The following is a 57,671-nucleotide window of genomic DNA, read 5'->3' on the forward strand; positions in this document are numbered from 1 at the left end:
AACCCGTCGTTCCGCGGCTACGCGTCGTTCACCTCGAAGGGTCCCCGTTCGGGTGACAGCGCGATCAGCCCCGACGTGGCCGCCCCCGGCGTGTCCATCTCGTCGGCCGCGGTCGGTACGGGCGCGGGTGCCGCGATCCTCTCGGGCACCTCGATGGCCGCCCCGCACGTCGCGGGTGTCGCGGCGCTCTCGGTCCAGGCGCACCCCGCCTGGAACGCGGCGCAGGTGTCGGCATCCATCGTCTCCACGGCAGACCCGGAGAACGTCGCCGGGCAGAACCTCGTCCGCGGGGGCGTCGGCCTCGTCGACACCGCGCAGGCGGTCGCGACGACGGTCACGGCGACCGGGGACGCGTTCCGCATCGAGAGCGGCTGGGCGCGCGAGTCGGCGCTGAGCTTCGGCTTCCAGGAGTCGCCGCTCGGGTTCGGCGGGATCAAGACGGTCACGCTCCGCAACGACGGCACGAGCGCGGTGACCTACAAGGTCTCGACCGCCGCGACCGCCGAGTCGCTGCCCGCACGCGTCGGCCTCTCGTCGAAGTCGATCACGGTGCGCCCGGGCGGTACGGCCAAGCTGCTGCTGACCGTCACCGCAGCGGCGAAGGATGTGCCGAGCTCGCTCGGCGACGACCAGTTCGCGTTCCACGAGATCTCGGGCGACATCGTCCTGACCTCGCCGGACTCGACGCTGCGCGTGCCGTACCTGCTGGTGCCCCGCTCGAACAGCACCGTGTCGACCTCGACGTCGACGCTGTTCACGAAGAAGCAGCAGGTCGCCGACGCGACGAAGAAGATCTCGTTGTGGAACGTGTTCGGTGCGCTGCCCGCCGCCGCGGACGTCTACACGTGGGGCCTTTCGGACGACAAGGACGCCACGAAGGAGCTCCCCGACACGGGCTACGACGTGCGCGCCGCGGGCGTGCAGTCGTTCCCGGCCGGCGGCGACACCCTCATGGTGTTCGCGGTCAACACGCACAAGCGCTGGTCGAACGCAGCGGCCAACGAGTACGACATCATCCTCGACACCGACGGTGACGGCGAAGCCGATTGGGTCGTCCTGTCGGCCGACTCCGGCGGCGTGCGCTCGGGCAGCGTCGACGGCACCTCCGAGGTGTTCCTCTCGAACGTCAAGACGGGTGCGCTCTACGCGAGCGGATTCCTCGCGCAGGCGCCGACCGACTCGAGCACGATCCTGCTGCCCGTGTACGCGAGCGACCTCGGCATCGCCGGATCGTTCAACTACACGGTGCAGACCTTCGGGTCGAGCGGCGGATCGGATGCCGTCGACGGCTGGGCCACCTACGACCCGACCGCCCCGGCGATCGGCAACGGCCAGTACGTCGAGGTCCCCAAGCGCGGCAGCGCGTCGGTCGAGGTGCCCGTCAACGCGGCGCAGGTCGCGGCGCAGAAGCCCCTCGGCTCGATGGTCGTCGTCTACGACAACCCGTCGGGTGCCGGTGAGGCGTTGCTGGTCAAGCTGAAGTAAGACCGACGACGGAGGGGCGGGTGCGCGCGAGCGTCCCGCCCCTTCGCCGTTCCCCCGCCGATCGTCGACCGAGCGGAGCGCGTCGAAACGTGGTGAAGTTCGGCGAGGCGGTCAGCGCTCGCAGAGGACGAGCGCGTCGCCGGAGCCGAAACGGTAGTCGTAGGTCTTGTCGCCCGCGGTCACGATGACGCGCATGCCGTCGACCTGCGCCTGCGTGTACGACTGGCCGGGGCTCGCGCAGCCGAGGGATCCGTCGGCGAAGGTGACCGCCTCGGCCGAGACCAGCTGCGGGGCATCGGTCACCCCGCGGGACTCGAGGTCGGCGACGAGGGCATCCCACCTTGCCGCGGGGACCTCGACGGCGGCGCCCGTGGGCCCGACCGGGCCGGGTGTCGTCGTCTGGAAGGGCGGGCGCGACGACGACCCCGTGGGGGCCGCGGCGCCGCCGTTCGTCTCTCCCGAGGAGCAGGCCGAGAGCGTCAGGGCGAGCGCCGCGCCGGCGATCACGAAGGCGAACGGCGTACGGACGGCGTGGGCGCTCATGGCTCCTCCTCGACGGGCTCGGTTGCCGCCAGGGTAGGCCGAGATCCTGCGAAAGCGCGGGGAGTCAGTCCCAGTCGAGGTAGTCCTCGATGAACCACGACGTCTCACCCGGGTGGGTCGCGGGGAAGAGGTGACCGGCGCCGTCGACGGTGCGGACGCTCGCGATCGTCGGGGCGGATGCCAGGAGGCGTGCGCTCTCGGCGATGGCCGCGTCGTCGTCGTCGGTGCCGTGGATGATGAGCACCGGGATGTCGTCTGCGAGCGCGATGTCGGCCGGCTCGGGCGCCAGCAGCAGCACGCCGTCGACACGGTCGTGGTTCGCGCCGGGAAGGGCCCGGGCGACCGTGGCGCCGAAGCCGTGGCCGCCGATCCAGGCGTGGTCGAGGCCCACGGCATCCATCACGTCCACGACCGTGCGGGCGAGGTCGCCGGCGTCGGCCGCGGCATCGAGCGGGGCGAGGCGCACGACGCGGAAGTCCTCTTCGACGAGGATCGAGGCGAGCGTGCCGAGCGATCCGATGTCCTCGCCGGTCTCGGGGATGAGCACCAGCGCCGGGCCCTCGCCTTCGTCGATGTAGCCGATGGCGCGCCCGTCGGGCTCGAAGGTCTGGATGGCGGGGGTGGTCATGGCGTCCAGTCTCCCAAAGCGCGCCGGGGCCGGGCAAACCCAGAAACGGCCGATCGACGGACGTTGGCGAGTGTCACGGCTCCCGGCGGTCGTCGCGCGGCGGAAGGGTGAGCGGGTCGCCCGGGTTCGGGTCACCGAGCTGAGAGGTGGTGCCCGTCTCGTGCGGCGGCGGCGTGGCGGGGCGGCGTCCGAGCTGCAGGTCGGAGTACTCGTCGGATGCCGCGAGATCGGCATCCTGCGGGGGACGGGTGTGCGAGGAGCTGCGACGGCGAAGCGCGATCAGCGCCACGCCCATGACGACGACGAACGTCACCGGCCACACGAGCCACCCGGGCAGGATGTCGCCCAGGAACGACGCCACGACCCACCCGGCGCCGGCCGCGACGAGGTACACGAGCGCCACCCGTCCGCCGCGCCGCAGTCCGTCCATGCACTCAGGCTAACCCGCGTGCGCGGAATCGGAGATGCGTCACGGATTCGGAGGCCCGGGCGGCAGGCATCCGAATCCGGCGCGCATCTCCGAATCTGCGACGGCCGCGGCGGGAGCCTGGCACAGGTCCCGGCGGCCAGGGTCGCGTCAGGACGCGGTGGCCGCGGTGGCCGCCTCGCGAGGGAGCACTTCGCGCAACAGGTCGTCGATCGTGACGACCCCGACGAGGCGGTCGCCGTCGACGACGACGGCCAGCTGCACCCGGGCGCGCCGGATGCGGGCGAGCGCCTCGTACGCCGGCAGGTCGAGCGTGACGCGCACCGGCACGCGCGCCGCCGCGCGGGCGGGCGCGTCGGCGTCGAGCGTGAGCGTGTCGCGCACGTGCACGACGGCGCAGTCGGCGCCGCTGCCGAGCAGGATCCGCAGGTGGCCCGAGGATGCCGCGACCGCCTGCACCTCGCCGACGGACGCGCCCTCGGGCACCGACGTCGGCGTGCGATCCGTCTGCACGATGTCGCCGACCGTGCGGGTTCCGAGCGAGATCGCCTGGGCGATGGGTGCGGAGTACTGCTCCTCGAGCGTCCCGGCAGCCCGCGAGTGCGCGACGAGCTGGCGGATCGTGTCGATGTCCTGGCCGCCGGCCGCGGCCTTGTCGACGGGCTCGACGCCCGACGCCTTGACGAGGCGGTTGGCGATGCGGTTGATCCACAGCAGGAACGGGCGCAGCGGCCACGTGAGCGCCCGTGCCGTGATGCTCGTCGCCTTCGCAGCCGTCTCGGGGTGGGCGATCGCCCACGACTTCGGGGCCATCTCCCCGATGACGAGGTGGAGGAAGGTCACGACGATCAGCGCGAACGCGAACGCGAGGATGTCGGCGAGCACGTAGGGGAGCCCCCACTGCTCGAGGACGGGGGAGAGCGCGTAGTCGATCGCGGGCTTCGTGATCGCGCCGAGGAGGAACGTGCACGCCGTGATCCCGAGCTGGGCGAAGGCGAGCATCACGGTCAGCTCGTTGACGCCGCGCAGCGCGGATCGGGCCGAGGCGCTGCGATCGGCCTCCGCCTCCAGGCGGTGGCGGCGCGCGGCGAGGAGAGAGAACTCCACGATCACGAAGAACGCACTCGCGACGATCAGGCCCACGGTGGCGAGGGTGACGGCCCACCAGCTCATCGCGCCGTCTCCTCTCGTCCGCCGAGCGCGGCGTCGGAATCGGCGCTCGCGGTGTCGGGGTCGCCCGGCTCGTCGGCATCCGTGTCGTGCTCGCGCAGTCGCACCTCGAGCTGCGCCGGCACGTGACGCTCGACGGCGGTCACCGTGACCACGAGCCAACGGTCGATGTGGATGCCCTGCACCGTCTCCGACGGCTTCGCGGGCAGGTCGATGCGCACCTCGCTGCCGGCGGGTGCGAGGTCGCCGTACGTGCTGATGACGAGCCCCGCGATCGTCTCGGAGTCTTCACGATCGTCGTCGGCGAGGTCGTGCCCGACGAGGCGTTCGACCTCATCGAGGTGCAGGTCTCCGGGCACGCGCCAGCGATCGGCGCCGAGGGCCACCGTCTCGACGACGTCGAGGTCGTGTTCGTCGGAGAGTTCGCCGATGACCTCCTCGGTCATGTCCTCGACCGTCAGGATGCCGTCGAAGTTCCCGTACTCGTCGACGACGCAGGCGAGCTCGTTGCGGGTCTGGCGCATGCGTTCGAGGGCGACCGGCAGGAGCATCGTGGTGGGGATGACGACGGCATCCCGCATGACGGTCGTGACGGATGCCTCGTCGGCATGCGCGCCGCGGAGGAGGTCGATGAGCTCGACGACGCCGACCGGCTCGTCCTCGTCGCCGATCACGGGATAACGGGTGTGACCGGTCGCCATCATCGCGCGGACCTCGGCGATCGTGGTGTCGGGGGTGATCGAGTCGATGCGCGAGCGCGGGACCATCGCGTGCTCGACGTCGCGCTGCGGGAAGTCCAGGATGCGGTCGATGACCATCGAGAGTTCGCCCGGGAGATCTCCGCTCGCGCGGGACTCCTCGACGATCGCCTCGAGATCCTGCGCCGTGGCGCTCTCGTCGACGTCTTCGAGCGGTTCGATGCGCAGGAGCCGCAGCAGAGCGTTCGCGGCGACGTCGAAGACCGAGATCAGCCAGCCGAAGAGCATGAGGTAGATGCGCGTCGGCACCGCCAGGGCCCGTGCGAGCGGCTCCGGGTTGGCGAGGGCGAGGTTCTTCGGGTACAGCTCGCCGAAGATCATCGTGACCACGGTGGCCAGCAGAAGCGCCCCGATCGTGCCGATGAGGATCGACACGCCCGGCGCGATGCCGACGCCGCCGAGCAGCGTGCCGATCGAGGCGCCGATGAGGGGCTCGGCGACGTATCCGATGAGAAGGCCGGTCACGGTGATCCCGAGCTGCGCGCCCGACAGCAGGAACGACGTGCGCTGTGTGATCGCGAGGACGCGCTTCGCCTGCGCGTCGCCCTTCTCGGCGAGTGCGGCCAGGCGGGAGCGGTCGACCGAGATGTACGCGAACTCCTGCGCGACGAAGAAGCCGCAGGCCGCGATGATCGCGAGCGTCACGAGGATGCCGACGAGCAGCGTCAGCGTCGCTTCGAGCATTCGATATCACCCCCTCGGTTGCCGTGTTCGCGGCGGTAGAGGGGGTTGGAAGATCGACCCTCCTGGTCAGGGGAGGAAGAACGGCGGCTCACGGGGTATCTCTCGTGGGTCGGAATCGGGTGAAGGACAAGTCTACGGGCGGAAAAGGTGGGGAAGGACTGAGGATCTCCGAAGTGCGGCGGCTCACCCCCGGGGCGATTCCTCCACGGCGGCGGCGGTCTCGGCATCCGCCGGGCCCACCTTCGCGCGGTCGCCGCGCGTCTTCACGAGGCTCGCGACGGTGGCGACGGCGATCGTCACCCCGATGAACAGGAGCGAGAACCAGATCGGGATCTCGGGCGCCCAGAGCATCGGCTCGCCGCCGTTGATGAAGGGGAGCTCGTTGACGTGCATCGCGTGGAGGACGAGCTTCACGCCGATGAAGGCGAGGATGACAGCGAGGCCCTGCGCCAGGTAGACGAGGCGCTCGAGGAGGCCGCCGATGAGGAAGTAGAGCTGACGGAGGCCCATGAGCGCGAACGCGTTCGCGGTGAAGACGATGTACGGCTCGTTGGTGAGGCCGTAGATCGCCGGGATCGAGTCCACCGCGAAGACGAGGTCGACGAACCCGATCGCGATGATGACGAGGAGCATCGGCGTCACGTAGCGGCGGCCGTTCTTGACGACGGTGAGGCGGTCGCCGTCGTACTCGTCGCTCACCGGCAGCACGCGCCGCACGAGCCGCATGAATTTCCCGTCGACGGGATTCGAGTCGCCGTGCGCGAACGCCTGGCGATAGGCGAGGAACAGCAGCAGGGCGCCGAAGATGTAGAACACCCCCGAGAAGTTGGAGATGAGGGCTGCGCCGGCGGCGATGAAGATTCCACGCAGGACGAGCGCGATGATGATGCCGATCATCAGCACCTTTTGCTGGTAGATCTTCGGCACCGCGAAGCTCGTCATGATGATGAGGAAGACGAACAGGTTGTCGATCGACAGCGCCTTCTCGGTGAGGTAGCCGGCGAAGTACTCGCCGCCGTACGTCCAGCCCGACACCATGCCGATGCCGACGCCGAACAGCAGGGCGAGCCCGATGTAAAACGCCGACCAGCGGGCCGATTCGCCGATCGTCGGCTCGTGGGGCTTGCGGACGTGCGCGAAGAATTCGTACACGAAGAACAGGATCGTGACGATGATCGTGATGATCCACACGAGGGGCGTGATGTTCACAGCTGAAGCTCCCGGGCTAGGCGTTGACAGTGATCGATGGTGCAGGTGCGGTGGCGCACGTGCGGTGTGTCAGCGTCCAGGTCTCTTCCATCCTCTGCGACCTTCGTCGATCGAGGACCGGGCGCCCGGTGCGCGATGTCGCGCACGTAATGACGAGCTGCCCGTGCCGGAATACTCCCCGTGGAACTTGGCGAGCCTAGCGGGGGTTTGTTACGGGTTCCTGAGAATGCGCTGGTGCGGGCGGTGGGGTATGGGGTAGGTCCCGCCCGTCGGCGAGACGATTGCTGCGTCTCGCCTAGCGTGGACGCGTGCCGAGTCCTCGCGTCTCCGTCGTCCCCGCCTCCTACGTCTACCTGCTGCGGGGTGATCGCGTGCTTCTGCAGCGGCGGCAGAACACGGGCTATATGGACGGCATGTGGGTCGCGGGGGCCGCCGGTCACATCGAGTGGGGCGAGACCGCCGTCGCGGCGGCGCGTCGCGAGGCGAAGGAGGAACTCGGGATCGACCTCGTCGCGTCGAGCCTTCGGGTCGCGACCGTCATGCAGCGCACCGATGGTTCGCCCGATCCGAACGAGCAGCGCGTCGACTGGTTCTTCACGGCGACCGCGTGGACGGGCGATCCCGCCATCATGGAGCCGGCCAAGTGTGCAGAGATCGCCTGGTTCGCCCTCGATGGTCTGCCCAGCGGCATCCCCGACTACGAGCGGTTCGTGCTCGACGGGCTCGCGTCGGGCGGGCCCGAACCACTGACCAGCTACGGCTTCTGACGAGGGCGGTTCGCTCGGTGAGCGCGCCGAGGGATCGATCGCAAGGGAAGGGCCGCCGCTGTGTGGACGCGACGGCGGGAGTCGAACCCGCAACGCAACCGGTTATGAGCCGGTGCCCGGGACCGCCCGGATCGCCGCGATGTGTGTCCTTCGAACCTAGGCGAGCATCTGCCCGATATCGACCCCGGTGACCGATTCTTGCACTCGGTGTCGAAACATGACGGGGATCGGGCGGGCGATATGAGACGGCCGAGCGCAGATCGGGCGTTCAGGTCGGCGGGATACGGTGGAAGCATCCCTAGTTCTGAAGAGGTGTTTGTCATGCGCTCACGAAGCACAGCAGTCCTGTCCCTCACCGCCATCGCGGTGCTCGCCCTCGCCGGCTGCGCCACGCAGCCCGCGTCCGACGGTGCCGGCACGGCCGAGCCGTCGCCGACCGCTTCGGTCGCCGAGTCGTCCTACGCATCGCCCGCCGTCGCCGGCGAGCGCACCGGTGTCGACGGCACCGACCTGCAGCTGTGGAGCTCGGTCGCCCCCGACGAGGGCGCCGTCGGCACCCTCGGCGACCCCGACGCCGGCAACCAGTGGGTCACCGTGAACGTCGCCCAGTGGACGGCCGCCGCCGACCAGACCGACGTCGACGTCGCGCCGGTGCTGCGCTCCACCGCCGACGAGTCGTTCACCGGCACCGCCGTCTCGCCCCGCGCCGTCGACGTGCCGATGACGGCCGACAAGCTCTACACCTTCGCGTGGAGCTTCCAGGTGCCCGAGAACCTCGTCGACGCGACCTCGCTCGTCCTCTGCACGAGCGCCGACGCCGACGCGGCCTGCACGTCGATCGACAAGTGAGCTGACCCCCGGTACAGCCCGCACACAGCACGAAAGGCCCACACCTCTCCGGAGGTGCGGGCCTTTCGCGGTGCGCGGAGGTCAGAGCGTGCGGTCGAAGGCGCTGTCGCGGGTCGAGACGATGTCCTTGCCGAGGGGCATGAGGGAGATCGGGATCATCTTGAAGTCGGCGATCGCCATCGGGATGCCGATGATCGTGACACACAGCGCGATGCCGCTCAGGAGGTGTCCGAGCGCGAGCCACCAGCCGGCGAAGATCACCCAGATCACGTTGCCGAGGAACGACCCTACGCCCGCCGTGGGCTTCGAGACGATCGTCCGCCCGAAGGGCCAGATGACGTAGCCCGCCGTCCGGAACGACGCGATCGCCCACGGGATCGTGATGATCGGGATGCACAGCAGCACCCCTGCGAGCACGTAACCCAGGAACAGCCAGAACCCGGCGAAGATCACCCAGATGATGTTGAGCAGCGTGCGCATGGCCCCATTCTGGCGGGTCGGGGCTGAACGGATGCCGGGGACCTGCGGTGCCGGGTCGGTTTCGCCGTCGAACTCGGGGTCGGTTTCGTCGAGGTGCGGTACCAGTTGTCGGATCCGTGGGGCTGGTGTTGTCTCCTGAGGCGCGGGAGATGACACCAGCTCCACCGATCCGACGACCGGTGCGCTACTTCCGGCCGGCGACGGCGCGCTGCGCGCGGCGCAGCAGCCCGACGAGTCCCGTGACGAGGATCAGCGCGCCGAGGGTGAGGACGCCGAGGCCGATCGCCGTCGCCGGCGACAGAGCCGCGATCCACGCGACGAGATCGTCGATCCGCGCTTCGCCCGAGGCGAGCCACACCCCGCCGATCGCCATCGCCGCGAGCACCAGCCCCCAGACGATCCCCGCCCAGCGCGTGCGGGCGCGGAGCGCGGGACGGCCGTCGGAGGGCGTGGTCGCGCCGGATGCCGCGGTGTCTGACGCCTCGGCATCCTCAACGCGCCCGTCGGTCACGTCGTCGAAGCTCTCGAGAATCTCGGTCGTCTGGTCGTCGCTCATTCGGACTCCTCGGGGGTCTCGGCGCCTGTGTCGGTCAGTCGGGGCACGATGATCTGGACGTAGCCGGACTCCTGATCGATCGCGAGCGTCTGTTCGGTGACGATCATGTCCTTCGGATCGGCGAGCCGGATGCCCTCGTCGCTCAGACGGGTGGACGGTGCCGGATCGGATGCGTAGGTGCCCTCATAGCGCACGCGCCCATCGGGCAGCGTCGTGGCCGTCGCGCTGAACGCTTCGACGAGGTCGACCGGTTCGTACTGCGTGTCGGAGTCGCGGTCCACCTGAAAACCGCCGGCGGGCACCGTGAGGTCGAGGTGCAGCGTGACGCCCGGCTCGAACCAGACGTAGGTGAAGCCCCCACGCTTCTCGATGTGGATCGGGCGGTCGGGTTCGCCGTTGTTCCGCAGGGACACGGTCACGTCACCCCACGGCTGGACGAAGGGCGCGGATGCCGGCCACCGTTGCGCACCCGGGGCGTTCGAGACGCCGTACGAGGTGAGGTGCAACTCTCGAGCCGCCGGCACCGCGACCCCCGCCGCGCCGCCGAGAAGAAAGAGCACGGTCGTGAACGCGAGGAATCCGCTGCGCCACCGCACGGCGCCCGCGATCACCATGCCGAGGGCGGTGACGAGAGCCGCGACGAACAGCCCTCGTGCGACCGAGAGCTCCGACGCCCCGGCGAGTCCGACGATCGCACCCAGCACGATCGCGACCCCGACGACGGCGGCGACGTACGCGAACGGGGTCCGCGGCTTGGTCGCTCGGCGGACGCGGCGACGCTCGTCGGCATCCGCCGTGAAGGCGGCGCCCCGCTCCTGGCGCTCGCGCCGCGCCTGCTCGCGGGCGAGGCGCGCGGCATCCTGCTGCTGGCGGCGCCAGGCGTCGTCCTGCATCTTCCACGCGGCGTGCTGCTCGCGCCAGGCGGCGTACTCGTCGACGGGTGCGGCGGGGGTGACGGGTTCGGCGGGGGTGGTGGGTTCGGTGGATGGGGCGCCGGATTCGGTGGATGGGGGGTCGAGGGAGGAGGGGGAGGCCGCGAAGCCGGCGGCATCCCCCTCCTCGTCCGCACGCGGGGCATCCGGACCCGAACCGGATGCCGCGGCGGACGCGTCCGGGGCCCTGTCCGGATCGAGAGGCGCGGCAGAAGCCGTGCGCTCATCCGGATCGGCCGCCGGGGTCTGGGGGGTGGACCGCGGGCGCGGGGAGCGCGCGGCGCTGGCGATGACGAAGACGAGAAGGCCGGCGACGAGCAGTGCCACCGTGAACACGATGGACAGCGCGATGATGGTGGGGTCCGACACGTACGCGGCGGGCAGGACGATCGCGGCGCCGACGGGCGCCGGCACGAGGCCGAGCACGGCGCACGCGATGATCCCGCCCATCGCCGGCGTCCACTGCCCGCGGATCGCGTCGCGCAGCGGGATCCGCCCGTCGAGGTCGGGGAGCACCGCCCACGCGATCGCATAGACGAGCAGCATCGGGAATCCGAAGAGCTGCACGACCACGAAGATGCCGCGGACGATCAGCGGGTCGATCCGCAGGCGTGCGGCAACGCCTGCCGCGACCCCGCCGATCCACCCGTCGCCGCGCACGATGCCGAGTCCGGACGTCCACGAGAAGAAGCGATCCCCTCGTGAGGGACGCGGGCCGGCGGGCGGCGCGCCGGAGGAGTCCGCGGGGGATGCCGAAGGTGTCGGCGGCGGGCCGGGATCGAGCACGGGGGTCGTCATGCATCGATCCTCGCCGCGCGACGGCGGCGGTCGCCATGGGGTGAACCCCTGATCCGACCCTGATCTTCGCGTTCTGGCATCCCCTCGCGTGCGCCGGTGTGATGGGATGGCCGCATGTCCACGACGACCCCGGCGACTGCGTCTCCGGCTGCGCCCGCGGCCCCGGTCGTGTCGCCCGCCGACCCGGCCGCGCCCGCGGCCCCGGTCGCGTCGCCGCGGCCCGCGCGCCCGGCCCGACCTCCGCGTCCGGCGCGCCCCGCGCGCGCCGTGGCCGAGCGCCTCCCACTCCTGCGCCCCCGTGAGTGCGCCGTGTCGGGCGTCTCGGAAGGGCTCGCGCGGCACCTCGATGCTCCGGTGTGGGCGGTGCGGTGGCTGTTCGTCGTCCTGTCGGTGCTCGGCGGTGCCGGCATCCTCCTCTATCTCTGGTGCTGGGCGTTCATCCCCTGGGAACCGCCCGCCGAGTCGGGCCCGAGCGCGCCCACACGGAGCGTCCCGGTCGCCTGGATCCTCCTGACCGTCGCGACGGTCGCGCTCGTCGTCGTCATGTTCGGACTGGCCGAGTACCGCGCGTGGGGGTGGGCGCCGCTCGCGCGGCTGCGCGTCGTCGGAGGCTTCGCGCTCACCGTCGGCGCCGCGACCGCCGCGGGACTCTGGGCCGGGTTCATCGACCGCACCGACCCCGCCCGCGGGCCGCGCCACGCGTTCGTCACGCGCGTTGTCGCCATCGCCCTGCTCGTCATCGTGCTCCTCGTCGCTGTCGGCGAGGGCGGGACGACCCTCGATGTCCTCGTGAGCGCGCTCGTGCCCTTCTTCGCGATCCTGCTCGTGCTTTCGCCCGCGTTCGTGCAGCGCTGGCGGGAGCTGTCGGGTGAGCGCGTCGCGCGGATCCGCGAGGAGCAGCGCGCCGAAATGGCCGCGCACCTTCACGACTCGGTGCTGCAGACCCTCGCCCTCATCCAGAACCGCGCCGGCGCGTCGAGCGAGGCCGCGCGCCTCGCCCGCGCGCAGGAGCGCGAGCTGCGAGCCTGGCTCTACGACGGTGACCAGCCCGCCGACAGCGATCTGCCGACCGACCTCCGCGACTACGCGGGCGCGCTCGAACTCGACTACCCCGTGCGCATCGACGTCGTGTCGGCGGGGGCGTCGACCGAGCGCGCCAGCGGTGAAGTCGCCGCCGCCGCGCGCGAGGCGATGCTCAACGCCGCCCGCCACGCGGGAGGAGAGGTCTCCGTCTACATCGAGGGCGGGGCGGGTGTCGACGTCTACATCCGAGACCGGGGTGCGGGCTTCGAGATGGATGCCGTCCCCGACGATCGCCTCGGCATCCGGCAGTCGATCATCGGACGCATGCGGCGCGTCGGCGGCACGGCGTCGGTCCGCTCGACGGATGCCGGCACTGAAGTTCATCTGCATTTCGAGCGCCGCGAGGGGGGTGCGGACCGTGGCTGAGCCGATCCGCGTCGTGATCGTCGACGATCACTCGATCTTCCGGTCGGGACTGCGCAGCGACCTCGACGACTCGATCGCCGTCGCGGGCGAGGCATCCGATGTCCCCTCCGCGATCCCCGTGATCGCGCGGGAGCGGCCCGAGGTGGTGCTCCTCGACGTGCACCTGCCGGGCGGGTCGGGCGCCGATGCGACCGGCGGCGAGGAGGTCATCCGCGGGTCGGCCAGCGTGCCGACGCGGTTTCTCGCGCTGAGCGTGTCCGATGCCGCCGAGGACGTCGTCCGCGTCATCCGCGCCGGCGCCCGCGGGTACATCACGAAGGGGTCGTCGGGGATCGAGGTGAGCGACGCGGTGCACGCCGTCGCCGGCGGGGATGCCGTGTTCTCGCCACGCCTGGCCGGCTTCGTGCTCGACGCCTTCGGCGCCGTCGCGGGCGAGACGGCGGCCGCCCCGGACGAACTGGACCGGCTGTCGGCGCGCGAGCAGGAGGTCATGCGCCTCATCGCGCGCGGCTACTCCTACAAAGAGGTCGCCGCGGAGCTGTACATCTCGATCAAGACCGTCGAGACGCACGTGTCGGCGGTGCTGCGCAAGCTGCAGCTCTCGTCGCGGCACGAGCTGACGGCCTGGGCCAGCGAGCGGCGGCTGCTGTAGGGCTCGGGCGGGCGGAAGGCCGGTGTCGGGGCCCCGACCTAGACTTGAGGGGACATGCCTGACCCCATCAAACCTGTGATCGTCGGCGGCCCCGGCGCCGCCTCCGCCGTGCGCGCGACCCCCGGATCGGCCGGGTCCGCGCGCGCCGACGACGACCTCCTCGCCGGGCTCAACGAGCCCCAGCGCGAGGCCGTCACCTACCGTGGCCCCGCCCTCCTCATCGTCGCGGGCGCCGGCTCCGGCAAGACGAGCGTGCTGACGCGCCGCATCGCGTCGCTCCTGCGCTCGCGCGAGGCGTGGCCGAGCCAGATCCTCGCGATCACGTTCACCAACAAGGCCGCCGGCGAGATGCGCGAGCGGGTCCACCAGCTCATCGGCGACGTCGCCCAGGGCATGTGGATCTCGACGTTCCACTCCGCCTGCGTGCGCATCCTCCGCCGCGAGGCCGACCAGTTCGGCTTCACCAAGAACTTCACGATCTACGACTCGGGCGACTCGCGCGCCCTGATCAAGCGCCTCGTCAAGGAACACGAAGCCGATGCGTTCGGCCTCACCCCTGCCGCCGTTCAGGGCCGCATCTCCAAGCTCAAGAACGAGCTGGCGGATGCCGAATCGTTCGCGCGGACGGCGAACCTGAGCGACCCCGCCGAGCGCGTCTTCGCGGAGATCTTCGCCGACTACCAGCGCGCGCTGCAGCGGGCGAACGCCTTCGACTTCGACGATCTCATCGGGCAGACCGTCTACCTCTTCCGCGCGTTCCCGCACGTCGCCGACGTCTACCGGCGCCGCTTCCGGCACATCCTCGTCGACGAGTACCAGGACACGAACCATGCCCAGTACGCGCTCATCCACGAGCTCACGCGTCCCCCCGGTTCCGACGCTTCCGGAACCGCGCACGAGGGCGGCATGATGATCTTCGACGCGCCCTCCGATGCGGCGGGCGAGCCCGGGGCATCCCTCACGGTCGTCGGCGACTCCGACCAGTCGATCTACGCGTTCCGCGGCGCCGACATCCGCAACATCACCGAGTTCGAGCGCGACTACCCGGGGGCGAAGGTCGTCCTGCTCGAGCAGAACTACCGCTCGACGCAGAACATCCTCACCGCGGCGAACGCCGTCATCAGCAACAACTTCGACCGCAAGGACAAGAAGCTCTGGACCGACGTCGGCGCGGGAGATGCGATCGTCGGCTTCACCGGGTACTCGCAGCACGATGAGGCCCAGTTCGTCGCCGATGAGATCGAGCGGCTGCACCGCGGCGGCATGCCGTACGGCGAGATGGCGGTGTTCTACCGCACCAACTCGCAGTCCCGCGCGCTGGAGGAGATCTTCATCCGCTCGGCCGTGCCTTACAAGATCATGGGCGGCACGAAGTTCTACGAGCGGGCCGAGATCAAGGATGCCCTCGCGTACCTCATCGCGGTCGCGAACCCGGCCGACGAGCTGAGCGTCCGCCGCATCCTCAACAAGCCGCGCCGCGGCATCGGCGACGTCACCGAGACGGCGATCGCGCGCTACGCGACCGAAGAGGGCATCACGTTCCGCGACGCGCTCGCCAACCCCTCGGCGCTGGGCGTCGGGCCGAAGATCCAGCGGGCCATCGCACAGCTCGACGCGGTGCTCGCCGAGGCATCCGAGATCATGCTCCCGGTCTCGGGCGAGGTCGCGCCGTCGTCGTCGGTGACCGAGGGGCTGAACGTCCTGCTGAACAAGTCGGGCTACCTCGATGCGCTCCGCCGCTCACGCGACCCTCAGGACGAAGCGCGCGTCGAGAACCTCGACGAGCTCGTCGCGGTCACCCGCGAGTTCGCCCGCAACAACCCCGAGGGGACGATCCTCGACTTCCTGACGGAGGTCGCCCTCGTGTCGGATGCCGATGACCTCGACGACGCCACGGGGTCGGTCTCGCTCATGACGATGCACACGGCGAAGGGGCTCGAGTACGACGCCGTCTTCGTCACGGGCGTCGAAGAAGACCTGATCCCGCACAGGATCTCGGCAGGCGAGCCAGGCGGCCCGCAGGAGGAACGGCGCCTCTTCTACGTCGCGCTCACCCGTGCCCGCAAGAGGCTGCACCTGTCGCTCGCGATGACGCGCGCCCAGTTCGGTGAGGTCTCGGCGGCGATGCCGAGTCGGTTCCTGCAGGAGATCCCGCACGAGCTCATCGACTGGCGTCAGTCGCCGGGGGATGTGAACTCGCGCGGCGGCACCCAGTCGCGCGCGCTCAACGCGCGCCGGGGCGGATCGGGCTCCGGCGGCTTCGGCGGCGGGTCGCGCTACGGCGACGACCTCGTGCCGCTCCCCAGGCGCGAGAACCCGGCGGGCGACGTGACGAAGTTCGCGAACCGCATCCCCGCGAAGGTGCGCGACAACGGCGACCTCGAGCTCGCTCCGGGCGATCGCATCCGGCACGACGACTTCGGCGAGGGCCGCGTCGACATGGTCACGGGCGAGGGGGCGAAGCGCATCGCGCACGTGCGGTTCGACTCCGCTGGCCCCAAGAAGCTTCTCATCAAGATCGCGCCGATCGCGAAGCTGTAGCGCTGGTGGGGTGTGCGTGGCTCCCGGCGACGCCGCGCCCGCCACCGGCCCGGGATACCCTCGAGGCATGGCATTGTTCTCGCGTCGCGGCAAGAGCGACGACTCCCCGTCCGAACCCGACGCGGAGCTGACAGCGCCGGACACGTCCGCCGACGATGTGGGTACGGCGGCGCCCGACGCCGAGCCCGTGCCCCACGTGGGCATCTCGGTGAGCACGTTCGGCAAGGCCCCGGAGAAGCCGGCGCCGCCGCGCCCGCCGCGTCCCGAGGCCACGGCGCCGGCAGCGACCCAGACGATCCCGGGGGTCGTCGACAACGTCCTCGTGCAGCGTGCGCTCGCCGCTCTCTCCGAGACCCCGCAGGCCGCTGAGGTCATGAACGTCATGCGGCAGGCGCTCGTCGGACAGCTGTACGTGCGCGCCCAGGGTGACGCGCAGGCGCTCCTCGCCGAGGGCAAGGGCCTGAACCTTGCGATCACGACGTTCGGCGACAAGCGGTTCCTTCTCGCGTTCAGCGGCGGCGGGCCGCTCCAGGCGAGCGCGCTCGAAGAAGGCTCGGAGGCCGCGTCGGCCGTGGGCCAGTTGGCATACAACCTCCTGCGCACCGCGGTCGATTCGGGATACGACGGCATCTACCTCGACCACACGAACCCCGGCGCACGCCTCGTGCTGCCGATCGAGCTGATCCGGAAGTCCCTCGAAGAGGGCGCTCCGCCTCCGTTCGCGCTGAAGACCCTCCTCGCCGGTGAGCGGACGGATGCCGCGGAGCGCGCGATCGTCGACGTGCTCACCCGCGAGACCGTGTGGGTCGCCGGCAACCTCGACCCCGAGTCGGGACAGATCGGGCTGGCGGAAGCACGCGGCGAGGGCGGGCGGCGCATCGAGGTGTACTCGCATCCGCTCGAGGTCATCGCAATGGGACGCGGCGACCGGCCGTTGCCGCTCACGCCGCAGCAGCTCGCCAAGACCCTCGCCGCCGAGCCCACGGTGACCGGGATCGTCCTCGACGCCGCGGGGCCCTGGGCCGAACTCGACCGTGAGGCGCTCGCTCCGCTCATCGCCCTCGCGGACTGAGACGGCGAGCGGCGGCAAGGAGCGGTTGCGGAGTTTCGACCCGCGGCGGCGCCGCTCGAGAGGCGACCGGGATGAGGCGCCCGGGGTGAGGACCCGGGGTGTCGCGGGAGGCGCGGCGCGCCTAGGGTCGGACCATGGCATCCGAGCGCATCACGGTGACCGTACCCGGCCCGGAGGGCGACCGCGAGGTGTCGCTGTCGAGCCCGAATCGGGTCATCTGGCCCGAGGTGGGCATCACGAAGCGCGAGCTCGCCGAGTACGTCATCGCCGTCTCCGACCCGTTCCTGCGCGCGAACGGCCACCGTCCGGTGTCGCTCGAGCGCTACCCCGACACCGTCGACGGCGAGAGCTTCTTCTCGAAGAACCCGCCGCGCGGCGCGCCCGACTACGTCCACGAGGTCATGTGCACGTACAACAGTGGGCGCCGCCACCCGCAGGTCGTCCTCGATGAGGCCGCCGCGATCGTGTGGGCCGTGCAGATGAACACCGTCGTCTTCCACCCGTGGGCATCGCTCGCGACGAACACCGACAACCCGGTCGAGCTGCGCATCGACCTCGACCCGCAGCCGGGCACGGACTTCTCCGATGCGGCATCCGTCGCCCCCGCCCTCCGCGAGGTGCTGCGCGAGGCGGGGCTCGAGGCGTGGATCAAGACGAGCGGGAACCGCGGCATCCACGTGTTCTGCCCGATCGAGCCGACGCACGAGTTCCTCGACGTCCGCCACGCGGTGATCGCGGCGGGGCGCGAGCTGGAACGGCGGATGCCCGACAAGGTGACGACCGCCTGGTGGAAGGAGGAGCGCGGCGAGCGCGTCTTCGTCGACTTCAACCAGGCCAACCGCGACCGCACGATGGCCGGCGCCTACAGTCCGCGCGCGCTGCCCCAGGCGACGGTCGCGACCCCGATCACGTGGGACGAGCTCGCGACGGGGGTGGATCCGGCATCCTTCACCGTCCGCACCGTACCGGCTCGTCTCGCCGACACCGGCGACCCGTGGGAGCAGTTCGCCGACGCGCCGGGCCGCATCGACATGCTGCTCGAGTGGTGGCAGCGCGACCTCGACGCGGGGCTCGGCGAATTGCCGTTCCCGCCCGAGTTCCCCAAGATGCCGGGAGAGCCCCCGCGCGTGCAGCCGAGCCGGGCGAAGAAGACCGAGTGACGGGGGTCCCGCGCGGCGTCAGCTCTGGCGGGTGAGCGACTCGGGTTCTCGGCCCTCGATCATCGCCTGTTCATCCTCGGGATGCTTTGGCCGCGCCCACCGCGCCGGCGTGTTCGGGCCGTCCCACACCTGCACGATGCCCCACGCGACCGCCGTCAGCGGCACCGCGAGCACCGCGCCGACGATCCCGCCGAGGAAGGTTCCCGCGGTCAGGACGATCAGTACGACGAACGGGTGCAGCTTCATCGACCGGCCCATGAGCACCGGCTGCAGGAAGTTCCCCTCGAGCTGGTTCACGAGCACGACGACACCGACGACGAGCAGGGCGTTGACCCAGCCGTTCGCGACGAGGGCGACGAGCGCCGCGAGGATGCCGGCGAGCGTCGCGCCCACGAACGGGATGAACGCCAGCAGGAACGTCAGCACCGCCAGTGGGATCGCGAGCGGCACCTGCAGGATGAGCAGACCGATGAGGATGCCGATGGCGTCGACCGCCGCGACCGCCGCCGTGCCGCGCACATACGAGCCGAGCGTGGTCACGGTCTTGTCGCCGACCCGCATCGCGCGGTCGTAGCTCTTGCCCTCGAAGGGGCGCAGGAGGAAGGCCCACATCTGCGGGGCATCCTTCAGGAAGAAGAAGAGGATCACGACCATGAGGATGAAGCTCGTGATGAACGTCGCGACCGCGCTGACTCCCGCGATCGCCCCCGAGCCGAACTGCGCGCTCGTGAGGAAGTCGGTGATCGAGCCCATCCACTCGTCGATCTGCGCCTGGTCGAAGCTGATGGGAAGCGTCGAGAACCACTCCGTCAGATCCTGGAACCCCGCCTGCGCCTGCGAGTACAGGTCGTCCCACTGGTTGCGGACCGCATTGACGATGAGCCAGCCGATGCCCGTGAGCAGCAGCACGATCGCGAGGAGCGTCAGGATCGTCGCGGCGAGGGCCGGCACCCCCTTGCGGCGCAGCCAGCGCATGACCGGCGCGAAGGCGGATGCCAGGATCATGGCGAGCAGCAAGGGGATGACGACGACCGTCAGCTGGCTGATGCCCCAGAGCACGGCGGCGATGAGCGCCACCGCGATGAGGATCTGCATGGCGCGGATGGCGAAGGTGCCTAGGGCGTCGGCCCAGAGGGTCCAGGGCTTGCCCGCGGTGCTCGCGCTCACGCGCACGGGGGTGCCGGAGTCGGACACGCGGACGGTGGCGGGTTCGGAGGATCGGAACAGTCCCATGCCACGACGGTAAGGGACGCGCGCCGTCGACGCGAAGCCTTGACAGGCGGCCGATGATCAGGGTCGGGGTTCGGGTCGCGTCGCGGTCACGGGCGCGACCACTCGCGTTCGGTGAGGATGCGGGCGACGGTCAGCCCGATCGCGAGGGCGACGACGACGAAGACGGCGGTGAATCCGTTCTGGATCGCGGCGAGCGTGTCGCCGGCGATGACACCCGTGATCGCCCGGTACGCCGCCGCGCCCGGCACCATGATGAGGACCGCGGGCACCGTGAGGGTGACGCGCGCCGCGCGGAGGCGGTCGCCGAACAGGAACGCGCCGAAGCCCACCGCGAGCGCCGCGATCGCCGCCGCGAGTGGCGCCGTCATCCCGCCGTCGATGAATGCCAGCCGCGCGACGTTCGCCACCGACCCGAGCGCCGCGGTGGTGAAGGCGATCGCGGGCGGGGTGTCGAAGAGCACGGCGAACCCGAGCACGCCGACGAAGCCGGCGAGCAGGCGCACGACCGACAGCACCGGCTCCGCGAAGAGCGGATCGGCGGTCTGGGTCACCGTCGCCTGGAAGATCGAGCCGATGCCCCACACCGCCGTTCCTGTCGCGAGCAGCACGAGCGTTGCGTAGACGACACGGGAGATGCCGGCGTTGAGGTCGAGGCGGGCGAGGTCGAGGGCGCCCGTGACGAGGGGGAAGCCGGGGACGAGGTAGAGAACGGCGCCCGTGAGCGCGGCGTCGTGCTGTCCGCCCGGTACGCCGAGAAGGGCGAGCAGCGCCGCGACACCGAGGTAGACGAGCAGCGCGGTGACGGCGGAGACGAACACGGTCAGGAACTCGTTGGTGCGAAGGCGCGCGATGCGCATCCGCACGAACTGCCCGATCGCGGCGGCGATGAGCACCGCAATGAACTCCTGCCACCCGCCGTTGTTCAAGAGGGCGAACGCCGCGCAGGCGAGGCCCGCGCCCAAGACCCGGACGACCTCGGGGTAACGGCGAGGGCGTGACTCGACGGCATCCAATCGCTGCTGCAGCGTGGCGGGAGAGGTGCCGGGCTGCAGCTCGCCGGTCAGGCGCTTGAGTGCCGTAAGGCGTTCCGCATCGACCCCGGGCCGGCGGATCTCGGCGACGCGCGTGCGGAACATCTGCCCGCGGCTCATCGTGGCGACGAGGTCGTTCATGCCGACGCGGGTGTGCAGCGTCTCGATGCCGACGGCGTGCGCGGCGCGCTCCATGCTGTCGCGCACCCGCGCCGACGACGCACCCGCGCCGAGCATGAGTGCGCCGAGGCGCATGACCGCGTCGGTGCGCGCGATGAACTGCACCGGCTCGAGGCGCAGTTCCTGGGTGAGCGAGAGGTCGCCGTCGAGGTCTGCTCCGGATGCCTGGTCGCCGGGGACGCCGCGGGCGGCATCGTCCTCGGGTGGGGGCGGCTCGGCGGACGGAGACATGCTCCGATCCTGGCATCGGCCGCGGGCGCCCGCACCCCCGACGGGCCGGGTCTTTATTCACGGCGCGCGCCGGGGTGTCGCCGCGCATCGCGCCGGTAGTTTCGGAGCCATGAAGGAGTCGGCCCGGCTCCCTCGGAGATCGGGCCCCCTTTCGCAGATCGGGCCCGCATGGCCGGCCGCCGGAGTCCGGCGCCGATGCGGGCTCGATCCGCGTGTGCGGGTGGGGAGACGCGGCTGGATGCGTTCGTCTCGCGTTCGTCTCGCAGGAGATCCGGCGCCCAACGCCCGACCGCAACGATTCGACGCCCCATCCCGCGTCGATCGTCCTGCGAACCGAACGCCGCAGCGCCGGGACGTCAGTCGAGGACGTCGGCCAGGTCGTAGGCGGCGACCTGCTCGAGCTGGTCGTAGGTGCACGAGCGCGGGTCGCGGTCGGGGCGCCACCGCTCGAACTGCACCGTGTGGCGGAATCTCCGCCCCTCGAGCTGGTCGTAGCGCACCTCGAGCACCCGTTCGGGGCGGAGGCGGACGAACGACGTGTCCTTGTCGGCCGCGGTGAACCGCGAGCGCTCGCCGTCGCCGCGCACGGCCGCGCCGTCGGCATCGGTCTCGACGAGGGGCGCCAGCTCGTCGACGAGCTCGCGCCGGCGCGCGTCGGTGAACGCCGAGACGCCGCCGGCCTGGTGCAGCGCGCCGTCGTCGTCGTACAGGCCGACGAGGAGTGACCCGACGCCGGCCCCGCTCTTGTGCACGCGGTATCCGAGCGTGACGACGTCGGCGGTGCGCGCGTGCTTGATCTTCATCATCGTGCGCCTGCCGGGGGTGTACGGGAGCGCGAGCGGCTTCGCGACGACGCCGTCGAGTCCGGCGCCCTCGAACTGCGCGAGCCACTGCGTCGCGAGGGCGGGGTCGGTGGTCGTCCGTGTGAGGTGGATCGGGTCGGGGATGCCGCGGAGCAGATCCTCGAGCTCCGCGCGCCGCGCGGCGAACGGTTCGCCCTGCAGGTCGCGGTCGCCACGCGCGAGCAGGTCGAAGGCGACGAAGCGGGCGGGCGTCTCGGCGCTGAGCAGGGCGACGCGGGATGCCGCGGGGTGGATCCGCTGCGACAGCGCCTCCCACGAGAGACGCAGTGACGCATCGCCGCCGCCCGCATCGGCCGTCTCGCTCGCATCGGCGGCCGGCAGCGCCACGACGATCTCGCCGTCGATGAGGCACGGCTCGGCGAGGAGCGCGCGGAAGGCATCCACGAGTTCGGGGAAGTAGCGGGTGAGCGGCTTCGCGCCGCGCGAGCCGATCTCCACGCCGTCGGCGCCCGTGCCGTCCCACGCGACGATCGCGCGGAACCCGTCCCATTTGGGCTCGAACGACAGTCCGCCGGGCGTCTTGGCGGGGTCGGGGATGGCGGGCACGGCCTTGGCGAGCATGGGAGCGGGGATGTCATACACGCCGCCATCCTCGCGTGCCACCGCCGCGGACGCGAGGGGTGCGGTCCGCGCACAGGATGCCTCGGCCCCGGTGTCGCCGGATCCTCCCAGCCCTCTGAGACTCAGTTTCATCTACACTGGACCGGAGTTTCATCCCATCGCGCGCATCGCGCCCCACCGAGGAGTCCGTCATGGCCGCCGCCTCCGAGTACGTCCCACCCGTCGCGGACTACGCCTTCCTGTACCACGAGGCTTTCGGCCTCGACATCGTCGCGCGCGCGACCGGCGGCGCACTGACCGCCGACGACGCGACCGACGTGATCGAGGGCGCCGGCGAGTTCGCGGCATCCGTCCTCGCGCCGCTCGAGACGGTCGGCGACACCGTGGGCGCGCAGTTCGTCGACGGCCAGGTGCACCTGCCCGACGGGTTCGCTGAGGCGTATCAGGCGTTCATCGAGGCGGGCTGGGTCAGCGCCGAGGCGCCCGAATCGGCCGGCGGCGACGGCCTGCCGGGCTCCGTGCGCGCGGGGCTCGGCGAGATCTGGAACGCCTCGAATGCGGCGTTCGCCCTCTGCTGGCTGCTGAGCGCGGGGCAGATCCACGCGCTGGATGCCGCCGCGTCCGAAGAGATCCGCGAGATCTACCTCACGAAGCTCGTCTCGGGCGAGTGGACCGGCACCATGAACCTCACCGAGCCGCAGGCCGGCACCGACCTCGGCGCGATCCGCACGATCGCCACCCCCCGTGGCGAAGGAGCGGGTGACGGCTCGTGGTCGATCAAGGGCCAGAAGATCTTCATCACGTGGGGCGACCACGATGTGGCCGAGAACATCGTCCACCTCGTGCTGGCGCGCACGCCCGACGCCCCCGAGGGCGCGAAGGGCCTCTCGCTGTTCGTCGTGCCGAAGTACCTCGTGAACGCCGACGGCTCGCTCGGCGACCGCAACGGCGTCGAGACCGTCGCGATCGAGCACAAGCTCGGCATCCACGGCTCGCCCACCTGCGTCCTCGCGTATGAGGACGCGACCGGCTACCTCGTCGGCGAGGTCGGCGGCGGGCTGGCGGGCATGTTCGTCATGATGAACTCCGCGCGCATGGGCATGGGCTTCCAGGCGACCGGCATCGCCGATCGCGCGTACCAGCAGGCGCGGGCATATGCCGCAGATCGCATGCAGGGCCGCGTGCTCGATCGGGATGCCTCGGCGCCAATCGCCGAGCACCCCGACGTCCGGCGTCTGCTGCTGTCGATGGCGAGCGAGATCTACGCGATGCGCGCCCTCGGCGTGTATGTCGGCGACCTCTTCGACCAGGCCGAAGGAACGGAGGATGCCGCGACGCTCGCACTCGCCGAGTTCTTCGTGCCGATCCTCAAGGGCTGGGCCACGGAGGATGCGATCGAGCTCACCAGCGAGGCGATCCAGGTGCACGGTGGCATGGGCTTCATCGAGGAGACCGGCGCCGCGCAGCACTACCGCGACGCCCGCATCATGACGATCTACGAAGGCACGACGGCGATCCAGTCGAACGACCTCATCGGACGGAAGGTCATCCGCAACCAGGGCGCGACCGCCGAAGCGCTGTTCGCGCGGATCGACGCCACGGTCGCGGACCTCCGCGCCGTCGCGGGCGATGCGGCATCCGACGTCGCGGTGCGAACGGCCGAGCGCACCGCCGACCGGCTCGAGCGCGCCGTCGCCGCAGCGCGTCGCGCGACCGCCGACCTGCTCGGGTTCGCCGGGTCGCTCCGCGACGCGCATGCCGTGAGCGTGCCGTACCTCATGCTCCTCGGAACGCTCTCGGGCGGGTGGATGCACGGCCTCGCCGTCGTCGCCGTCGCGAAGCACGACGCGGCGACCGACGAGGATGTTGCACGCCTGCGCACCGCGGACTTCTACGGCGCGCACCACCTGCCGCGCGTGCACGCCCTCGCCGAGACGGTGGCCTCGGGCGAAACCGTCTGACGCTCGCACTCCCGCGCCGGCGCCCGCCCCTGGCTCGCGAATCACCGCCGCTTTCACGAATCACCACCCGATTCGCGCGAAAGCGGCGGTGATTCGCGCATCGGGCGGTGATTCGCGAGCCGGGCGGGCGGGACGGAGAGGGGCGCGTGCGGGGCGGAGGCGCGCTGTGCTAGCGTCATACCGACTGGACGGTATGAGATGACCGAGACGCTCGAGGAGGAGCAGAAATGACGGATGCCACGGCACGCTTCACCGACACCGTGACCATCATCACGGGCGCAAGCCGCGGGATCGGCTTTGGAATCGCGCAGCGCCTCGTCGCCGAGGGCGGACGCGTCGTGCTCACCGGCCGCAAGAGCGAGGCGCTGGATGCCGCCGTCGCCGAGCTCGGCACCCTCGCCGACGGCACCCCCGCCGCCAGCGGCGTCGCCGGCGCCGCCGACGACCCGCACCACCGCGCCGCCGTATACGCCCACGTCGCCGAGACCTACGGACGCCTCGACCACCTCGTCAACAACGCCGGCATCAACCCCGCCTACGGTCCGCTCGCGGGCGTCGACCTGGGTGCCGCGCGCAAGATCCTCGAGGTCAACGTGCTCGCGACGCTCGAGTGGACGCGCGACGCGCTCGCGGCCGGGCTCAGCCGCTCGGTCGTGAACGTCGCCTCCGTCGCGGGCCTCGGAGCGAGCCCCGGGATCGGGATGTACGGGGCATCCAAGGGCGCCCTCATCAACCTCACGGCGCAGCTCGCGTACGAGCTCGCCCCCGCGATCCGCGTCAACGCCGTCGCCCCCGCCGTCGTGAAGACCCAGTTCGCCCGCGCGCTCTACGAGGGGCACGAGACCGAGACCGCCGCCGCCTACCCGCTGAACCGCCTCGGCACGCCGCAGGACATCGCCGGGCCCGTCGCCTTCCTCCTGTCAGAGGATGCCGCGTGGATCACCGGCCAGACCCTGTCGATCGACGGCGGCGCGGGCATCAAGCCCCTCATGTGACGCCCGCGTCGAGCGGCAGAGCACGGACCGAGAAGAGAGGCGCCCGGTGAAGGATTCCCACGTCGCCGACGACATCACCCGCGCGGCCGTCGAGCTGTTCGCGACCCAGGGCTACGTCACGACGAGCGTGCAGCAGATCGTCGAGGCGGCCGGCGTCACCAAGGGCGCGATGTACCACTACTTCGCGTCGAAGGACGACCTGCTCTTCGGCATCTACGACGAGCTCCTGACACTGCAGAAGCAGCACCTCGACGAGATCGTCGCGCGCGGCGAGGCATCCGGCGCGGGTGTCGACGAGATCCTCCGCGCCGTGTGCGTCGACGTGATCGAGACGTCGATCGACCACCTCCGTGAGGCGGCCGTGTTCTTCCGCAGCGCGCACCTGCTCTCCGCTGACCGGCGTGACGAGGTCACGCGCCGCCGCCGCGCCTACCACGACGCGTTCGCCGCGCTCCTCGAGCGTGGGCAGGTTGAGGGCCGCTACCGCACCGACATCCCGGTGGCGCTGCTCGTGGCGCACTTCTTCAGCGACGTCCACTACCTGTCGCAGTGGTACTCGCCGACCGGGCCCGAGAGCCGCGACCTCGTCGCCGCCCAGCTGACCGACCTGTACCTCACGAGCCTGCATCCCGCGGACGCGGGCGCCTGACCGACCCGCACCACCCCACCCGCACCACCCCACCACCCGTCCAGGAGGCGACGATGCCCGAGCACGAATCCACCGTTCCCGAGACGATGCGCGCCTGGCGGGTGACGACGCTCGGCGAACCCGCTGATGCGCTCTCGCTCGACGACGTCCCGGTCCCCGCGCCCGCCTCCGGGGAGGTGCTCGTGCGGGTGCGCGCCGTCGCGGCCAACTTCCCCGACGTCCTCCTCGCGCGCGGCGAGTACCAGGTGAAGCCCGAGTTGCCCTTCATCCCCGGCATCGAGTGCGTGGGCGACGTCGTCGCGCTCGGAGAGGGCGCGGATGCCGGGTCCTTCCGCATCGGCGACCGGGTGCTCGCCTCGAAGATCGGGGTGCTCGCCGAGTACGCGGCCGTGCCGGCATCCGACGTCCATCCCGCGCCCGCAACGCTTCCGGATGCCGCGGCCGCCGGCCTCTTCGTCGCGTACCAGACCGCGTGGTTCGGCCTGCACCGCCGGGCGGCGCTGCAGCCGGGGGAGTGGCTGCTCGTCCACGCCGCGGCGGGCGGTGTCGGCGCCGCCGCCGTGCAGCTCGGCGTCGCCGCCGGAGCTCGCGTGATCGGCGTCGTCGGCTCCGAGGCGAAAGCCGAGGTCGCCCGCGCCGCGGGAGCCGAGGTCGTGCTCATCCGGGGCGTCGACGACATCGCGCAGGGCGTCAAGGCCGCGACCGGCGGGCACGGCGCCGACGTCGTGTTCGATCCCGTGGGGGGCGACGCCTTCGCGGCATCCACCAAGTGCATCGCCTTCGAGGGACGCATCGTCATCGTCGGTTTCGCGAGCGGCACGATCCCCCAGCTGCCCGCGGGGCACGTGCTGGTCAAGAACTACTCGCTGCTCGGTCTGCACTGGGGCCTCTATACGCAGGTCGCACCGCACCTCGTCGCCGAGGCGCACCGCGAGATCACCCGCCTCGCCGACGACGGCGCGATCTCGCCCGTCGTCGACCACGTCGTCCCGTTCGGCGAGGCGCCCGCGGCCCTCACCGACCTCGCCGGCGGCCAGACGGTCGGACGCGTCGTCATCGAGGTCGCCGCGTGAGCGCGACGATCGACCTCGGCGGACGCGTCTGCATCGTCACCGGCGGCGGCCGCGGCCTCGGTGCCGCCTACGCCCGCGCGCTGCACGCCGCGGGCGCGCGGGTGATGATTGCCGACATCCTCGACGACGAGGGTGCGGCGCTCGCCGCCGAGCTCGACAGTGCGGCCCGCGACGGTGCGGGCGATGCCGATGCGACAGCGCGGTACCACCACCTCGACGTCCGCGACGAAGACCAGTGGGCGACCGTCATCGCCGACACGGTCGCCGCGTTCGGGGCGGTCGACGTCCTCGTCAACAACGCCGGGATCGTCAACGCTGCCCCCGTCGAGCACCTCACGACCGCGAAGTGGGATGCCGTCATCGCCGTCAACCTCACGGGCGTCTTCTTCGGGTGTCGCGCGGTCGTGCCGCAGATGAAGGCGCAGTTCGCCGCCACCGGCACGGGCGGATCGATCATCAACATCTCGTCGGTCGAGGGCATGCGCGGCAGCCCCGGCCTACACGGCTACACGGCGTCGAAGTTCGGCGTGCGCGGGCTCTCGCAGTCGATGGCGGTGGAGCTCGGGCCCTCCGGCATCCGCGTCAACTCGGTGCATCCGGGGTTCATTCGCTCGGACATGTCGGCCCGCATCGACCCCGCGCGCCTCGACATCCCGCTCGGCCGACCCGGCGAGCCCGGCGATGTCGCCGGGACGATCGTCTTCCTCGCGTCGGATGCCTCGGCCTTCACGACCGGCGCCGAGTTCGTCGTCGACGGCGGCATGATCACCGGCATCCCGCACAAGTAACGCCGTTTCGACGCCTGGCTGTGCGCGCGCTCGGAGTACGGCTATGCGCGCGCAACCCCCGGTCGTTGAGCGAGCGCAGCGAGCCGAAGAGCCGGCGCCGCGTCAGCGCGCGCGCAGCTGCGCACGGCCGAGGCTCGACAGGTGCACCTCGTCGGGGCCGTCGGCAAGCCGGAGCGAACGGATGCCGGCGTACATCTCGGCGAGCGGGGTGTCGCCCGAGACGCCCGCGCCGCCGTACAGCTGGATGGCGCGGTCGACGATCTGCTGCACGCCCCGCGGAACGGCGATCTTGATCGCCTGGATCTCGGTCATCGCCTTCTTGTTGCCGACGGTGTCCATGAGCCACGCGGTCTTCAGGACGAGCAGGCGCAGCGCCTCGAGCGTGATGCGCGACTCGGCGATCCACTCGCGGACGACGCCCTGGTCGGCCAGCGCCCGCCCGAACGCGTGACGCTCGCGCGCCCGCTCACTCATCAGCTGGAGAGCGCGCTCGCCCGTGCCGATCGCCCGCATGCAGTGGTGGATACGGCCGGGGCCCAGGCGCGCCTGCGCGATCGCGAACCCGTCGCCCTCGCCGGCGATGAGGTTCGAGGCCGGCACGCGCACGTCGCGGAAGACGACCTCGGCGTGCCCGCCGTGGTCGCGGTCGTCGTAGCCGAACACCGTCAGGGGACGCACGACCTCGACGCCGGGGGTGTCACGGGGAACGAGGATCATCGACTGCTGACGGTGGCGGTCGGCATCCGGATCGGTCTTGCCCATGACGATGAAGATCGCGGCATCCGGGTTCATCGCGCCGGTCGACCACCACTTGCGTCCGTTGATGACGTAGTGGTCGCCGTCGCGCACGATGCGGGTGTCGATGTTGGTCGCGTCGGACGAGGCGACGTCGGGCTCGGTCATGCAGAACGCGGAGCGGATCTCGGCGTTCAGTAGGGGCGTCAGCCACTGCTCCTTCTGCTCGGGGGTGCCGAAGTCGTTCAGGACCTCCATGTTGCCCGTGTCGGGCGCGGCGCAGTTGAACGCGGGGGGAGCCAGGCGCGTCGACCAGCCGGTGATCTCGGCGATCGGCGCGTACTGCAGGTTCGTGAGACCCGCGCCCCCGTTCTCACCGTGCCCGGCCGGGAGGAACAGGTTCCAGAGGCCCTCGGCGCGCGCGCGATCCTGCAGTTCGCGGACGATCGGGCGCACGGTCCACTCGTTCGGCGTCGCGGCGAGCTGCTCTTCGAGGATCGGCTCGGCGGGGAGCACGCGCTCGTCGACGAAGCGGCGAGCACGGGTGATGAGCGCCTCGGTCTCAGTATCGAAGGAGAAGTCCATCAGCGGGCCTCGCTCTCGGTGGGGGTGTCGGAGTCCGTGTCGGAAGGGGCTGCGGATGCCTCGGCATCCAGCGCCGTGAGGCCCGCCCGCGCGAGCGGTGCGACAAGCCCGCCCATCTGGTCGAAGCCCTCGCCGACCGTGCCGCCCTGCTGGTAGCGGTAGTGGATGCCCTCGAGGATCACCGCGAGCTTGTACGCGGCGAACGCGCGGTACCAGTGCAGCTCGGGCACGGGGATGCCGGCGCGCTCCGCGTACGCGGCGATCATCTCGTTGAGGGTGGGGTACCCGGCCGCGGCGTCGACCGCGCTCGGCACGGCGGTCGCGAGCGCGCCGGGGAGGTGCCCGATCTCCCAGTACATCGCGAACATGCCGACGTCCACGAGCGGGTCGCCGAGGGTCGCCATCTCCCAGTCGAGGATCGCCGAGACGTGCGCCTCGTCGCCCTCACCGGTGACGAGAGCGTTGTCGAGGCGGAAGTCGCCGTGGACGATGCCCGTCCGGGTCGTCTCGGGGACATCCGCCTCGAGCGCGGCCTGCAGGCGGTCGAGCTCGGGAGTCTCGCGCGAGCGCGAGGCATCCAGCTGCCGCCGCCACGTCGCGAGCTGGCGGGTGAGGAACCCGTCGGGCTTGCCGAAGTCGGCGAGGCCGACGGTCTCGGGATCGACCGAGTGCAGTGCGGCCAGGTCGCCGGCGAGCTCGAGGCTGAGCGCGCGGAGAGCGTCGGGGGTGAAGCCCGCGTTGTGCGTCGGGCGGGCGAGGACGCGGCCCGGGGCGCGCTCCATGACGAAGAAGACGGTGCCGGTGACCTGCTTCGCCTCGGTGTCGTCGACGACGTCGACCGCGACCGGCACAGGTACCGCGCTGCCTGCGAGCGCCGAGATGACCCGGTGCTCGCGGCGCATGTCGTGGGCGCTCGAGAGCACGTGGCCGAGCGGCGGGCGGCGGACGATGAGCGGCCGCGCCGCCCCGTCGATGCCGTACGTCAGGTTGCTGCGCCCGCCCGCGATGACCGTCGCGGTGAGGTGCTGACCGGGGACGACGAGGTCGGGGTGTGCGTCGACGAGCCAAGCTTCGAGGCCTGCGACGTCGAGGCCGGGGACCTCGGCCGTCGGCGCGGAGCGAGCGGTGGCGGATGCTGGGCTCGCGGAGTTCGGCGTGGCGGATGCCGGTGCAGGTGTGGTGTCGGCGGTCATCGGTGACCCTCTCCGGCGCCGTCCACGACGCCTCGCTCGCCAGCATACCGGACGGTCGGTTTGTTGTGGGAGGGTCGCTTCTGGATTGTCGGCGCGAATCGCTTCCACCCGCCCGGATGAGCGCGATCTGCGCCGACAATCTCTCCGATGAGCGCGATCTGCGCCGACGAACCGCGTCAGGCCTTCGGACCCCCGGCGACGTAGAGCACCTGGCCCGAGGTGAACCCCGACTCCTCGGCGCAGAAGAAGGATGCCGCGGCCGCGATGTCCTCGGGGGTGCCCGCCCGCCCGACGGGGATCTCCTTGGCCGCCGCGACCAGGAACTCGTCGAAGGTCATCCCGATCCGCTCCGCCGTCGCGCGCGTCATGTCGGTCGCGATGAACCCCGGCGCGATGGCATTCGCGGTGATGCCGTAGCGCCCCAGCTCGATCGCGAGCGTCTTGGTGAAGCCCTGCATGCCGGCCTTCGCGGCGGCGTAGTTCGCCTGCCCGCGGTTGCCGAGCGCCGAGGTCGAGGAGAGGTTCACGATGCGGCCGAATCCGGCATCCACCATGTGCTTCTGCACCGCGCGGCTCATGAGGAATGCGCCGCGCAGGTGCACGCCCAGGACCGCGTCCCAGTCGTCGTCGGTCATCTTGAAGAGGAGGTTGTCGCGCAGGATGCCGGCGTTGTTCACGAGGATCGTGGGCGCACCGAGTCGCTCGACGACCTCGGCCACGGCGGCCTCGACCGACGCAGAGTCGGAGACGTCCGCGCCGACGGCGATGGCCTGCCCGCCCGCGGCGGTGATCGCGTCGACGGTGTCGGCGCACGCCGCGGCGTCGAGGTCGAGGACGGCGACGGCATTGCCGTCGGAGGCGAGGCGACGCGCGATGGCGGCGCCGATGCCGCGGGCGGCGCCGGTGACGAGGGCGACACGGGTCATGAGGGGTCCTTTCGCGAGACGACGACACCAGCCCGGCGAGATCACGCCGTCGGGATGCCGGGGCCAGCCTACCGACCGAGCGGTATGTGCGCGCGGCCGTGCTGTCGCGCCGCCTGGACCCGTTGACCGACCGGCCGGGGCGCACGGGTAGGCTCGCGCCATGACCCCGGACAGCGACGTCACGGCCGCCTCGGACCACCCGACGCCCGACGTGGACGCGGCCGCCCACGGCACCGCGGACGAGCGCTTCGCGCCGCTCCGCGACCTCCTCGCGGCCTCCCTCGCGACCGGGGACGACCTGGGCGCGTCTCTCTGCGTGATCGAGGACGGGCGCATCGTCGCCGACCTCTGGGGAGGCTGGGCCGACGCCGCCCGCACCCGCCCGTGGCAGGCCGACACCCTCACGAACGTCTGGTCGATCTCGAAGACGGCATCCTCCCTCGCCCTCCTCGTCCTCGTCGACCGCGGCGAGGTGGACCTCGACGCGCCGGTCGCGCGCTACTGGCCGGCGTTCGGCGCCGCGGGCAAGGAGAGCATGCGGGTGCGCGACGTGCTGCAGCACCGCACGGGGGTCTCGGGCTGGGAGCAGCCCGTCACGACCGCCGACATCCTCGATGTGGATGCCGCGGCCGACCGCCTCGCCGCGCAGGCGCCGTGGTGGCCGCCGGGAACGCGCTGCGGCTACCAGGTCATCGACTACGGCCACCTCGTCCACGGAATCGTCCGGGCGGTCACCGGCCAGTCGCTCGGCGAGGTCTTCGCCGCGGAGATCGCGCGCCCGCTCGGCGCGGACTTCTGGCTCGGGCTCCCTGCGACCGAGGATCACCGCGTGAGCGACGTCGTGCCGCCGGGGCGGGGCGGCGCCGCGATCGAGCGTGACACGATCGCGTTCCGCTCGTTCACGAGTCCGGTCGTCCGTGCGACCGACGCGCTCACGCGGGAGTGGCGCGCGGCGGGGATCGGCGGCGCGGGCGGGCAGGGCAACGCGCGGTCCGTCGCGCTGAGCAACGCCGTGATCGCCGGTCGTGGCGAGGTGGGTGACGTGCGAATCCTCCGCCCGGAGACGGTCGACCTCGTCTTCGAGGACAGCGTTGCCGGGCCCGACCTCGTCCTGGGCGCACCGCTGCGGTGGGGCCTCGGGTGGGGGCTGCGCGATGCGCCATCCAGCCCCTATCTGCCCGAGGGACGCGTCGCCTACTGGGCCGGATGGGGCGGCTCGATCGTCGCCGCCGACGCCGATCGGGGTGTCACGGTCGCCTACGTCATGAACCGGATGGAGGCGGCGGTCCTCCCGGGCGAGCGCTCGATCCGCTACGTGCGCGCGGCGTTCGACGCGCTCTGAGCCCGGGCCGCGCCCGAGTCCCCGCGGAACCGCGCCCGAGTCCCCGCGCGGACCCGCGAGCGACCTGCGCGCTACAGCTCGTCGCGTAGCCGCCGGGCCATCTCGGCGATCGGCATGCGGCGCGGGAACGTCGCGATGACGACGTCGTCGGGGCGCGCGTCCTCCGCGTCGGGGTGCACGCCGAAGCGGTGCATGAGGCGGTCGTAGGCATCCGTCAGCACGTGCTCAGGCACATCCGCGCCGCGCAGCAGCCGCCGCAGGACGTGGTTGTGGACCGCGGTGACGGCCGCCGAGAAGGCGACCGCGTCGATCGGGTCGAGACCCGGAAGCGCCTCGCGCAGGTAATCGTCGAAGAGTCGCTCGTACTGGAAGACCGTGACGATCTCGCGCTCACGCAGCGCCGGCACCTGCCGGACGACGGCGTAGCGCCGCCGGGCGAGCTCGGGGTCGGCCGCGAAGTGGCGGAACACCTCGACGGATGCCGCGGATGCCGCCGCCCACGGGTTCTCCTGCGGATCGCGCCGCGCCTCGGCGAGGAACTCCCGTAGTTGCGCGAGCAGCACGTCGTGGTCGCTGAAGACGACGTCGTCCTTTCCCCCGAACTGCCGGAAGAACGTCGAGCGCGAGACCCCTGCGGCCTGGGCGATCTGCTCCACGGAGGTCGCCTCGAAGCCCTGCGCGACGAAGAGGTCGAGCGCGGCGGCGACGACGGTGTTGCGGGCGGAGGCGGGAGCGGCATCGGTCATAACGGGCCAAGCCTAGCCACCACGTGCGCCGCGCACCCGCTCAACGCGCACGGTCGGGGCACCCGGACGAGCGTATTAGGCTGGGGGATTGGCCGATCCCTCGACATCCTCTCGGCGACGAGATGACCTCGGGATGCTCTTCGGCACACCGACACCACAGACGCCCAGCGGAGGATTGCGCGTGGATCTCTACGAATACCAGGCACGTGACCTGTTCGAGAAGTACGAGGTGCCGGTTCTCCCCGGCATCATCGCCGACACCCCTGAGGAGGCGAAGGCGGCGGCCGAGAAGCTCGGCGGTGTCGTCGTCGTGAAGGCTCAGGTCAAGACGGGAGGCCGCGGCAAGGCCGGCGGCGTGAAGGTCGCGAAGACCCCCGACGATGCCTACGAGGCCGCGAAGGCGATCCTCGGGCTCGACATCAAGGGTCACGTCGTGAAGCGGGTCATGGTCGCGGCGGGCGCGCAGATCGAGAAGGAGTTCTACTTCTCGGTGCTGCTGGACCGCGCGAACCGCTCCTACCTCTCCCTCTGCTCCGTCGAGGGCGGCATGGAGATCGAGGAGCTCGCGGTCGAGCGCCCCGAAGCCCTCGCGAAGATCGAGGTGAACCCCCTGACGGGCATCGACGCCGAGAAGGCGCTCGAGATCGCCAAGGCCGGCGGCTTCGACGACGAACTCGCCCCGAAGGTGGCCGACGTCTTCGTGAAGCTCTACGACGTCTACACCGGCGAGGGCGCGACCCTCGTCGAGGTGAACCCCCTGATCCAGGATGCCTCGGGCAACATCATCGCCCTCGACGGCAAGGTGACCCTCGACGACAACGCCACCGAGGTGCGCCACCCCGAGCACGAGCTGCTCGAGGACAAGGATGCGGCCGACCCGCTCGAGGCGAAGGCCAAGGCATCCGGTCTCAACTACGTCAAGCTGGACGGCCAGGTGGGCATCATCGGCAACGGTGCGGGCCTGGTGATGTCGACGCTCGACGTCGTCGCCTACGCGGGTGAGCACCACGGCGGCGTCAAGCCCGCCAACTTCCTCGACATCGGCGGCGGTGCCTCGGCGACCGTCATGGCGGCGGGTCTCGACGTGATCCTCGGCGACGAGCAGGTCAAGTCGGTCTTCGTGAACGTCTTCGGCGGCATCACCTCGTGCGTCGCCGTCGCGGAGGGCATCGTCAAGGCGCTCGAGATCCTCGGCGACACGGCGACCAAGCCGCTCGTCGTGCGCCTCGACGGCAACCAGGTCGAAGAGGGTCGCGCGATCCTCGCGGCCGCGAACCACCCGCTCGTGACCCTCGCCGCAGGCATGGACGAGGGCGCCGACAAGGCCGCCGAGCTGGCCGCGGCCTGACCCCTCGACGAGAACAGGACTGAGAAGAATGTCTATCTACCTCAACAAGGACTCCAAGGTCATCGTCCAGGGCATCACCGGCGGCGAGGGCACGAAGCACACCGCCCTCATGCTGAAGGCGGGCACGAACGTCGTCGGCGGCGTCAACGCGCGCAAGGCCGGCACGACCGTGTCGCACGTGGATGCCGACGGCAACCCGATCGAGCTGCCCGTCTTCGGCTCGGTGGCCGAGGCCATCGAGGCGACCGGCGCGGACGTGTCGATCGCGTTCGTTCCGCCCGCGTTCACGAAGGACGCGATGGTCGAGGCCATCGACACCGAGATCCCCCTCCTCGTCGTGATCACCGAGGGCGTGCCCGTCGGCGACACCGCCGAGGCCTGGGCGTACGCGACCTCGAAGGGCAACAAGACCCGCATCATCGGGCCGAACTGCCCCGGAATCATCACGCCCGGCGAGGCGCTCGTGGGCATCACGCCGGCGAACATCACGGGCAAGGGGCCGATCGGCCTCGTCTCGAAGTCGGGCACGCTGACCTACCAGATGATGTTCGAGCTGCGCGACCTCGGCTTCTCGACCGCCATCGGCATCGGCGGCGACCCCATCATCGGCACGACCCACATCGACGCGCTCGAAGCGTTCGAGGCCGACCCCGAGACGAAGGCGATCGTCATGATCGGCGAAATCGGCGGCGACGCCGAAGAGCGCGCGGCCGACTACATCAAGGCGAACGTGACGAAGCCGGTCGTCGGCTACGTCGCCGGCTTCACCGCCCCCGAAGGCAAGACGATGGGCCACGCCGGCGCCATCGTCTCGGGCTCGGCGGGCACCGCGCAGGCCAAGAAGGAGGCCCTCGAGGCCGCCGGCGTCAAGGTCGGCAAGACGCCGTCCGAGACCGCGGCCCTCATGCGCGAGATCATCGCGGCGCTCTGACGCCGTCGCGCCGGCTCTGACACGCCGAGCGAGAGTCGAGGGGGCGGATGCCGAGGCATCCGCCCCCTCTTTCGCGCCCGCGCGCTGCGCCCTCTCTGCCCCGCGCTGACGCCCCGCCCCCGCTCGCCAATCACCGTCCCTTGCGCGAATCACCGTCGAATACGCGCGAATCGGGTGGTGATTCGCGAATCGGGCGGTGATTCGCGAGCGAGCGAGCGAGCGGCGGAGAGGGCGGCGTCAGGCGCCCAGCGCCGCCTCGATCGGGCCGCGGGCGAAGTAGATCACGAAGCCGCCCGCGACGATCCACAGCAGGGGACTGATCGACTTGGCGCGGCCGGAGAAGGCGTTCAGCAGTACCCAGCTGATGAAACCCGCGCCGATACCGTTGGCGATCGAGTACGTCATCGGCATGACGGTGACGGTGAGGAACACCGGCAGCAGCACGCGGAAGTCCTTCAGATCGATGTTGTTGATCTGCGCCATCATCATCGCTCCCACGATCACGAGCGCCGCCGCGGCGACCTCGGTGGGAACGATCGAGGTCAGCGGCGTGAAGAACATCGCCAGCAGGAACACGAGTCCGGTGACGACATTCGCAAGACCCGTGCGCGCACCCTCGCCGATGCCGGTCCCCGACTCGATGAACACCGTGTTCGACGAGGACGAGGAGAGGCCGCCCGCGATCGCGCCCACGCCCTCGACGACGAGCGCCGACTTGATGCGCGGGAAGTCGCCCTTCTCGTCCGCGAGTCCCGCCTCCTTGGCAAGCCCGGTCATCGTGCCCATCGCGTCGAAGAAGTTCGAGAAGACGAGGGTGAAGACGAGCATCACGAGAGTGACGAGGCCCACGCGCTCGAGGTCGAACGAGAAGTCGACGGCTCCGAGGAGACTGAGGTCCGGGATGCTCACGGGCGACCCGGTGAGCGCGGGGATCGTGAGACCCCAGCCTCCGGGGTTGTCGACCGCCGAACCCAGGTGCCAGATCGCCTCGGCGATGACGGCGAGCACCGTCCCCGTGACGAGGCCGATGAGCATGCCGCCCTTGACCTTCCGGGCGACGAGGATGCCGGTGACGAACAGCGTCACGAGGAAGAGCAGCGTCGGGACGGTCGCGACCGAACCGCCGATGCCCAGCCCGACCGGCGGCGAGTTCTCGCCCGTCGTCGTCACGAAGCCCGAGTTCACGAATCCGATGAACGCGATGAACAGGCCGATGCCGACGGTGATCGCGAGCTTCAGCTGCACCGGCACGGCGTCGAAGATCATCTTCCGCAGGCCCGTCGCGGCCAGGAGCACGATGATGACGCCGTTGATGACGACGAGGGCCATCGCCTCGGGCCAGGTGACCTCGCCGATGACGCTGAAGGCGAGGAACGCGTTGATGCCGAGGCCCGCGGCGAACCCGAACGGCAGGCGCGTGATGAGGCCGAACAGGATCGTCATGACACCGGCGGTGAGGGCGGTGACCGCGCCGACGGCGCCGAACGACAACGCGTTGCCGGCGACGTCCTCCTTGCCCGACAGGATGATCGGGTTGAGGACGACGATGTAGGCCATCGTCACGAACGTGACGAGGCCGCCGCGCACTTCGGCGCCGACGGTCGACCCGCGCTTGCTGATCTCGAAGAACTCGAAGAAGCGGTCGAGTGCTCCCGAGGGAGACGAATCGCTGGGGCGGGTTGCCGTGCGGCGGGGTGCTGACATGAAATCCTCCAGGAAGACGGTAGTCGATGGCGAGGCCGCTCCGTCTCGTGCCGCGCGCCCGCACGCCCCGAGCGTCGGCGCTGGGTAGGGTCGAAGCCGCATGAATCGCCTTCTCGTCGCCCTCCTCGCCGCTTTCGACGCCCTGATCGCGGCGGCCGTCGGCGTGGCCGCGGTGCTCGCCCCCCTCACCGTCTTCTGGGTGGTCGGCCTCGGCGGTGCGGACTGGGGGACGCTCTGGCCGACGTCGGTGCGCATCTGGCAGCTCGGAAACCTCGTGCCGCTCCAGATCACGCTGCCGCCCGAGTATCTGACGGCGACAGGCATCCCCACGGATGCCGGTCAGTTCTGGCTCTCCCTCGCACCCCTCGCCTTCGCGGGCGGAGTCGCGATCTTCGCGGCGCGATCGGGGGCGCGTGCGGCGCGGGCCGGGGCATGGATCCTGGGGGTCGCGTCGGGCACCCTCGTCACGGCGGTCATCGCCTGGCTCCTGTGGCGCTCGTCGGCGAACCCCGTCGCGGCGGTCTACGGCTGGCAGGCGCTGCTGCTGCCGACGGCGGTGTTCGCGCTCCCCGCACTCGGGGGAGCGGTCGTCGGGGCGTGGCGCCACGGCGACGACGGTCCGGTCGATGCGCTGCGCCTGCGCCTCACGCGTGACACGGACTGGGCGTCCGTCCCCGAGGCGGCCGCCCGCGGCCTCGGCGTCGCGGTGGCGGGATTCGTCGGCGTCGGAGCTCTCCTCGTCGCCATCGCGACGCTCGCCCGCGGCGGCCAGGTCGTCGCCCTGTTCGAGTCGGCGCATGTCGACGCGCTGGGCGCCACGATGGTCGAGCTCGGTCAGCTCGCCTATCTTCCGACGCTCGTCGTCTGGGGCGGGGCCTTCGCCGCCGGCCCCGGATTCGCCCTCGGGACGGGGACCACGGTCTCGCCGGTGGGCACCGACATCGGTGTGCTCCCCGGCATCCCGCTGCTCGGCATCATCCCCGAGACGGTGTCGTCGTGGATGCTCCTGTCGGTGCTCCTGATCGTCGCGGTCGGCTTCATCGCGGGCGCGACGGCGCGTGTTCGGCAGGGGGCGGATGCCGGGACCCCGGCGCCGCGACTGGCCGTGCTCGGGATCATCGTCATCGGTGGCGGTGCGGGAGCGGCGCTTCTCGCGGCTCTCGCGTCGGGGTCGATCGGTCCCGGGCGACTCGCCGAGGTCGGCCCGGCGCCCGGCGCCGTGGCGCTCGCCGTCGGCGTGGAACTCGCCGTCGGCGCCGCGATCGCCCTTTTCAGCCCCGTGCACCGCTCCCACCCGTACGCAGCCGCGCACCCCGACGCGTACGCCGACCCGCGAGACGGCACTTTCCTGCCGACACGCGACGTGTCGCGTGTCGTCTCGGGGGAAACGTTCCGTCTCGCGGACCTCGACGCGGGGGAAAGCGCAGCGGATGCCGAGGAGACGCAGCCCCTCGATGTCGGCGCCGCCGCCCGCGAGCCCGGCGAGGCCCACGAACCCGCCCCCGACGCCGCCGCGAAACCCGACGCCGATCGCCCCGACGAGGGCGCCGCACCCGCGCCCTCGGGCGACGAGACGCCTCGGTAGACTGGGCGCGTGCTCACGGTCGCCGTCCTCATCTCGGGCACGGGCTCGAACCTGCGTGCGCTGCTCGAGGCCGCTGCCTCGCCCGACTTCCCGGCGCGCGTCGTCGTCGTCGGGGCCGATCGCGAGGCCGACGGGTTCGTGCACGCGGAGGACTTCGGCATCCCCACCGTGCTCGTCCCTTTCCGCGAGTTCGAAACGCGTGAGCAGTGGGGCGACGAACTGCGCCGCCAGATCGACGTGTGGACGCCGGACCTCGTCGTCCTGAGCGGTCTCATGCGGTTGCTCCCGCAGGGTGTGGTGGATGCCTGGGCCCCCGCCCTCATCAACACCCATCCGGCGTACCTTCCCGAATTCCCGGGCGCGCACGGCGTCCGCGACGCGCTCGCTGCCGGCGTCGCTGAGACGGGCGCGAGCGTCATCGTCGTCGACGGCGGCGTCGACTCGGGCCCGATCCTCGCGCAGGAGCGCGTGGCGGTCCTCCCCGGCGACACCGAGGCGACGCTCCACGAGCGCATCAAGCCGGTCGAGCGGCGGCTTCTGATCGACGTCGTCCGCGGCATCGCGACCGGCGAGATCGACCTCGACGCCGTCGCCGCCACCCCCTAAACCTGCCCTTTCCCGACACCAGCCCGACACCAGACCCGACACCAGGAGTTCCCGCATGGCCGGTCCGTCCATCGATCCCGCCCTCTACCGTCACCGCGACCTCGTGCCGATCCGGCGCGCGCTCATCTCGGTGAGCGACAAGACCGACCTGCTGCCGCTCGCGCAGGCGCTCGCCGGTGCGGGCGTCGAGCTCGTGTCGACCGGCGGGTCGGCGGCGCTGCTGCGCGACGCGGGTCTCGAGGTGAAGGACGTCGCCGAGATCACCGGCTTCCCCGAATCGCTCGGCGGGCGCGTGAAGACCCTGCACCCGAGCGTGCACGCGGGCCTGCTCGCCGACCTGCGCCTCGAAGACCACGAGACGCAGCTGGCGGAGCTCGGCATCCTGCCCTTCGAGCTCGTCGTCGTGAACCTCTACCCCTTCGTCGAGACGGTGTCCTCCGGCGCGTCGGGCGACGCTGTCGTCGAGCAGATCGACATCGGCGGCCCCGCGATGGTGCGCGCGTCGGCGAAGAACTTCGCGAACGTCGCGATCGCCGTCTCGCCCGAGTCCTACCCCGCGATCATCGAGGCGCTGGGCGAGGGTGGCACGACGCTCGCGCACCGCCGCGACCTCGCCGCGCGCGCCTTCGCGCACACCGCCGCGTACGACCGTGCCGTCGCGACGTGGTTCGCCGAAGAGAGCCTGGCCGACCCGGACGACCTGCCGCTTCATCTCACGATCAAGGCCGAGCGCCTCGCGACGCTCCGCTACGGCGAGAACTCGCACCAGCGCGCCGCGATCTACACGCGCGTGGGTGGCCACGGCATCGCGCAGGCGACGCAGCTGCAGGGCAAGGAGATGAGCTACAACAACTACGTCGACGCCGACGCGGCCCTCCGTGCCGCGTTCGACATGGTCAAGCCCGCCGTCGCGATCATCAAGCACGCGAACCCGTGCGGCATCGCCGTCGCTGCCCCCACCGCCCTCGACCCGATCGCGTCGGCCCACCTGCGCGCCCACGAGTGCGACCCGGTCTCCGCCTTCGGCGGCGTGATCGCCGCGAACCGCACGGTCACCCTCAAGATGGCCGAGAACCTCCGCGACATCTTCACCGAGGTCATCGTCGCGCCGGGCTTCGAGCCCGAGGCTCTGGAGGTCTTCCGGCTGAAGAAGAACCTGCGCATCCTGCAGCTGCCCGAGGACTGGCAGCAGGAGCAGCTCGACGTGCGCCTCGTCTCGGGAGGCCTCCTGCTGCAGGATGCCGACCGCTTCCCCGCAGAGGTCGAGTCGCTCGTCGACGGCTGGCAGCTCGTCACGGGCGAGATGCCGGATGCCTCCGAGAAGGGCAACCTCGCCTTCGCGTGGAAGGCCTGCCGCGCCGTCAAGTCGAACGCGATCGTCCTCGCGACCGACTCCGCGACGGTCGGCATCGGCATGGGCCAGGTCAACCGGGTCGACTCCTGCCGCCTCGCGGTCGAGCGCGCCGGTGATCGTGCCGCCGGGTCGGTCGCCGCGTCGGACGCGTTCTTCCCGTTCGCCGACGGCCCCCAGGTGCTGATCGACGCCGGCATCCGCACCATTATCCAGCCGGGAGGATCGGTGCGTGACCAGGAGGTCATCGACGCCGCGAACGCCGCGGGCGTCACGATGTTCTTCACCGGCGAGCGCCACTTCTTCCACTGATCGCGCTTCGCGCGCCGCTCCGCGCCCCGGCGTGGCGTCCTGCTCGCGAATCACCACCGGATCCGCGAGTCACCGCCCGGTTCGCGCGCATCGAGCGGTGATTCGCGCAGGGGGCGGTGATTCGCGAACTCCGCGGTGACCTGTGGATCGTCGCGACGCAGAGGCTGATGGTCGTCTAGGGTCGCCGGGGGAGGTTGCTCGCGTGGGGATGATGCTGCCGAATGAGCTGATCTGGGTGATGGAGAAGCTCGGGTTCGAATGGCCGGATATCGATGAGGATGAGCTGCGCCGCGGTGCGCGCATCATCGCGACCTTCAGTGGCGAGCTCGACGGGCTGCGTATTCCGACGGGCAATGAAGCGGGCGCGAACGATCACTGGATCCCTGGTGGGTACCTTCCCACCGGCATCCGTGAGGCGGTGATCGATGTGCCGTCGACTGCCACAGGCGTCGGGGGCAATCTCGACGGCGACTATAACCCAGGGATGTGGCCCGGGACAGCACAATCGGTCGAGCTGTGATAGGGCCTGCCGAGCGCTCTGCAACCCACCTCGCTGCGCACGGGGGCCGTTGTCTCGTTCGACGGTGACACACTCGTGACGACAGGGGCGGCGATCGTCGAGGCGATCGAGCGCAAGTTCCGCGAAGGAGGACACGGTACCCCGAGGTGAGCGGACGTCTGATCGATGGGGTGCCGCTACTGGTTCGCGACCAGGTGTGGATCGGGCGAGTGATCTCGCGCAGGGCGTGGGGGCCGAGTGTTCCTACGGACACGGACAGCCGATCGGTCTCGACCTGGTTCAGGACCGCCCATATAGTCGCGAACTCGCAGCCACTGACGCTCGTTCGGCGTTGTGGTGGGAGATTTGCGGTCGCGCGTTGGTTGTCGTGAGGTACCGCGATGTGGGTGAACTACCTTCCGAACGGGCAGCGATACAGGTCGTGCCGACGGGGTGGGTATCGATGCGGCGTCCGACGCCTGCGAAAAAGGTTCCGCGACTCGACCTCGCGTGGTCGTGGTCCGACGTGGTCGCGCTCGCCGGTCCCGTCGTCATCCCGTAGCCTTGCTCCTGACTCACCGGCCCTGCCTGCGCCGGCCGGAACTTCACGGGAGACAGTGACGATGACGCAGACGCCTGAGGACCTCGCCGAGACCCTCACGCCGCACGTGTACGGCGCGACCGGGTTGGGGGTGCTCGCCCTCACCGCTCCCGGTGACGCGCACCCGCGCGTCGAGTACGCCGGCGGCGACCTGTTCGTCGGGCTCGACGACTCCGCGACGGGGCGTGCGGTCACGGAAGGCGACGCGAAGGCGTGGTCGCGACCGTTCCGCGAGGTCGCCGCCGACGCGATCCGCCGGGCGGGTGCCCTTCCGGCTGTGGCGGGCGGCGCGCTCGCGATCGACGACGAGACCGTCGCGGCCTCCGTGCTCATTTACCCGTCCCGGCTGAGCGAGGTCGACCTCGCCGGGCCGCCGGTGCTGTTCGCGCTCGCGCGGGATGCCGTGTTCGTGATCGGCGCCGACGACGAGGATGCCGTCGCGCACGTCCTCGACCGGGCCGAGGCCCTCTACGAGGGCGGGGGGCCGCTCATCAGCGCGCACCCGCTGGTGCTCACCCCCGAAGGATGGGCGCCGTTCGCCTGGCGCGAGGCCCTCCCGGAGCTCGCCCCGCGGTTCGAGCGCGTACTTCGCCTTTACAACGTGCGTGCCTACGAGGCGCAGGCGCCCGCGCTGCAGCGCCCCGACCTGCACGTCGCCGACCCGAAGATCCAGATGACGGACGCCGGGGTGACGGTGACGATCGCGGCGTGGCCGAAGGGCACCGCGACGCTCCTGCCCGTCGTCGACAACGTCATCGTCGCCGACCCCGCCGGCACCCTGAGCGTCGCGACGTTCGATCAGTTCCTCGACGCGGGCGGCGACGCGATCGTCCGCACCGGGCTCTCGCCGCTGCGCTACTTCGTGCCCGGCGCAGCGCCCCGCGGCGCCCAGGCGTGATCGGGGCGATGGTCGCGGCATGATCTGGGAAGTCGCATGATCTGGGAAGTCGATGAGAAGACCGACGCGCTCGAAGGCGTCGACGCGCAGGGCAGGCCCGATCCTGCCTACGCGGCGGGGCTGGGCCTCGTGCGCGCCCCGTTCGGACGCCGCTCTCTCGCCTTCGTCTGCGACCTCGCGATCTGGGCCGTCCTGCAGGTGCCGCTGTGGGTGGGCGCGGGGCCGCTGCTGGCCAAGCTCGCCGACGGGTCGATCTCCCTCTACGGACTCGTGAACCACCCCCGGTTCGTGCTCGCGGTCGTGCTGTCGGCGATCTCGGTCGCGCTCCTGCTCGTGTACGCGATCGCCCAGTGGATCCTCCACGGCAGGAAGGGCCTCACGATCGGGAAGGCGTTGACCGGCATCCGAACGATTAACGCGCGCTCGCTCGAGCGGCCGGGCGTCTGGTGGGTGCTCTGGCGGTTCGTGATCGTCGGGGCCTCCGGCATCCTGCCGGTCGCGGGGCCGGCTCTCGTGCTCTCGTCGTCGACGTTCGATCTCGAGCGGCGGGGCCGCGGCTGGCACGATCACGCGGCGCGCACCTGGCTCGTCGACATCCGCTCGGGTCTGAACCCCTACGACGAGAAGCGCATGCGCATCGCGCGCAAGACCGTGAAGGCCGAGCCCGTGCCGGAGCGGTCGTCGCTCCCGTCGCTCGCGACGGCAGCGGATGCCGACGGCTCCCTCCAGTACCGCCCCGGGACCCGCATCAGCGCGGGTGTCCTCGGTGTGGCGCGCCCCCAGGAGCCGCGCACGGCGCCCTCGGCGCCTGCAGGTCCGGCGCCCGCGGCTCCCGGGCCCGACCGCGCCTCGCTCGCCACTCCCGCGGGCGGGCAGCCCGAGCCGATGGCGCCTGCTCCCGCGCCGGTCGCTGCACCATCCGCGCCTGTCCCCGCGTCCGTCCCGGCGGTGCCCGCGCCGGAGGGGCCTCCCGCACCCGCCGCCTCCGCCGAGGCACCCGTCTTCGCGCTGCGTCTCGACTCGGGAGAGACGCTCGCCGTCGTCGAGGCGCTGCTGCTGGGGCGCGATCCCGATGCCGCGCGGGTTCCGGGCACACGCGCCGTCGCGGTGCCCGACACGACCCGTTCGCTGTCGAAGACGCACTTCTCGGTGCGCCCGGCCTCGGGCGGGATCGAGGTCGTCGACCGGCACTCCACGAACGGCAGCGTGCTCGTCCGGGCAGGGGCCGAGTACCCGCTCCCCGCCGACACGCCCGTCATCGCCGCCCCGGGCGACCGAATCCTCCTCGGAGACCGCTGGATGGACGTGGTGCCGGCGTGAGCGCGGTGCGCGCGATGTCGGAGACGATGCGCAGAATGGATGCCGGAGGACTGCCGTGCGACTGAAACTCACCCTGCACCGACACGAAGGCGACCCCGTCGACATCGTCGTGACGACCGATTCGACGGCGACCGCGGGCGATGTCGCGCGCCGTATCGCCGAGTCGGACCCCACGCGGACGATCGTGTCGGCGGAAGGCATCCCGCTCACCCTCGCGGTCGCGCCGCCGACGGGCGCGCGCATGGTGACGCTCCATCCCGACATCGCGATCGGTGAGGCCCCGATCGGATCGGGTTTCGCGGTATCGGTCGTCGATGACGGGGCCCGCTACCTCGACGCCGATCCGCGCGAGGTCGTCGGTGTGCTGCGCGCGACGGCGGGCCCGCTGGCCGGCGCCGAGTTCCCGCTCACCGTCGGCCACATGTCGGTGGGGCGGGATGCCGGCAACGACATCGTCCTCACCGATCCGATGGTCTCCAAGCGGCACGCGCGCCTCGAGATCGGGGCGTACGTCGAGGTCGTCGACCTCAACTCCGCCAACGGCGTGCTCGTCGACGGCGTGCAGATGCAGCGCGTGCGCATCGAGGAGGGCGCGCCGTTCGTCATCGGCGGCACGACCCTGGTCGTCTTCCTGACGCGGTCGTGGGACGGCACGGCCACGGAAGACCCGGTCATCGAGCGCGGCGGCGGACTGATGTTCAACCGCAGCCCGCGCGTCGAGGTGCGCTACCCGGGTACGGCGTTCAAGGCTCCGCGCCTTCCCACCGAGAAGGTCGGCAAGGTGTTCCCCTGGCCGATCCTCATCGCTCCGATCCTCATGGGGGCGGCGCTGTTCGCGCTCAACGGCAACCCCCGCTCACTCCTGCTGATCGTCATGACGCCGCTCATGGCCGCCTTCAACCTCGTCAACCAGTCGCTGCAGAGCAAGAAGAGCACGAACCACGAGTTCCTCCTCTTCGAGAGGCAGTTCGAGCAGCTCGAAGAAGACCTCTACCGCGGCAAACCCGAAGAGGAGCAGGCGCGCGGCGCCGAAGCGCCGGCCGTCGCGGAGGTGTTCGACGAGGCGATGCGCCTCGGCCCGATGCTGTGGACGCGCCGTCCCGAGCATTGGAACTTCCTCGGCCTCCGGCTCGGCACGTGCCGTCTACCCGCACGCAACACGATCGCCGACGCCGAGAGCCCCGACGGTCTGCCGGAGTACATCGAACGCGTCGACCGCCTGCGCGAACGGTACGCGTTCGTCGACGACGTTCCGGTGTTCGACACACTGTCGGCCGCCGGGTCGATCGGCATCTCGGGCCCGCGCGCCGTCGCCGCGGACGCGATGCGCGGCGTCGCGGTGCAGCTGTTCGGCCTCCATGCGCCGAACGACGTCGTGGCGGTCGCGTTCACCGACGCGTCGTGGACGTCGGAGCTCGACTGGCTGAAATGGATGCCGCACACCTCCAGCGAACGGAGCCCGTTCCGCGGTCTCGCCCTCGCCGACTCGGCGCCCACGAGCGCCGCACTGCTGAACGCTCTCGAGGAGTACGTCGCCCGAGGCGGCGGCGGGGGCGAACCTCGCGGGCCGTTCAAGGACGACTGGAACCCGCTGCTGTACGGCACGGACGTCGCGCGCGCGTCGGATGACCGGGGGAAGACCCCGCCCGTTTCGGTGGTCGTCTTCGTGACGGGCGACGCACCCGTCGACCGCGGACGCCTCACCGACGTCCTCGAGCGCGGCGCCGACCACGGCGTGCACGCCGTCTTCGTCTCGCCCACCGTCGAGTCGCTGCCGGCCGTCTGCCGGAGCTACATCGCGCTCGACGCCGACCTCGCCGACGCGCGCGTCGGTCTCGTCCGCAGCGGTGAGCTGTTCGAGCACGTCCACGTGGAAGGCGTCTCGAATGCCTACATGCAGATGTTCGCGCGCCGCCTCTCGCCGGTCGTCGACGCGAGCACCGTCGTCCACGACGCCTCCGACATCCCCGCCTCGGTCGGATTCCTCCAGCTCGTCGACCCGGCGATCGCCGAGGACCCCGGCGTCGTCATCGAACGGTGGCGACAGAACAACACGATCGTCGACCGGTCGCAGGCGCCCCGCCCGCGGCTGAAGAAGGCCGGAACCCTCCGCGCCATCATCGGCCAGGGCGCGAGCGACGCGATGGCGCTCGACCTGCGCACCCACGGGCCGCACGCCCTCGTCGGCGGCACGACCGGTGCGGGCAAGTCGGAGTTCCTGCAGACGTGGGTGCTCGGCATGGCCGCGGCGCACAGCCCCGACCGCGTCACGTTCCTCTTCGTCGACTACAAGGGCGGCTCGGCCTTCGCCGACTGCGTCGACCTGCCGCACTGCGTCGGCCTCGTCACCGACCTGAGCCCGCACCTCGTGCGGCGTGCGCTCACGAGCCTGCGCGCCGAGCTGCAGCACCGAGAGCACCTGCTCAACCGCAAGAAGGCCAAGGACCTCCTCGAGCTCGAGAAGCGTCAGGACCCCGAATGCCCGCCCTCGCTCGTCCTCGTGATCGACGAGTTCGCGGCTCTCGCGTCGGAGATGCCCGAGTTCGTCGACGGCGTCGTCGACATCGCCCAGCGCGGGCGCTCCCTCGGCATCCACCTCATCATGGCGACCCAGCGCCCGGCGGGCGTCATCAAGGACAACCTGCGCGCCAACACGAACCTGCGCATCGCCCTGCGCATGGCCGACGAGTCCGACTCGCGCGACGTCGTCGACGACGAGATCGCGGCGAGCTTCCCGCCGAACGTGCCGGGCCGCGCGATCGCCAAGACCGGGCCTGGCCGCCTCGTGCCCTTCCAGTCGGCCTACTCGGGCGGCTGGACCACGCAGGACGACGAGCCCGTCGCCGAGGTGCGCATCGCCGAGCTGCGCTTCGGCGCCGCCGCCGAATGGGAGTCGGACCGTCCCGCCGACTCCGACGCGCACGCCGAGGACCTCGGCCCGAACGACCAGAAGCGGATCGTCTCGACGCTCGTGCGCGCGAGCGACCAGGCGCGTCTGCCGCGCCCGCGGCGCCCGTGGCTCGACGAGCTGTCGCCTCTCATCGACCTCGCCGACCTGCCCAACGAGGGCGACACGCGCATCCCGATGGCGCTCATCGACGTGCCCGAGTCGCAGCAGCAGGAAGCGGCGGTGTTCGTCCCCGACCGCGACGGCTCGCTCGTCATCTACGGCACCTCGGGCTCGGGCAAGTCGACGATGCTCAAGACCATCGGCACGGCCGCGGGCATGCGTCCCGACCTCGGCCGTGTGAACGTCTACTGCCTCGACTTCGCGACGGGCGCCCTCGGCGCGCTCTCCGTACTCCCGCACGTCGGGTCGGTCGTCGACGGCGGCGACGTCGAACGCATCCAGCGGCTGCTGCGCACCCTCGACGCGGAGATGGACCGTCGCGCGGCGGCGTTCTCGGCTGCGAGCGCCGCGTCGATCCAGGAATACCGCGAGATCGCCGACCCTCATCTGCCGCGCATCATCGTCCTGATCGACAACTACCCCGAGTTCAAGAAGGACTGGGAGGTCGCGCCCGGCCGCGGGCCGTTCTACCGCACGTTCATGCGGATCCTCGGCGAGGGTCGCACCCTCGGCATCCACACCGTCCTCACCGCCGACCGCGGCAACGCCGTGCCGAGCGCGGTCGCCGCCAACATCTCGCGCAAGGTCGTGCTCCGCATGGGTGACCCGTCGCAGTACATGCTGCTCGGCGTGCCGCGTGACGTGCTCGACGAGCAGTCGGCCCCGGGCCGCGCCGTCGTCGACGGGCACGAGGCACAGATCGCGGTGCTCGGCGGCACGTCGAACGTCGTCGACCAGACCAAGGCGCTCGGCGACCTTGCCGATCGCCTGCGGCGCGAAGGCGTGCGGGACCTCCCCGAGATCGGTGCGCTGCCGACGACGGTCACCGCCCGGGAGATGCCCGCGAGCGTCGAGGGGATGCCCGTCTTCGGCGTCTCCGACGACACTCTCGCGCCGCACGGATTCGAACCCGTCGGGTCGTTCGTGATCTCGGGTCCCGCGGCATCCGGCCGCACCAATGCCCTCAAGGCGCTCGTCTCGTCCGTCGAGCGGTTCGATCCCGACGTGCGGCTGTACCACTTCGGCAGTCGGCGCTCGGAGCTCAAGGACTTCCGCCCGTGGGTGCGTAGCGCCACCAAACCCGACGACGAGAAGGAGCTTGCGACCGAGCTCGCCGAGCTCGTCGTGAGTGAACAGTACGGCGGGCGCATCATGATCGTCGTCGAAGACATGACGCACCTCTCCGACGGCCCCGCCGACCGCCCCATGCGCTCACTCCTGCAGGCGATGAACGACAGCGAGCACATCCTCGTCGGCGAGGCCGAGATCTCGCGGGCCAGCGGCAGCATCGGCGTGCTGGGCGAGTGGAAGGCGGGTAGGCAGGGCATCGTGCTCAAGCCCGACACCTACGACGGCGAGGCGGTGTTCAAGACGCCCTTCGGCCGCGTCAAGCGCTCCGATTTCCCCGTCGGCCGCGGCATCTTCGTGCAGGGCGGCCGGATGGTCACGATGCAGGTGCCCCTCGTCACCGACGATGCGCCCGTCGGAGCAGCGGCGTCCGCGTCTTCCGCCGGGGCGTCGACGCGCGCCGCAGCGCGGGCCGCGACGGCTGCGGCCGACGTTCCCGTGCCGTAGTCGACGGGGCCGATGCTGACCAACCCGGTCACGCCGCCGGGGAAACGGCGCGAGGTGGAGCGAGGAGACGACGACCGCGTGTCACCCGGTGACGCGCTGCGGGAGGTGGATCTCGACTGAGTGGATCGCGCCCCCGATCTGTGGATGAGCGAACCTGTGGATAGCTGGTGTCGAAGTGGCCCGGAATTGGTTAGCCTCGGTGACGGTGGGTTGTTCGGCCCGCCGCAGACGACACGCTGGGAGGCGGGTTCATGGCACACGATTTCGGTGCAACGTACAGCGAGATGGAGAGCGCGGCACAGCGGCTGCGCGACGGTCGTCAGACCGTCACCGACACGCTGAAGGAGCTGCAGGGCATCATCGATGACCTCGTGCAGGACGGCTTCAAGACCGAGAACGCTTCGGAGGCCTACTCCACGGCGTACTCGGAGCTCACCACGTCGCTGGACGACGCGGCCGAGGCCGTCAACGACATGGCGCAGGCCCTCGACCGTATGGCGGACCGCATCCGCGACACCGACGCGGAGCTCGCCGGCGGCTGAACCGGCTCGACCGGCTCTCCACAGCGGGCCGCGCGGTGGTCTCACGACCGCCCGCGGCCCGCTGTGCGTGTCGGAGATGTACCCCGCTGGTGACCTAGGATCGGGGAGACGAACGGAGTGAAGGCAATGGCACCCTCGCAGACCTATTGGTACAACCTCACGTCGCAGACCGTCGTACGCGACGACGAGCGTCCCTCGGAGGACTGCATCGGACCGTTCGCGACGGCGCAGGAGGCCGAGGAGTCTCCCGCCGTCCTCGTCGAGTACGCCCGGGCGTGGCTCGACAGCGAAGAGAGCGAGCCCTACCGGGCGATGGCGGCAGAGGCCGACGACGCGGCCGACTACAGCTGACGATGAGGGCACCGGGCCGCCTTGCCGCGGCATCCGTCGCTCTCGCGATCGCGGCGACGCTCGGCGCCTGCGCCCCGGCACTGCCCGACACCGTCGACGCCGGAACAGAGGTCGTCGTCGGGTGGGCGGCGGAGCTCACCTCCCTCAACCCCGTCGCCGCCCCCACGCCCGGAAACCTCGACATCGCCGCCGTGACGCGTGACGGCTTCGGCGACATCGTCGACGGAGAGTTCGTCGCCGACCCGGCGTTCGGCAAGGTCTCGATGATCGACGGCGGTGCGTTCACCGTGCGGTACGACCTCGCCGAACCGGCCTGGTCGGACGGCATCCCGCTCGACGGCGCCGACCTGATGCTCGGCTGGGCCGCCGCGGCCGGGCTCTTGGACGACTCCGCGAGCGGCGAGCCCGCGCCCCCCGGCACCGAGCCCCCTCTGGCCACACCCACCCCGAAGCTCGACGAGTTCGCCCGCGCGATCGAGGTGGCCTTCCCGGCGCCGACGATCTCATGGCAGAGCGCGGTGCGTGCGGACGTCCCCGCGCACGTCGTCGGACGCATCGCCTTCGGGATCGACGACCCGATGGAGGCGAAGCAGGCCGTGATCGGCGCCATCCAGGAGCGCGACGAGCGCGCCCTCGGCGAGATCGCCGAGGCGTGGCGCGATGGCTTCGCCCTCGACGAGGATTTCGCGCTGAGCGAGGGCGAGGCGTCGCCCGAGACGTTCGTCTCGAGCGGTCCGTACCGCGTCGCGGCCGTCGCGCGCGCGGCCGACGGGCAGAGCGTGACCCTCGTGCCGAACGGCGCCTACCGCGGCGCGCCCTCGCCGCAGGTCGCCCGTGTCGAACTCGTCCCCCCGGGCGACGCGCCCCTCGGCGAGATCGGCGAACGCCTCGACATCGCGACCGTCGCACCCGTGGTCGAGAATCGCGCTCCGGTGCGCGAGCTCGAGCGTCGCGACACGGGCGTGCAGACCACCCACGACGGCACCGTGTGGACCGTGCTGCTGCGTCCCGCCGGCGTGTTCGGCGGTGCGCCGGCGCGCTCGGCGTTCCTGCGGAGCATTCCGGCATCCGACCTCATCGATCGGGGCGCCGGGGAGTGGTCCTCGGCCTACACGAAGACCACCGCGCTGACCGCCGCGCCCGGGTCGCGCGCCTTCGACATCGTCAGCGAGGATTCCGGCTTCGCGTCGACCCTCGGCGCGGCCGCCGACGACGGAGCCCTCGAGCGCGAGGCGGCGGGGGTCGCCGCGGGGACGGCCGTGTGCGTGCTCTACGACCGCACCAGCGCCTTCGCCGCCGGAGCCTTCAGCGCCCTTCGAGACGCCGTCGGCGAAGAGGGCTGGTCGGCCACCGACTGCGGGAGCGACGACCTGAACGGCGCGCTGGCGGGCGGGGCGTGGGATGCCGTCATCACCCGGGTCGAGGTCCCCGACTCGGTCGCCGGACTGAAGGCGCTGTGGGGGATCGGCACCACGTCGGCGGTGACGGCGCAGGTCGTCGGCCCGCTCGCCGCCGGCCAGGAGGCCATCGACCGCGACGCGCTCCTTGCCGAGCTCGATCGCACGGTCGATGTCTATCAGGCGCGGGAGCTGCGTGCGCAGATCGAGGCGACGCTCGTGCGCTCCGCGATCGCGAAGCCGCTCGCCGCGAACCCGCGTGTCACCGTCGTCGATAAGGACGTGACGGGCGTCACGGTGCGAAACGGCCCCCGCGCGCCGTTGCTGTCGGGCGCGGCGCAGTGGAAGGTCGAGCCCTGAGTCGCGTGCCGCGCGCTGCGCGGCCCGATCGGGAGTTTTCCACATCCTCACTCTCAGACCCTCCCTGCCTTCAGCAGGGGCGTTAGCCTCGAGAAGACCGCGGTCCACGCGCGAGCGCGGGGGAGAGGAACCGGACGATGAGCGACGTCGACATCGACCGCGCCGCACTCCAGGGCGCAGCGCTGACGGTCAGCACCGCGACGATGAGCTACCACGGCAGTGCGGTGTCGGCATGGGTCGCCGAGACCGGCGTCGGCAACCCCTGCGGACGCACGTCGCTGCGCGTCATGCTCGAAAACGCGATCGGCGCGATCCGTATGGACGCGCGCACACACGCCGTGTCGGCTCTCGAGGTTCAGCAGCGCCTCGTCGACATCGTGCAGGCGTTCGACGATCTCGATGTCGCCCTCGGCGCAGGCTGGGACCGCGCGGGATGGGATCGCTCGCCGTGACCCTGATCTCGCCGACCCGAGGACTGTCGCTGGTTCGCATCGAATACGACGACGGCGACCTCGGGCGCGTGCACGACAGGCTCGGCCAGATGGCCGAGTACGGCACTCAGCTCTCCGAGGTGCTCGCCAACATCCACGCCGGGCTGGAAGGCCGTGGCGAGTCGATCCGCGCGGTCAAGGGAGACGCGGGGGAGCTGGAGGCCGGCATCCGCCGTGCGATCGCCGCAGCCGAAGCCGTCGCCGACGTGGTCCGCGCGTACCACGACACGGCGACGACGCACGCGCGGGCGGCGAATGCCCTGGTCGACGACATCCAAACCGCCGACCTTCGCACGACCGCGACGCGGGCCGACCGCGACCGGATCGACGAGATCCTCTCTCAGGTGCAGCCCGAAGAACGATCGCTGGCGGCGGTCTACGAAGACCTGCGCGACGAGTACGACCGGGAGCTGGCCGAATCGAGCGACGCCCTCGCCGCGCTGTGGGAGCAATGGGAGGCGGCGTACAGCCGGTGGGATGCCGGCTACGACGAGGCCGTCGCGGCCCTCGCGCACGTCGACGGGTCGGCGGTCACCCCCGCCGCTCGGCGTGCCATCGACGCCCTCGCGCAGGCGGATACACCCGAGCAGGTTGCGGCAGCGTGGGCGTCGCTCACCGAGGCCGAGCGGGCGGCCCTCGTCGCCGAGCGCCCGAGCTTCGTCGGCAATCTCGACGGCATCCCGTACGACGTCCGCTTCGCGGCCAATCGCGATGTCTACACGCAGACGGTCGCCGCCGGCCCCTACGGCGAGCCGCTCGACGCGCAGCTAGAACAGCTGGGACGGGAAATCGATCGGCACGGCGGCGAGCTGCTGTTCTTTCGGCCGTTCGAGCAGCCGCAGGCGACGGCGGCGGTCGCGTACGGCGTCGCGCGGGATGCGTACGGCGTCGCCTCGGACCCGTTCGACGGAGTGACGAACGTGAACACCCTCGTCGGTGGGATGTTCTCCGGTCTCGACGATCTCAGCGCATGGGGCGAGAGCGCCCGCGACCTCAACGATTACGCCAACGCCTACGGCGACCCCGGCACGTCGTCGATGACGATCGCCTGGTACGGCTACGACTCGCCGTCGATCGGGACCGAGCCGTTCATGGGAAGTGCGCACGAGGGAGCGGCTCGGCTGACGGAGACCCTGCGGGGTCTGCACGCCGTGAGCACCGGGAATCTCACGACGACGGTGATCGGACACTCCTACGGCAGCACGACGGCCTTTCTCGCGGTCGGGTCGGCAGGCTCCTCTCTCGGGGTCGATCGACTGATCGCGGTCGGGTCGGCGGGCATCACCACGGAGGTGGACGGCCAACAGCTGGACTTCTCCGGCACCGATGTCTTCACCTCACGCGCGACGTGGGACGTCGTCGCCCGCGTCGGACAGTGGACGTCGATCGGCCACGCCAGCGATCCGGCGGATATTCCGGGAGCAGTCACCTTCGAGAGCGACGGCGGCCGGGCACCGTCGCTGGGCGGGGGGACGGAAGAGGTCGCCGGGACGCCCGGCCACGCGGCACACGACGGCGGCAACAGCTTCTTCGGCTGGTGGGAGAAGGGCAACGGCTACCTCTCGGTCGGCTCCGAGTCCTTCCGGAACATCGCCTCCATCGTGGCGACCGGCGAGGCGCTGCGATGAGCGTGGGGCGGGCGAAGCGGACACCCCGTGCGCGACGATGGGTGCTGATGGCAGGGGCGGTGGTCGGAATGACCATCGCGATGACAGGATGCGAAGGGCAGACGGTGGCACCGACAGGCGATGAACTCTATGCGCAGGCGCGGGAGCTCTACTTCTCCTACCGGGAGGTGACCAACGGCGTGCTCGAGCGCATCGACCCCGGGCCGTGGGAGGTCGGCAGCTCGTACGGGATGGAGCCCTCCGCGGCGGGGTGCGGTGACGGGTGGAAGTTCGCGCTCTCCCGGTCGACGACGGTGGACCCCGCCGACCAGCCCGCGATGCGGGAGGCGGTGACGGACTACCTGACCTCGGCGGGCTACGACGTGGAGGGCCAGGATGTCGGTGCCGACGGCGCGGTAGCCCGCGAAGTCGTCGTGGAGAAGCAGGACCCCTTCTCGTCGCTGCGTGTGACATTCGCGACGAGCGGTAACGTCCTCGTCACCGCGACGACGCGCTGCATGCCCGGCGACATCGGAGAGCTCGACGAGCGGCTGTTCGGTGACGCCGTCCTCGCGGAAGGCTACCTCCCGCGGACGGAGTCGCCGTCCGACCCGCTCTTCTTCGGCATCACGCCGGGCGAGCCGGGCTTCCTGCCGACGCCGACGCCGACGCCGACGCCGTAGCCGTCGTCGCAGCCTACGCCGTCGTCACTGCGCGGGCGGCGTCGGCATCGGTTCCGAGTCGCGCCGCCGTCGCGTCCGATTCCCGCGAGCGACAGTGCCCGGAGCATGTCAGGCTGGAGGCATGACCACGGCATCCCTGACCTTCGACCAGCGTTACCGTGCGATCGATGCGCGCGACGCGCGCTTCGACGGGCAGTTCGTCACCGCGGTGCGCTCGACGGGCATCTACTGCCGGCCCAGCTGCCCGGCCCGGACGCCCAAGCCCGCGAACGTCACGTTCTACCCGACGAGCGCGGCGGCGCACGAAGCCGGCTACCGCGCCTGCAAACGCTGCCTCCCCGAAGCGGCGCCCGGCTCGCCGGAATGGAACCTCCGCGGCGATGTCGCGGGCCGCGCGATGCGCCTCATCGCCGACGGTGTCATCGAGCGCGAGGGCGTGCCGGGGCTCGCGGCCCGCCTCGGATACTCGTCGCGACACCTCACGCGCCTGCTGACGGCGGAGCTCGGGGCGGGTCCTCTCGCCCTCGCCCGCGCGCAGCGCGCCCACACGGCGCGGATGCTCCTCGTCTCCACCGACTTACCGGCATCCGACGTCGCCTTCTCCGCCGGCTTCGCGAGCGTGCGGCAGTTCAACGAGACCGTGCGCGAGGTGTTCGGGATGCCTCCGCTCGCCCTCCGCGCGCGGCGGCCCGGCGGGGGAGTCCGGAACGGCCGTGTCTCCGCGCCGGCTGCCGCCCGTACCGACGACGCGCCCGCCGCGGCGACCGGGGCGATCGACCTCGTGCTCCCGGTGCGCGAGCCGTTCGACAGCGCGGGCCTGTTCGCCTGGATGCAGGCGCGCGCGGTGCGCGGCGCCGAGGTCGCCACCCCGACCTCCTTCGCCCGTACGCTACGTCTGCCAGGTGGGCCGGCCTGGTTCGAGCTCAGCGTCGCAGGCCCCGGTCGTGTGCGCCTGCGCGCCCGGCTCACTCACCTCCGCGACCTGCCGGTGCTCGTCGCCCGCGCGCGAAGGCTCTTCGACCTCGACGCAGACCCGCTCGCCGTCGACGCGGCCCTCGCCGCGCACCCCGAACTCGCTCCGCTCGTCGCGCGCGTTCCCGGCATCCGGGTTCCCGGAACGGCCGATCCGCACGAGATGCTCATCCGCGCGATGGTCGGGCAGCAGATCACTGTCACCGCCGCGACGACCGCGCTGTCGACGCTCACCGACGCGCTCGGCGAGCGGGTCGAGGGCTTGGGTGACGGGCACGACCGGCTCTTCCCGACGATGGCCGCGATCGCCGAGCGCGGACACGAGGTCCTGCGCGGGCCGGCGGCTCGCATCCGCGCGATCACCGGGGCTGCCGCCGCGCTCGCGGACGGGTCGCTCGTCCTCACGAGCGGCGACGATGCGGCCACCCAGCGCGCGGCGCTGCTCGCGATGCCGGGGATCGGCCCCTGGACGGCCGACTACGTCGGCATGCGCGTGCTCGGAAGCCCCGACATCACCCTCCCCGGCGACGTGGCCGTGCGCGCGGGCGCGGCGGCGTCCGGCATCCCGTCCGACGCGCGCGGCTACGAGGCGTGGGCCGCACGCACCGCGCCGTGGCGCACCTACCTGACGGCGCATCTGTGGCGGGCGGTGCCGCCGCGCCGTCCCGCCGCCGGCGCCGTGGCGGGCTCCGGGGCGAGCTCGGTGCCGGAACGCATCGGGTCGAGTCGTATGGCCGAAGGTACCTGCGCGGTCTCATGCGCCACTCCCGATCACCTTCGCACCACGGACCATACGACTCAGCCACACCCCGCCCCGAAGGAGCTCCGATGACCGCCACGATCCAGACCCTCGACACGCCCGACGGACCCTTCACCCTGCTCGTCGACGACGCGCAGCGCGTCCTCGCGAGCGGCTGGACCGCCGACCCCGCCGCGATCCTCGGGCGTCTCCGCACCCCGCCCGCCGCGGTCGTCGACGGCGAGACGGATGCCGCAGCCGCCGTCGCCGCGTACTACGCGGGCGATCTCGGCGCGATCGACGAGGTCGAGGTCCACCAGAGCGGCACCGAGCTGCAGCACGCCGGGTGGGCGGCGCTCCGCCGCATCGCGCCCGGCCGGCCGCTTACCTACGCCGAGTTCGCCGTCGCTCTCGGCAGCCCGCAGGCCGTGCGCGCTGCGGCATCCGTCTGCGCCCGCAACGCCGCGGCCCTGTTCGTCCCCTGCCACCGCGTCCTACGGACGGGCGGAGCACTCGGCGGCTTCGCGTGGGGCGTCGAGGTGAAGCAGGCGCTGCTCGATCGCGAGCGCGAGCGCGCGAGCGGCGGCGAGAGCGAGAGCGCGGGCGAGCGCGAGCGCGCCGACGCCCGCACAGGAGCCACACTTGGTTTCTGATCCTCCGTTGAGCTTGCGTTCAGGCAATCCTCAGGGATACTCTGGAGGGCTGTCGCCCGCGACCCGGTCGGCAGTCCCCGCCAACCGAACCCTGGAGGAAGCCATGTACACGGCCATCGTCGCAGCGAAGCCCGTCGCCTTCCGTCCGTTCGGGGCGGGGGAATTCCGGGGATAACGGCTTCGCGTTCCTCATCGGCGGCATAGTCCCGTCGCACGCAGCGTTCTCTTCTTCGGACCCTTTCCGGGCACTCTTTCCGTCCCTCGCGCCCCCGGCGCGCGCCTGTCTCGCCGAGGCGCCCCTTCGGCATCCGCACCACCACCCCACGAGGATCATGACTTCCGCCACCGAGAGGCTTTCGCCGCCCCGAGAGTCCACGCCCCGACTCTCCACACCCCGGGCTCTCGCCCGCCTCTACCCCTTCGCCAAACCGGTGCTCGGTCGGCTCACACTCGGCGCCGTCAGCGCGCTCGTGGCGAGCCTGCTCGCCCTCTCGATCCCGCTCGTGCTCGAGAACCTCGTGCAGGGACCCATCGCCGACCGCGACCCCGCCGGGCTCGCCTGGGGCGCGGGCCTGATCCTGCTCCTCGGCCTGCTCGAAGCGGTGATGGTGTGGCTGCGGCGCTGGTTCGTGCTCGGCCCCTCCACCGCCGTCGAGTACCGCATGCGCACCGAGTTCTACGAGCGCCTGCAGCGCCTGCCGGTCGCCTTCCACGACCGCTGGCAGTCGGGTCAGCTCCTCAGCCGCATGATGCAGGACATCAGCATGTTGCGGCGGTGGCTCGCGTTCGGCGTGGTGCTGCTGGTCGTCAACGTCCTCACGATC

At 71.3% G+C, this 57,671-nt stretch carries 49 protein-coding genes and 1 tRNA gene (2 of these 50 only partly in view); 32 read left to right on the forward strand and 18 right to left on the reverse strand.

Translation table 11 applies throughout. The annotated features are described in order from the left end of the window. A protein-coding gene (locus AC3ENQ_RS04175) for a S8 family serine peptidase (protein WP_488185846.1) crosses the window boundary here: on the forward strand, window positions 1-1,485 show its final stretch. 1,593 nt of this gene lie to the left of the window's left edge; only the last 1,485 of its 3,078 coding nucleotides appear in the window; its start codon lies beyond the left edge, outside the window; the stop codon is at window positions 1,483-1,485. A gap of 111 nt (window positions 1,486-1,596) precedes the next feature. Here AC3ENQ_RS04175 and AC3ENQ_RS04180 read toward each other — a convergent pair whose 3' ends face one another. From AC3ENQ_RS04180 to AC3ENQ_RS04205, 6 genes are all read right to left on the reverse strand, one after another. After that, complete coding sequence (locus AC3ENQ_RS04180) at window positions 1,597-2,028, reverse strand: hypothetical protein (RefSeq protein WP_431801996.1); 432 nt, start codon at window positions 2,026-2,028, stop codon at window positions 1,597-1,599. A gap of 64 nt (window positions 2,029-2,092) precedes the next feature. Then, window positions 2,093-2,656 carry an alpha/beta fold hydrolase gene (locus AC3ENQ_RS04185; protein WP_431801998.1) on the reverse strand — a complete coding sequence of 188 codons (564 nt, stop codon included), beginning with the start codon at window positions 2,654-2,656 and terminating at the stop codon, window positions 2,093-2,095. A 73-nt stretch (window positions 2,657-2,729) separates the two neighbouring features. Continuing rightward, entirely contained in the window at window positions 2,730-3,086 is a 357-nt protein-coding gene (locus AC3ENQ_RS04190) for a hypothetical protein (RefSeq protein WP_431802000.1), read from the reverse strand. Between the two features lie 147 nt (window positions 3,087-3,233). After that, complete coding sequence (locus AC3ENQ_RS04195) at window positions 3,234-4,256, reverse strand: CNNM domain-containing protein (protein WP_431802002.1); 1,023 nt, start codon at window positions 4,254-4,256, stop codon at window positions 3,234-3,236. Then, on the reverse strand, window positions 4,253-5,695 hold the full coding sequence (locus AC3ENQ_RS04200) for a hemolysin family protein (RefSeq protein ID WP_431802004.1): 1,443 nt from the start codon (window positions 5,693-5,695) through the stop codon (window positions 4,253-4,255). The genes AC3ENQ_RS04195 and AC3ENQ_RS04200 overlap by 4 nt, the downstream gene beginning before the upstream one ends. Before the next feature lie 183 nt (window positions 5,696-5,878). Further along, entirely contained in the window at window positions 5,879-6,904 is a 1,026-nt protein-coding gene (locus AC3ENQ_RS04205) for a TerC family protein (protein ID WP_431802005.1), read from the reverse strand. A 308-nt stretch (window positions 6,905-7,212) separates the two neighbouring features. Between AC3ENQ_RS04205 and AC3ENQ_RS04210 the strand changes: the two genes are divergently transcribed. After that, entirely contained in the window at window positions 7,213-7,671 is a 459-nt protein-coding gene (locus AC3ENQ_RS04210; RefSeq protein ID WP_431802006.1) for an NUDIX hydrolase, read from the forward strand. A 63-nt stretch (window positions 7,672-7,734) separates the two neighbouring features. On the opposite strand, the gene AC3ENQ_RS04215 is transcribed toward AC3ENQ_RS04210, so the two are convergent. Beyond that, window positions 7,735-7,810: transfer RNA gene (locus AC3ENQ_RS04215), tRNA-Met, on the reverse strand. A 182-nt stretch (window positions 7,811-7,992) separates the two neighbouring features. Here AC3ENQ_RS04215 and AC3ENQ_RS04220 point away from each other — a divergent pair. Continuing rightward, a complete protein-coding gene (locus tag AC3ENQ_RS04220) occupies window positions 7,993-8,520 on the forward strand; it encodes a hypothetical protein (protein ID WP_431802008.1) in 528 nt (175 codons plus the stop codon). Window positions 8,521-8,601: 81 nt separating this feature from the next. Here the strand turns inward: AC3ENQ_RS04220 and AC3ENQ_RS04225 are convergent, their stop codons facing one another. The 3 genes from AC3ENQ_RS04225 to AC3ENQ_RS04235 form a co-directional block, all read right to left on the reverse strand. Continuing rightward, entirely contained in the window at window positions 8,602-9,000 is a 399-nt protein-coding gene (locus AC3ENQ_RS04225) for a YccF domain-containing protein (RefSeq protein WP_431802010.1), read from the reverse strand. Window positions 9,001-9,184: 184 nt separating this feature from the next. Then, window positions 9,185-9,556 carry a hypothetical protein gene (locus AC3ENQ_RS04230; RefSeq protein WP_431802011.1) on the reverse strand — a complete coding sequence of 124 codons (372 nt, stop codon included), beginning with the start codon at window positions 9,554-9,556 and terminating at the stop codon, window positions 9,185-9,187. Beyond that, window positions 9,553-11,286, reverse strand: coding sequence for a PspC domain-containing protein (locus AC3ENQ_RS04235; protein ID WP_431802013.1), 1,734 nt, complete (start codon window positions 11,284-11,286; stop codon window positions 9,553-9,555). The genes AC3ENQ_RS04230 and AC3ENQ_RS04235 overlap by 4 nt, the downstream gene beginning before the upstream one ends. 114 nt (window positions 11,287-11,400) lie before the next feature. Between AC3ENQ_RS04235 and AC3ENQ_RS04240 the strand changes: the two genes are divergently transcribed. The 5 genes from AC3ENQ_RS04240 to ligD all read left to right on the forward strand — a co-directional run bounded on the left by AC3ENQ_RS04240 (window position 11,401) and on the right by ligD (window position 18,160). Further along, window positions 11,401-12,735, forward strand: coding sequence for an ATP-binding protein (locus AC3ENQ_RS04240; RefSeq protein WP_431802015.1), 1,335 nt, complete (start codon window positions 11,401-11,403; stop codon window positions 12,733-12,735). Further along, window positions 12,728-13,387 carry a LuxR C-terminal-related transcriptional regulator gene (locus AC3ENQ_RS04245; RefSeq protein WP_431802017.1) on the forward strand — a complete coding sequence of 220 codons (660 nt, stop codon included), beginning with the start codon at window positions 12,728-12,730 and terminating at the stop codon, window positions 13,385-13,387. The genes AC3ENQ_RS04240 and AC3ENQ_RS04245 overlap by 8 nt, the downstream gene beginning before the upstream one ends. A 54-nt stretch (window positions 13,388-13,441) precedes the next feature. Then, window positions 13,442-15,928 (forward strand): ATP-dependent helicase, encoded by a 2,487-nt coding sequence (locus AC3ENQ_RS04250; RefSeq protein WP_431802019.1) that lies wholly within the window; start codon window positions 13,442-13,444, stop codon window positions 15,926-15,928. A 67-nt stretch (window positions 15,929-15,995) separates the two neighbouring features. Further along, complete coding sequence (locus AC3ENQ_RS04255; RefSeq protein WP_431802020.1) at window positions 15,996-17,000, forward strand: SseB family protein; 1,005 nt, start codon at window positions 15,996-15,998, stop codon at window positions 16,998-17,000. 134 nt (window positions 17,001-17,134) lie between these two features. Further along, the gene (gene ligD / locus AC3ENQ_RS04260; RefSeq protein WP_431802022.1) at window positions 17,135-18,160 is read left to right on the forward strand and encodes a non-homologous end-joining DNA ligase; all 1,026 of its coding nucleotides are present in this window, start codon (window positions 17,135-17,137) and stop codon (window positions 18,158-18,160) included. A gap of 18 nt (window positions 18,161-18,178) precedes the next feature. Here ligD and AC3ENQ_RS04265 read toward each other — a convergent pair whose 3' ends face one another. From AC3ENQ_RS04265 to AC3ENQ_RS04275, 3 genes are all read right to left on the reverse strand, one after another. Further along, window positions 18,179-19,393 carry an AI-2E family transporter gene (locus tag AC3ENQ_RS04265; RefSeq protein ID WP_431802024.1) on the reverse strand — a complete coding sequence of 405 codons (1,215 nt, stop codon included), beginning with the start codon at window positions 19,391-19,393 and terminating at the stop codon, window positions 18,179-18,181. A gap of 86 nt (window positions 19,394-19,479) precedes the next feature. Next, window positions 19,480-20,835 (reverse strand): threonine/serine exporter family protein, encoded by a 1,356-nt coding sequence (locus tag AC3ENQ_RS04270; RefSeq protein ID WP_431802026.1) that lies wholly within the window; start codon window positions 20,833-20,835, stop codon window positions 19,480-19,482. 356 nt (window positions 20,836-21,191) lie between these two features. Beyond that, window positions 21,192-22,259 (reverse strand): ATP-dependent DNA ligase, encoded by a 1,068-nt coding sequence (locus tag AC3ENQ_RS04275; protein ID WP_431802598.1) that lies wholly within the window; start codon window positions 22,257-22,259, stop codon window positions 21,192-21,194. Between the two features lie 191 nt (window positions 22,260-22,450). Here AC3ENQ_RS04275 and AC3ENQ_RS04280 point away from each other — a divergent pair, with 191 nt between their 5' ends. The 5 genes from AC3ENQ_RS04280 (at window position 22,451) to AC3ENQ_RS04300 (ending at window position 27,725) form a co-directional block, all read left to right on the forward strand. Beyond that, window positions 22,451-24,220 carry an acyl-CoA dehydrogenase family protein gene (locus AC3ENQ_RS04280; protein ID WP_431802027.1) on the forward strand — a complete coding sequence of 590 codons (1,770 nt, stop codon included), beginning with the start codon at window positions 22,451-22,453 and terminating at the stop codon, window positions 24,218-24,220. A 227-nt stretch (window positions 24,221-24,447) separates the two neighbouring features. After that, a complete protein-coding gene (locus AC3ENQ_RS04285; RefSeq protein ID WP_431802029.1) occupies window positions 24,448-25,215 on the forward strand; it encodes an SDR family oxidoreductase in 768 nt (255 codons plus the stop codon). Window positions 25,216-25,261: 46 nt separating this feature from the next. Further along, window positions 25,262-25,864, forward strand: a complete 603-nt coding sequence (locus tag AC3ENQ_RS04290; protein ID WP_431802031.1) for a TetR/AcrR family transcriptional regulator — start codon at window positions 25,262-25,264, stop codon at window positions 25,862-25,864. Between the two features lie 53 nt (window positions 25,865-25,917). Further along, complete coding sequence (locus tag AC3ENQ_RS04295; protein WP_431802033.1) at window positions 25,918-26,937, forward strand: NADPH:quinone oxidoreductase family protein; 1,020 nt, start codon at window positions 25,918-25,920, stop codon at window positions 26,935-26,937. Further along, window positions 26,934-27,725 carry a glucose 1-dehydrogenase gene (locus tag AC3ENQ_RS04300; RefSeq protein WP_431802035.1) on the forward strand — a complete coding sequence of 264 codons (792 nt, stop codon included), beginning with the start codon at window positions 26,934-26,936 and terminating at the stop codon, window positions 27,723-27,725. Before AC3ENQ_RS04295 ends, AC3ENQ_RS04300 begins: the two co-directional genes overlap by 4 nt. A 102-nt stretch (window positions 27,726-27,827) precedes the next feature. Here the strand turns inward: AC3ENQ_RS04300 and AC3ENQ_RS04305 are convergent, their stop codons facing one another. The 3 genes from AC3ENQ_RS04305 to fabG all read right to left on the reverse strand — a co-directional run bounded on the left by AC3ENQ_RS04305 (window position 27,828) and on the right by fabG (window position 31,164). After that, the gene (locus AC3ENQ_RS04305) at window positions 27,828-29,045 is read right to left on the reverse strand and encodes an acyl-CoA dehydrogenase family protein (protein ID WP_431802037.1); all 1,218 of its coding nucleotides are present in this window, start codon (window positions 29,043-29,045) and stop codon (window positions 27,828-27,830) included. After that, complete coding sequence (locus AC3ENQ_RS04310) at window positions 29,045-30,238, reverse strand: phosphotransferase family protein (RefSeq protein WP_431802039.1); 1,194 nt, start codon at window positions 30,236-30,238, stop codon at window positions 29,045-29,047. Before AC3ENQ_RS04310 ends, AC3ENQ_RS04305 begins: the two co-directional genes overlap by 1 nt. 176 nt (window positions 30,239-30,414) lie before the next feature. Further along, window positions 30,415-31,164, reverse strand: coding sequence for a 3-oxoacyl-ACP reductase FabG (fabG, locus tag AC3ENQ_RS04315; protein WP_431802041.1), 750 nt, complete (start codon window positions 31,162-31,164; stop codon window positions 30,415-30,417). 160 nt (window positions 31,165-31,324) lie between these two features. Between fabG and AC3ENQ_RS04320 the strand changes: the two genes are divergently transcribed. After that, complete coding sequence (locus tag AC3ENQ_RS04320; RefSeq protein WP_431802042.1) at window positions 31,325-32,506, forward strand: serine hydrolase domain-containing protein; 1,182 nt, start codon at window positions 31,325-31,327, stop codon at window positions 32,504-32,506. A 71-nt stretch (window positions 32,507-32,577) separates the two neighbouring features. Here AC3ENQ_RS04320 and AC3ENQ_RS04325 read toward each other — a convergent pair whose 3' ends face one another. Continuing rightward, complete coding sequence (locus AC3ENQ_RS04325) at window positions 32,578-33,252, reverse strand: TetR/AcrR family transcriptional regulator (RefSeq protein WP_431802044.1); 675 nt, start codon at window positions 33,250-33,252, stop codon at window positions 32,578-32,580. Between the two features lie 181 nt (window positions 33,253-33,433). Here AC3ENQ_RS04325 and sucC point away from each other — a divergent pair, with 181 nt between their 5' ends. Further along, window positions 33,434-34,600 (forward strand): ADP-forming succinate--CoA ligase subunit beta, encoded by a 1,167-nt coding sequence (sucC, locus tag AC3ENQ_RS04330; protein WP_431802046.1) that lies wholly within the window; start codon window positions 33,434-33,436, stop codon window positions 34,598-34,600. A 28-nt stretch (window positions 34,601-34,628) separates the two neighbouring features. Further along, entirely contained in the window at window positions 34,629-35,531 is a 903-nt protein-coding gene (gene sucD, locus AC3ENQ_RS04335; protein WP_431802048.1) for a succinate--CoA ligase subunit alpha, read from the forward strand. 237 nt (window positions 35,532-35,768) lie between these two features. On the opposite strand, the gene AC3ENQ_RS04340 is transcribed toward sucD, so the two are convergent. Further along, the gene (locus AC3ENQ_RS04340) at window positions 35,769-37,235 is read right to left on the reverse strand and encodes an NCS2 family permease (RefSeq protein WP_431802050.1); all 1,467 of its coding nucleotides are present in this window, start codon (window positions 37,233-37,235) and stop codon (window positions 35,769-35,771) included. Window positions 37,236-37,335: 100 nt separating this feature from the next. Between AC3ENQ_RS04340 and AC3ENQ_RS04345 the strand changes: the two genes are divergently transcribed. The 16 genes from AC3ENQ_RS04345 to AC3ENQ_RS04420 all read left to right on the forward strand — a co-directional run. Further along, window positions 37,336-38,820, forward strand: a complete 1,485-nt coding sequence (locus AC3ENQ_RS04345; RefSeq protein ID WP_431802052.1) for a cell division protein PerM — start codon at window positions 37,336-37,338, stop codon at window positions 38,818-38,820. A gap of 9 nt (window positions 38,821-38,829) precedes the next feature. After that, window positions 38,830-39,426, forward strand: a complete 597-nt coding sequence (purN, locus tag AC3ENQ_RS04350; protein WP_431802053.1) for a phosphoribosylglycinamide formyltransferase — start codon at window positions 38,830-38,832, stop codon at window positions 39,424-39,426. Between the two features lie 55 nt (window positions 39,427-39,481). After that, window positions 39,482-41,089, forward strand: coding sequence for a bifunctional phosphoribosylaminoimidazolecarboxamide formyltransferase/IMP cyclohydrolase (gene purH, locus AC3ENQ_RS04355; protein WP_431802055.1), 1,608 nt, complete (start codon window positions 39,482-39,484; stop codon window positions 41,087-41,089). 202 nt (window positions 41,090-41,291) lie between these two features. Continuing rightward, window positions 41,292-41,609, forward strand: coding sequence for a hypothetical protein (locus AC3ENQ_RS04360; protein WP_431802057.1), 318 nt, complete (start codon window positions 41,292-41,294; stop codon window positions 41,607-41,609). A 602-nt stretch (window positions 41,610-42,211) separates the two neighbouring features. Further along, entirely contained in the window at window positions 42,212-43,087 is an 876-nt protein-coding gene (locus tag AC3ENQ_RS04365) for a hypothetical protein (RefSeq protein ID WP_431802058.1), read from the forward strand. Between the two features lie 36 nt (window positions 43,088-43,123). Continuing rightward, on the forward strand, window positions 43,124-44,407 hold the full coding sequence (locus AC3ENQ_RS04370; RefSeq protein WP_431802060.1) for an RDD family protein: 1,284 nt from the start codon (window positions 43,124-43,126) through the stop codon (window positions 44,405-44,407). 55 nt (window positions 44,408-44,462) lie between these two features. Beyond that, window positions 44,463-49,052: a type VII secretion EssC family protein gene (locus AC3ENQ_RS04375; protein WP_431802062.1), complete on the forward strand. Its 4,590-nt coding sequence runs from the start codon at window positions 44,463-44,465 to the stop codon at window positions 49,050-49,052. A 251-nt stretch (window positions 49,053-49,303) separates the two neighbouring features. Beyond that, window positions 49,304-49,594 (forward strand): WXG100 family type VII secretion target, encoded by a 291-nt coding sequence (locus AC3ENQ_RS04380; RefSeq protein ID WP_231370862.1) that lies wholly within the window; start codon window positions 49,304-49,306, stop codon window positions 49,592-49,594. 126 nt (window positions 49,595-49,720) lie between these two features. Then, entirely contained in the window at window positions 49,721-49,945 is a 225-nt protein-coding gene (locus AC3ENQ_RS04385; protein WP_431802064.1) for a hypothetical protein, read from the forward strand. A gap of 2 nt (window positions 49,946-49,947) precedes the next feature. Next, complete coding sequence (locus AC3ENQ_RS04390; protein WP_431802066.1) at window positions 49,948-51,702, forward strand: periplasmic substrate-binding domain-containing protein; 1,755 nt, start codon at window positions 49,948-49,950, stop codon at window positions 51,700-51,702. A 137-nt stretch (window positions 51,703-51,839) separates the two neighbouring features. After that, window positions 51,840-52,154, forward strand: a complete 315-nt coding sequence (locus AC3ENQ_RS04395) for a hypothetical protein (RefSeq protein ID WP_431802068.1) — start codon at window positions 51,840-51,842, stop codon at window positions 52,152-52,154. Continuing rightward, complete coding sequence (locus tag AC3ENQ_RS04400; RefSeq protein ID WP_431802070.1) at window positions 52,151-53,821, forward strand: alpha/beta hydrolase; 1,671 nt, start codon at window positions 52,151-52,153, stop codon at window positions 53,819-53,821. The genes AC3ENQ_RS04395 and AC3ENQ_RS04400 overlap by 4 nt, the downstream gene beginning before the upstream one ends. Window positions 53,822-53,925: 104 nt before the next feature. Beyond that, window positions 53,926-54,483 carry a hypothetical protein gene (locus AC3ENQ_RS04405; RefSeq protein ID WP_431802072.1) on the forward strand — a complete coding sequence of 186 codons (558 nt, stop codon included), beginning with the start codon at window positions 53,926-53,928 and terminating at the stop codon, window positions 54,481-54,483. 121 nt (window positions 54,484-54,604) lie between these two features. Further along, window positions 54,605-56,287, forward strand: coding sequence for an AlkA N-terminal domain-containing protein (locus tag AC3ENQ_RS04410; RefSeq protein ID WP_431802074.1), 1,683 nt, complete (start codon window positions 54,605-54,607; stop codon window positions 56,285-56,287). After that, window positions 56,284-56,847, forward strand: a complete 564-nt coding sequence (locus AC3ENQ_RS04415; RefSeq protein WP_431802075.1) for a methylated-DNA--[protein]-cysteine S-methyltransferase — start codon at window positions 56,284-56,286, stop codon at window positions 56,845-56,847. Before AC3ENQ_RS04410 ends, AC3ENQ_RS04415 begins: the two co-directional genes overlap by 4 nt. 332 nt (window positions 56,848-57,179) lie before the next feature. Continuing rightward, window positions 57,180-57,671, forward strand: the start of a protein-coding gene (locus AC3ENQ_RS04420) for an ABC transporter ATP-binding protein (RefSeq protein ID WP_431802077.1). It continues 1,350 nt past the right edge of the window; the window shows 492 of its 1,842 coding nt (coding positions 1-492); it begins with the start codon at window positions 57,180-57,182; its stop codon lies beyond the right edge, outside the window.

This window comes from Microbacterium sp. bgisy203 (assembly GCF_057706945.1).

Bases quoted from the DNA above. Each gene is read 5' to 3' on its own strand.
- AC3ENQ_RS04180 (WP_431801996.1), bottom strand. From the start codon at position 2,028: ATGAGCGCCCACGCCGTCCGTACGCCGTTCGCCTTCGTGATCGCCGGC.
- AC3ENQ_RS04185 (WP_431801998.1), bottom strand. From the start codon at position 2,656: ATGACCACCCCCGCCATCCAGACCTTCGAGCCCGACGGGCGCGCCATC.
- AC3ENQ_RS04190 (WP_431802000.1), bottom strand. From the start codon at position 3,086: ATGGACGGACTGCGGCGCGGCGGACGGGTGGCGCTCGTGTACCTCGTC.
- AC3ENQ_RS04195 (WP_431802002.1), bottom strand. From the start codon at position 4,256: ATGAGCTGGTGGGCCGTCACCCTCGCCACCGTGGGCCTGATCGTCGCG.
- AC3ENQ_RS04200 (WP_431802004.1), bottom strand. From the start codon at position 5,695: ATGCTCGAAGCGACGCTGACGCTGCTCGTCGGCATCCTCGTGACGCTC.
- AC3ENQ_RS04220 (WP_431802008.1), top strand. From the start codon at position 7,993: ATGCGCTCACGAAGCACAGCAGTCCTGTCCCTCACCGCCATCGCGGTG.
- AC3ENQ_RS04225 (WP_431802010.1), bottom strand. From the start codon at position 9,000: ATGCGCACGCTGCTCAACATCATCTGGGTGATCTTCGCCGGGTTCTGG.
- AC3ENQ_RS04230 (WP_431802011.1), bottom strand. From the start codon at position 9,556: ATGAGCGACGACCAGACGACCGAGATTCTCGAGAGCTTCGACGACGTG.
- AC3ENQ_RS04235 (WP_431802013.1), bottom strand. From the start codon at position 11,286: ATGACGACCCCCGTGCTCGATCCCGGCCCGCCGCCGACACCTTCGGCA.
- AC3ENQ_RS04240 (WP_431802015.1), top strand. From the start codon at position 11,401: ATGTCCACGACGACCCCGGCGACTGCGTCTCCGGCTGCGCCCGCGGCC.
- AC3ENQ_RS04250 (WP_431802019.1), top strand. From the start codon at position 13,442: ATGCCTGACCCCATCAAACCTGTGATCGTCGGCGGCCCCGGCGCCGCC.
- AC3ENQ_RS04255 (WP_431802020.1), top strand. From the start codon at position 15,996: ATGGCATTGTTCTCGCGTCGCGGCAAGAGCGACGACTCCCCGTCCGAA.
- ligD (WP_431802022.1), top strand. From the start codon at position 17,135: ATGGCATCCGAGCGCATCACGGTGACCGTACCCGGCCCGGAGGGCGAC.
- AC3ENQ_RS04265 (WP_431802024.1), bottom strand. From the start codon at position 19,393: ATGGGACTGTTCCGATCCTCCGAACCCGCCACCGTCCGCGTGTCCGAC.
- AC3ENQ_RS04270 (WP_431802026.1), bottom strand. From the start codon at position 20,835: ATGTCTCCGTCCGCCGAGCCGCCCCCACCCGAGGACGATGCCGCCCGC.
- AC3ENQ_RS04275 (WP_431802598.1), bottom strand. From the start codon at position 22,259: ATGCTCGCCAAGGCCGTGCCCGCCATCCCCGACCCCGCCAAGACGCCC.
- AC3ENQ_RS04280 (WP_431802027.1), top strand. From the start codon at position 22,451: ATGGCCGCCGCCTCCGAGTACGTCCCACCCGTCGCGGACTACGCCTTC.
- AC3ENQ_RS04285 (WP_431802029.1), top strand. From the start codon at position 24,448: ATGACGGATGCCACGGCACGCTTCACCGACACCGTGACCATCATCACG.
- AC3ENQ_RS04295 (WP_431802033.1), top strand. From the start codon at position 25,918: ATGCCCGAGCACGAATCCACCGTTCCCGAGACGATGCGCGCCTGGCGG.
- AC3ENQ_RS04305 (WP_431802037.1), bottom strand. From the start codon at position 29,045: ATGGACTTCTCCTTCGATACTGAGACCGAGGCGCTCATCACCCGTGCT.
- AC3ENQ_RS04310 (WP_431802039.1), bottom strand. From the start codon at position 30,238: ATGACCGCCGACACCACACCTGCACCGGCATCCGCCACGCCGAACTCC.
- fabG (WP_431802041.1), bottom strand. From the start codon at position 31,164: ATGACCCGTGTCGCCCTCGTCACCGGCGCCGCCCGCGGCATCGGCGCC.
- AC3ENQ_RS04320 (WP_431802042.1), top strand. From the start codon at position 31,325: ATGACCCCGGACAGCGACGTCACGGCCGCCTCGGACCACCCGACGCCC.
- AC3ENQ_RS04325 (WP_431802044.1), bottom strand. From the start codon at position 33,252: ATGACCGATGCCGCTCCCGCCTCCGCCCGCAACACCGTCGTCGCCGCC.
- sucD (WP_431802048.1), top strand. From the start codon at position 34,629: ATGTCTATCTACCTCAACAAGGACTCCAAGGTCATCGTCCAGGGCATC.
- AC3ENQ_RS04340 (WP_431802050.1), bottom strand. From the start codon at position 37,235: ATGTCAGCACCCCGCCGCACGGCAACCCGCCCCAGCGATTCGTCTCCC.
- AC3ENQ_RS04345 (WP_431802052.1), top strand. From the start codon at position 37,336: ATGAATCGCCTTCTCGTCGCCCTCCTCGCCGCTTTCGACGCCCTGATC.
- purH (WP_431802055.1), top strand. From the start codon at position 39,482: ATGGCCGGTCCGTCCATCGATCCCGCCCTCTACCGTCACCGCGACCTC.
- AC3ENQ_RS04365 (WP_431802058.1), top strand. From the start codon at position 42,212: ATGACGCAGACGCCTGAGGACCTCGCCGAGACCCTCACGCCGCACGTG.
- AC3ENQ_RS04370 (WP_431802060.1), top strand. From the start codon at position 43,124: ATGATCTGGGAAGTCGATGAGAAGACCGACGCGCTCGAAGGCGTCGAC.
- AC3ENQ_RS04380 (WP_231370862.1), top strand. From the start codon at position 49,304: ATGGCACACGATTTCGGTGCAACGTACAGCGAGATGGAGAGCGCGGCA.
- AC3ENQ_RS04385 (WP_431802064.1), top strand. From the start codon at position 49,721: ATGGCACCCTCGCAGACCTATTGGTACAACCTCACGTCGCAGACCGTC.
- AC3ENQ_RS04390 (WP_431802066.1), top strand. From the start codon at position 49,948: ATGAGGGCACCGGGCCGCCTTGCCGCGGCATCCGTCGCTCTCGCGATC.
- AC3ENQ_RS04395 (WP_431802068.1), top strand. From the start codon at position 51,840: ATGAGCGACGTCGACATCGACCGCGCCGCACTCCAGGGCGCAGCGCTG.
- AC3ENQ_RS04410 (WP_431802074.1), top strand. From the start codon at position 54,605: ATGACCACGGCATCCCTGACCTTCGACCAGCGTTACCGTGCGATCGAT.
- AC3ENQ_RS04415 (WP_431802075.1), top strand. From the start codon at position 56,284: ATGACCGCCACGATCCAGACCCTCGACACGCCCGACGGACCCTTCACC.